This window comes from Clostridium sp. ETTB3, assembly GCF_053571985.1.
The window spans coordinates 175001-232671 of the sequence record NZ_CP199832.1 but is presented as its reverse complement, the minus strand read 5'-3'; the positions used below and the strand labels follow the sequence as shown (position 1 = coordinate 232671).

At 32.1% G+C, this 57671-nt stretch carries 70 protein-coding genes, 3 tRNA genes, 2 rRNA genes and 2 other annotated features (2 of these 77 running past the window's edge); of the genes, 3 read left to right on the top strand and 72 right to left on the bottom strand.

Annotated features, from left to right (window positions below; genetic code table 11):
- From ACUN06_RS01195 to ACUN06_RS00925, 55 genes are all read right to left on the bottom strand, one after another.
- Positions 1-526: the 5' portion of a DNA-directed RNA polymerase subunit alpha gene (locus ACUN06_RS01195; RefSeq protein WP_291732222.1), read on the bottom strand. It extends 422 nt beyond the left edge of the window; only the first 526 of its 948 coding nucleotides appear in the window; it begins with the start codon at positions 524-526; its stop codon lies beyond the left edge, outside the window.
- A gap of 103 nt (positions 527-629) precedes the next feature.
- The gene (rpsD, locus tag ACUN06_RS01190; RefSeq protein WP_291732223.1) at positions 630-1250 is read right to left on the bottom strand and encodes a 30S ribosomal protein S4; all 621 of its coding nucleotides are present in this window, start codon (positions 1248-1250) and stop codon (positions 630-632) included.
- A gap of 31 nt (positions 1251-1281) precedes the next feature.
- The gene (gene rpsK / locus ACUN06_RS01185; protein ID WP_005212098.1) at positions 1282-1677 is read right to left on the bottom strand and encodes a 30S ribosomal protein S11; all 396 of its coding nucleotides are present in this window, start codon (positions 1675-1677) and stop codon (positions 1282-1284) included.
- Positions 1678-1692: 15 nt separating this feature from the next.
- Positions 1693-2061, bottom strand: a complete 369-nt coding sequence (gene rpsM / locus ACUN06_RS01180; protein ID WP_291732224.1) for a 30S ribosomal protein S13 — start codon at positions 2059-2061, stop codon at positions 1693-1695.
- Between the two features lie 215 nt (positions 2062-2276).
- On the bottom strand, positions 2277-2390 hold the full coding sequence (rpmJ, locus tag ACUN06_RS01175) for a 50S ribosomal protein L36 (RefSeq protein WP_016205879.1): 114 nt from the start codon (positions 2388-2390) through the stop codon (positions 2277-2279).
- A 42-nt stretch (positions 2391-2432) separates the two neighbouring features.
- On the bottom strand, positions 2433-2651 hold the full coding sequence (gene infA / locus ACUN06_RS01170) for a translation initiation factor IF-1 (protein WP_005212092.1): 219 nt from the start codon (positions 2649-2651) through the stop codon (positions 2433-2435).
- 7 nt (positions 2652-2658) lie between these two features.
- The gene (locus ACUN06_RS01165) at positions 2659-2940 is read right to left on the bottom strand and encodes a KOW domain-containing RNA-binding protein (RefSeq protein ID WP_291732225.1); all 282 of its coding nucleotides are present in this window, start codon (positions 2938-2940) and stop codon (positions 2659-2661) included.
- Positions 2941-3023: 83 nt separating this feature from the next.
- Entirely contained in the window at positions 3024-3773 is a 750-nt protein-coding gene (gene map / locus ACUN06_RS01160) for a type I methionyl aminopeptidase (RefSeq protein ID WP_291732226.1), read from the bottom strand.
- Positions 3773-4423 (bottom strand): adenylate kinase, encoded by a 651-nt coding sequence (locus tag ACUN06_RS01155; RefSeq protein ID WP_291732227.1) that lies wholly within the window; start codon positions 4421-4423, stop codon positions 3773-3775. Before ACUN06_RS01155 ends, map begins: the two co-directional genes overlap by 1 nt.
- 22 nt (positions 4424-4445) lie before the next feature.
- Positions 4446-5723 (bottom strand): preprotein translocase subunit SecY, encoded by a 1278-nt coding sequence (gene secY, locus ACUN06_RS01150; RefSeq protein ID WP_294126559.1) that lies wholly within the window; start codon positions 5721-5723, stop codon positions 4446-4448.
- 1 nt (position 5724) lies between these two features.
- Positions 5725-6165, bottom strand: coding sequence for a 50S ribosomal protein L15 (rplO, locus tag ACUN06_RS01145; protein ID WP_042401505.1), 441 nt, complete (start codon positions 6163-6165; stop codon positions 5725-5727).
- A 21-nt stretch (positions 6166-6186) separates the two neighbouring features.
- Entirely contained in the window at positions 6187-6366 is a 180-nt protein-coding gene (gene rpmD, locus ACUN06_RS01140; RefSeq protein ID WP_005212077.1) for a 50S ribosomal protein L30, read from the bottom strand.
- Between the two features lie 12 nt (positions 6367-6378).
- Positions 6379-6876, bottom strand: coding sequence for a 30S ribosomal protein S5 (gene rpsE, locus ACUN06_RS01135; RefSeq protein WP_291732229.1), 498 nt, complete (start codon positions 6874-6876; stop codon positions 6379-6381).
- A 20-nt stretch (positions 6877-6896) separates the two neighbouring features.
- A complete protein-coding gene (gene rplR, locus ACUN06_RS01130; protein WP_291732230.1) occupies positions 6897-7259 on the bottom strand; it encodes a 50S ribosomal protein L18 in 363 nt (120 codons plus the stop codon).
- Between the two features lie 20 nt (positions 7260-7279).
- Positions 7280-7822, bottom strand: coding sequence for a 50S ribosomal protein L6 (gene rplF / locus ACUN06_RS01125; RefSeq protein ID WP_291732231.1), 543 nt, complete (start codon positions 7820-7822; stop codon positions 7280-7282).
- Positions 7823-7887: 65 nt separating this feature from the next.
- Positions 7888-8286 (bottom strand): 30S ribosomal protein S8, encoded by a 399-nt coding sequence (gene rpsH / locus ACUN06_RS01120; RefSeq protein ID WP_005212071.1) that lies wholly within the window; start codon positions 8284-8286, stop codon positions 7888-7890.
- A 28-nt stretch (positions 8287-8314) separates the two neighbouring features.
- On the bottom strand, positions 8315-8500 hold the full coding sequence (locus ACUN06_RS01115; protein WP_005212070.1) for a type Z 30S ribosomal protein S14: 186 nt from the start codon (positions 8498-8500) through the stop codon (positions 8315-8317).
- A gap of 15 nt (positions 8501-8515) precedes the next feature.
- A complete protein-coding gene (gene rplE / locus ACUN06_RS01110) occupies positions 8516-9058 on the bottom strand; it encodes a 50S ribosomal protein L5 (protein ID WP_133016285.1) in 543 nt (180 codons plus the stop codon).
- Positions 9059-9080: 22 nt separating this feature from the next.
- Positions 9081-9395 (bottom strand): 50S ribosomal protein L24, encoded by a 315-nt coding sequence (rplX, locus tag ACUN06_RS01105; protein WP_294126572.1) that lies wholly within the window; start codon positions 9393-9395, stop codon positions 9081-9083.
- 17 nt (positions 9396-9412) lie between these two features.
- Positions 9413-9781, bottom strand: coding sequence for a 50S ribosomal protein L14 (gene rplN / locus ACUN06_RS01100; protein ID WP_021876949.1), 369 nt, complete (start codon positions 9779-9781; stop codon positions 9413-9415).
- 32 nt (positions 9782-9813) lie between these two features.
- Positions 9814-10068, bottom strand: a complete 255-nt coding sequence (rpsQ, locus tag ACUN06_RS01095) for a 30S ribosomal protein S17 (RefSeq protein ID WP_005212062.1) — start codon at positions 10066-10068, stop codon at positions 9814-9816.
- Between the two features lie 22 nt (positions 10069-10090).
- Entirely contained in the window at positions 10091-10303 is a 213-nt protein-coding gene (gene rpmC, locus ACUN06_RS01090; protein WP_005212060.1) for a 50S ribosomal protein L29, read from the bottom strand.
- A complete protein-coding gene (gene rplP, locus ACUN06_RS01085) occupies positions 10303-10737 on the bottom strand; it encodes a 50S ribosomal protein L16 (protein ID WP_040419026.1) in 435 nt (144 codons plus the stop codon). The genes rpmC and rplP overlap by 1 nt, the downstream gene beginning before the upstream one ends.
- Before the next feature lie 18 nt (positions 10738-10755).
- A complete protein-coding gene (rpsC, locus tag ACUN06_RS01080; protein ID WP_291732233.1) occupies positions 10756-11424 on the bottom strand; it encodes a 30S ribosomal protein S3 in 669 nt (222 codons plus the stop codon).
- A gap of 20 nt (positions 11425-11444) precedes the next feature.
- Positions 11445-11780, bottom strand: coding sequence for a 50S ribosomal protein L22 (rplV, locus tag ACUN06_RS01075; protein ID WP_005212053.1), 336 nt, complete (start codon positions 11778-11780; stop codon positions 11445-11447).
- 21 nt (positions 11781-11801) lie between these two features.
- Positions 11802-12086, bottom strand: a complete 285-nt coding sequence (gene rpsS, locus ACUN06_RS01070) for a 30S ribosomal protein S19 (protein ID WP_005212052.1) — start codon at positions 12084-12086, stop codon at positions 11802-11804.
- A gap of 64 nt (positions 12087-12150) precedes the next feature.
- Entirely contained in the window at positions 12151-12984 is an 834-nt protein-coding gene (gene rplB / locus ACUN06_RS01065) for a 50S ribosomal protein L2 (RefSeq protein WP_291732235.1), read from the bottom strand.
- Positions 12985-13042: 58 nt separating this feature from the next.
- Entirely contained in the window at positions 13043-13339 is a 297-nt protein-coding gene (gene rplW, locus ACUN06_RS01060) for a 50S ribosomal protein L23 (protein WP_042401534.1), read from the bottom strand.
- Positions 13339-13959 (bottom strand): 50S ribosomal protein L4, encoded by a 621-nt coding sequence (gene rplD, locus ACUN06_RS01055; protein ID WP_291732238.1) that lies wholly within the window; start codon positions 13957-13959, stop codon positions 13339-13341. Before rplD ends, rplW begins: the two co-directional genes overlap by 1 nt.
- Before the next feature lie 24 nt (positions 13960-13983).
- Positions 13984-14613, bottom strand: a complete 630-nt coding sequence (gene rplC / locus ACUN06_RS01050) for a 50S ribosomal protein L3 (protein WP_291732240.1) — start codon at positions 14611-14613, stop codon at positions 13984-13986.
- Between the two features lie 79 nt (positions 14614-14692).
- Complete coding sequence (gene rpsJ, locus ACUN06_RS01045) at positions 14693-15001, bottom strand: 30S ribosomal protein S10 (RefSeq protein WP_021876938.1); 309 nt, start codon at positions 14999-15001, stop codon at positions 14693-14695.
- Positions 15002-15685: 684 nt separating this feature from the next.
- A complete protein-coding gene (tuf, locus tag ACUN06_RS01040; protein WP_291733190.1) occupies positions 15686-16879 on the bottom strand; it encodes an elongation factor Tu in 1194 nt (397 codons plus the stop codon).
- Positions 16880-17045: 166 nt separating this feature from the next.
- On the bottom strand, positions 17046-19112 hold the full coding sequence (fusA, locus tag ACUN06_RS01035; protein ID WP_291734450.1) for an elongation factor G: 2067 nt from the start codon (positions 19110-19112) through the stop codon (positions 17046-17048).
- A gap of 77 nt (positions 19113-19189) precedes the next feature.
- On the bottom strand, positions 19190-19660 hold the full coding sequence (rpsG, locus tag ACUN06_RS01030) for a 30S ribosomal protein S7 (RefSeq protein WP_291734448.1): 471 nt from the start codon (positions 19658-19660) through the stop codon (positions 19190-19192).
- 154 nt (positions 19661-19814) lie between these two features.
- Positions 19815-20192, bottom strand: a complete 378-nt coding sequence (rpsL, locus tag ACUN06_RS01025; RefSeq protein WP_291734445.1) for a 30S ribosomal protein S12 — start codon at positions 20190-20192, stop codon at positions 19815-19817.
- 54 nt (positions 20193-20246) lie between these two features.
- Positions 20247-20486, bottom strand: coding sequence for a ribosomal L7Ae/L30e/S12e/Gadd45 family protein (locus tag ACUN06_RS01020; protein ID WP_291734443.1), 240 nt, complete (start codon positions 20484-20486; stop codon positions 20247-20249).
- Positions 20487-20639: 153 nt separating this feature from the next.
- Positions 20640-24176, bottom strand: a complete 3537-nt coding sequence (rpoC, locus tag ACUN06_RS01015) for a DNA-directed RNA polymerase subunit beta' (RefSeq protein ID WP_291734441.1) — start codon at positions 24174-24176, stop codon at positions 20640-20642.
- Between the two features lie 21 nt (positions 24177-24197).
- A complete protein-coding gene (rpoB, locus tag ACUN06_RS01010) occupies positions 24198-27905 on the bottom strand; it encodes a DNA-directed RNA polymerase subunit beta (RefSeq protein ID WP_294162651.1) in 3708 nt (1235 codons plus the stop codon).
- A 325-nt stretch (positions 27906-28230) separates the two neighbouring features.
- On the bottom strand, positions 28231-28596 hold the full coding sequence (rplL, locus tag ACUN06_RS01005) for a 50S ribosomal protein L7/L12 (protein WP_294162649.1): 366 nt from the start codon (positions 28594-28596) through the stop codon (positions 28231-28233).
- A gap of 31 nt (positions 28597-28627) precedes the next feature.
- Complete coding sequence (gene rplJ / locus ACUN06_RS01000) at positions 28628-29131, bottom strand: 50S ribosomal protein L10 (protein ID WP_291736293.1); 504 nt, start codon at positions 29129-29131, stop codon at positions 28628-28630.
- Positions 29132-29167: 36 nt separating this feature from the next.
- Positions 29168-29302, bottom strand: a sequence feature (ribosomal protein L10 leader region).
- Between the two features lie 45 nt (positions 29303-29347).
- Positions 29348-30037: a 50S ribosomal protein L1 gene (rplA, locus tag ACUN06_RS00995; RefSeq protein WP_291736287.1), complete on the bottom strand. Its 690-nt coding sequence runs from the start codon at positions 30035-30037 to the stop codon at positions 29348-29350.
- 59 nt (positions 30038-30096) lie between these two features.
- Positions 30097-30522, bottom strand: coding sequence for a 50S ribosomal protein L11 (rplK, locus tag ACUN06_RS00990; protein ID WP_291736289.1), 426 nt, complete (start codon positions 30520-30522; stop codon positions 30097-30099).
- A gap of 82 nt (positions 30523-30604) precedes the next feature.
- On the bottom strand, positions 30605-31126 hold the full coding sequence (gene nusG / locus ACUN06_RS00985; RefSeq protein ID WP_302541447.1) for a transcription termination/antitermination protein NusG: 522 nt from the start codon (positions 31124-31126) through the stop codon (positions 30605-30607).
- A 39-nt stretch (positions 31127-31165) separates the two neighbouring features.
- Entirely contained in the window at positions 31166-31396 is a 231-nt protein-coding gene (gene secE / locus ACUN06_RS00980) for a preprotein translocase subunit SecE (RefSeq protein ID WP_042402286.1), read from the bottom strand.
- A gap of 50 nt (positions 31397-31446) precedes the next feature.
- Positions 31447-31596, bottom strand: coding sequence for a 50S ribosomal protein L33 (gene rpmG / locus ACUN06_RS00975; protein WP_042402281.1), 150 nt, complete (start codon positions 31594-31596; stop codon positions 31447-31449).
- Between the two features lie 175 nt (positions 31597-31771).
- Entirely contained in the window at positions 31772-32965 is a 1194-nt protein-coding gene (gene tuf / locus ACUN06_RS00970) for an elongation factor Tu (protein WP_291733190.1), read from the bottom strand.
- A 65-nt stretch (positions 32966-33030) separates the two neighbouring features.
- A tRNA-Thr gene (locus ACUN06_RS00965) sits at positions 33031-33106 on the bottom strand.
- Positions 33107-33187: 81 nt separating this feature from the next.
- Positions 33188-33832, bottom strand: coding sequence for an RNA polymerase sporulation sigma factor SigH (gene sigH / locus ACUN06_RS00960; protein ID WP_291733188.1), 645 nt, complete (start codon positions 33830-33832; stop codon positions 33188-33190).
- Positions 33833-33866: 34 nt separating this feature from the next.
- Positions 33867-34376, bottom strand: a complete 510-nt coding sequence (locus ACUN06_RS00955) for an NYN domain-containing protein (RefSeq protein ID WP_291733185.1) — start codon at positions 34374-34376, stop codon at positions 33867-33869.
- Positions 34377-34400: 24 nt separating this feature from the next.
- The gene (gene rlmB / locus ACUN06_RS00950) at positions 34401-35264 is read right to left on the bottom strand and encodes a 23S rRNA (guanosine(2251)-2'-O)-methyltransferase RlmB (RefSeq protein WP_294369703.1); all 864 of its coding nucleotides are present in this window, start codon (positions 35262-35264) and stop codon (positions 34401-34403) included.
- Between the two features lie 18 nt (positions 35265-35282).
- A complete protein-coding gene (locus ACUN06_RS00945; protein ID WP_291733181.1) occupies positions 35283-35696 on the bottom strand; it encodes a Mini-ribonuclease 3 in 414 nt (137 codons plus the stop codon).
- Between the two features lie 175 nt (positions 35697-35871).
- Complete coding sequence (cysS, locus tag ACUN06_RS00940) at positions 35872-37272, bottom strand: cysteine--tRNA ligase (RefSeq protein WP_291733178.1); 1401 nt, start codon at positions 37270-37272, stop codon at positions 35872-35874.
- 30 nt (positions 37273-37302) lie between these two features.
- Complete coding sequence (locus tag ACUN06_RS00935; RefSeq protein ID WP_449389974.1) at positions 37303-39012, bottom strand: proline--tRNA ligase; 1710 nt, start codon at positions 39010-39012, stop codon at positions 37303-37305.
- A 161-nt stretch (positions 39013-39173) separates the two neighbouring features.
- Positions 39174-39355, bottom strand: a binding site (T-box leader).
- Between the two features lie 74 nt (positions 39356-39429).
- On the bottom strand, positions 39430-40104 hold the full coding sequence (gene ispD / locus ACUN06_RS00930; protein WP_291733174.1) for a 2-C-methyl-D-erythritol 4-phosphate cytidylyltransferase: 675 nt from the start codon (positions 40102-40104) through the stop codon (positions 39430-39432).
- 12 nt (positions 40105-40116) lie between these two features.
- Positions 40117-41232 (bottom strand): PIN domain-containing protein, encoded by a 1116-nt coding sequence (locus ACUN06_RS00925; RefSeq protein ID WP_449389973.1) that lies wholly within the window; start codon positions 41230-41232, stop codon positions 40117-40119.
- A gap of 254 nt (positions 41233-41486) precedes the next feature.
- On the opposite strand from ACUN06_RS00925, the gene ACUN06_RS00920 reads away from it, so the two are divergent.
- Positions 41487-41885, top strand: a complete 399-nt coding sequence (locus ACUN06_RS00920) for a nucleoside triphosphate pyrophosphohydrolase family protein (RefSeq protein WP_291733170.1) — start codon at positions 41487-41489, stop codon at positions 41883-41885.
- Positions 41886-41957: 72 nt separating this feature from the next.
- Here ACUN06_RS00920 and disA read toward each other — a convergent pair whose 3' ends face one another.
- The 4 genes from disA to ACUN06_RS00900 all read right to left on the bottom strand — a co-directional run bounded on the left by disA (position 41958) and on the right by ACUN06_RS00900 (position 46179).
- Positions 41958-43022, bottom strand: a complete 1065-nt coding sequence (gene disA, locus ACUN06_RS00915) for a DNA integrity scanning diadenylate cyclase DisA (protein ID WP_291733168.1) — start codon at positions 43020-43022, stop codon at positions 41958-41960.
- 213 nt (positions 43023-43235) lie between these two features.
- Complete coding sequence (radA, locus tag ACUN06_RS00910; protein ID WP_291733165.1) at positions 43236-44627, bottom strand: DNA repair protein RadA; 1392 nt, start codon at positions 44625-44627, stop codon at positions 43236-43238.
- 98 nt (positions 44628-44725) lie between these two features.
- A complete protein-coding gene (nagB, locus tag ACUN06_RS00905; RefSeq protein ID WP_449389972.1) occupies positions 44726-45460 on the bottom strand; it encodes a glucosamine-6-phosphate deaminase in 735 nt (244 codons plus the stop codon).
- The gene (locus ACUN06_RS00900) at positions 45457-46179 is read right to left on the bottom strand and encodes a GntR family transcriptional regulator (protein ID WP_449389971.1); all 723 of its coding nucleotides are present in this window, start codon (positions 46177-46179) and stop codon (positions 45457-45459) included. The genes nagB and ACUN06_RS00900 overlap by 4 nt, the downstream gene beginning before the upstream one ends.
- A gap of 138 nt (positions 46180-46317) precedes the next feature.
- Between ACUN06_RS00900 and ACUN06_RS00895 the strand changes: the two genes are divergently transcribed.
- Positions 46318-46488, top strand: coding sequence for a hypothetical protein (locus tag ACUN06_RS00895; protein WP_291733159.1), 171 nt, complete (start codon positions 46318-46320; stop codon positions 46486-46488).
- A gap of 93 nt (positions 46489-46581) precedes the next feature.
- Here the strand turns inward: ACUN06_RS00895 and ACUN06_RS00890 are convergent, their stop codons facing one another.
- The 9 genes from ACUN06_RS00890 to ACUN06_RS00850 all read right to left on the bottom strand — a co-directional run bounded on the left by ACUN06_RS00890 (position 46582) and on the right by ACUN06_RS00850 (position 54198).
- Complete coding sequence (locus tag ACUN06_RS00890; protein WP_291733157.1) at positions 46582-49020, bottom strand: ATP-dependent Clp protease ATP-binding subunit; 2439 nt, start codon at positions 49018-49020, stop codon at positions 46582-46584.
- Positions 49021-49114: 94 nt separating this feature from the next.
- On the bottom strand, positions 49115-49570 hold the full coding sequence (locus ACUN06_RS00885) for a CtsR family transcriptional regulator (protein WP_291733155.1): 456 nt from the start codon (positions 49568-49570) through the stop codon (positions 49115-49117).
- 285 nt (positions 49571-49855) lie between these two features.
- The gene (locus ACUN06_RS00880) at positions 49856-50026 is read right to left on the bottom strand and encodes a DUF362 domain-containing protein (protein WP_042401880.1); all 171 of its coding nucleotides are present in this window, start codon (positions 50024-50026) and stop codon (positions 49856-49858) included.
- A 187-nt stretch (positions 50027-50213) separates the two neighbouring features.
- On the bottom strand, positions 50214-51119 hold the full coding sequence (locus ACUN06_RS00875; RefSeq protein ID WP_294127934.1) for a PSP1 domain-containing protein: 906 nt from the start codon (positions 51117-51119) through the stop codon (positions 50214-50216).
- A 2-nt stretch (positions 51120-51121) separates the two neighbouring features.
- Positions 51122-52054 (bottom strand): DNA polymerase III subunit delta', encoded by a 933-nt coding sequence (locus tag ACUN06_RS00870; RefSeq protein ID WP_449389970.1) that lies wholly within the window; start codon positions 52052-52054, stop codon positions 51122-51124.
- 24 nt (positions 52055-52078) lie between these two features.
- A complete protein-coding gene (locus ACUN06_RS00865; protein ID WP_291736525.1) occupies positions 52079-52414 on the bottom strand; it encodes a cyclic-di-AMP receptor in 336 nt (111 codons plus the stop codon).
- Between the two features lie 216 nt (positions 52415-52630).
- On the bottom strand, positions 52631-53308 hold the full coding sequence (locus ACUN06_RS00860) for a dTMP kinase (protein WP_291736528.1): 678 nt from the start codon (positions 53306-53308) through the stop codon (positions 52631-52633).
- A 33-nt stretch (positions 53309-53341) separates the two neighbouring features.
- The gene (locus ACUN06_RS00855) at positions 53342-53560 is read right to left on the bottom strand and encodes a sigma factor G inhibitor Gin (RefSeq protein WP_449389969.1); all 219 of its coding nucleotides are present in this window, start codon (positions 53558-53560) and stop codon (positions 53342-53344) included.
- 158 nt (positions 53561-53718) lie between these two features.
- Complete coding sequence (locus ACUN06_RS00850; RefSeq protein WP_291736470.1) at positions 53719-54198, bottom strand: hypothetical protein; 480 nt, start codon at positions 54196-54198, stop codon at positions 53719-53721.
- Positions 54199-54444: 246 nt separating this feature from the next.
- Between ACUN06_RS00850 and ACUN06_RS00845 the strand changes: the two genes are divergently transcribed.
- On the top strand, positions 54445-55389 hold the full coding sequence (locus ACUN06_RS00845; RefSeq protein ID WP_291736473.1) for a magnesium transporter CorA family protein: 945 nt from the start codon (positions 54445-54447) through the stop codon (positions 55387-55389).
- Positions 55390-55656: 267 nt separating this feature from the next.
- Here ACUN06_RS00845 and ACUN06_RS00840 read toward each other — a convergent pair.
- The 4 genes from ACUN06_RS00840 to ACUN06_RS00825 all read right to left on the bottom strand — a co-directional run.
- Positions 55657-55731: transfer RNA gene (locus ACUN06_RS00840), tRNA-Cys, on the bottom strand.
- A 5-nt stretch (positions 55732-55736) separates the two neighbouring features.
- Positions 55737-55812: transfer RNA gene (locus ACUN06_RS00835), tRNA-Phe, on the bottom strand.
- A gap of 5 nt (positions 55813-55817) precedes the next feature.
- Positions 55818-55934: ribosomal RNA gene (rrf, locus tag ACUN06_RS00830) — 5S ribosomal RNA — on the bottom strand.
- A 64-nt stretch (positions 55935-55998) separates the two neighbouring features.
- Positions 55999-57671 (bottom strand): 23S ribosomal RNA (locus ACUN06_RS00825) (it continues 1235 nt past the right edge of the window).

Below are 57671 nucleotides of genomic sequence, written 5' to 3'. Positions count from 1 at the left end.
CTCTCTTAACAGGAGTATAAATAGAGTCTATAGCTATTGCTGAAAGTGGTAGTGCATCACTCTTATTTTTATTTTGAGTAACATATCCTCTACCTCTGTTAACTGTTAATTCCATATACAGTCTTCCGTTTTCATCAAGAGTAGCAATGTGTAAATCTTTGTTGATTACTTCAACACTTCCATCAGTCTTGATATCTGCACCTGTAACAACTCCTGGTCCTTTAGCATCTATATAAATAGTTTGTGGACCTTCGCCTTCCATTGTTAATGCTAAACTTTTGATATTAAGAATTAATTCTGTAACATCTTCTTTAACACCTTGTACAGTAGAGAATTCATGAAGTACTCCATCAATCTTAATTGATGTAGTAGCTACACCTGGAAGAGAAGATAAAAGAATTCTTCTCATTGCATTTCCAAGTGTAATACCATATCCTCTTTCTAATGGTTCAACTACATATTTACCATATGTACCGTCTTCATTTGATTCTATACATTCAATTATTGGCTTTTCTATTTCTAACATGTATAAACCCTCCTTATATATAAAATGGCAACCTTTTTATGAGGGCAACTGATTCCATTAAATAATTTAAATTAATATCTTAATATAAAATTATATTAATTTATTATTTGCTGTATAATTCGACAATTAGAGTTTCGTTAACTGGTACGTCAATGTCCTCTCTAGCTGGTACAGCAACAACTTTACCTTCATAGTTTTCAACGTTAGCTTCTAACCATTTTGGTAATGTCTTTGGATTTTCAGCAAAAGTCTTGAACTTTTCTGATCCTCTGCTCTTTTCACAAACAGATATTACATCGTTAACTGATACTTTGTATGATGGAATATCAACTTTCTTACCATTTACTAAGAAATGTCCATGAGTAACTAATTGTCTAGCTTCGTTTCTTGAAGCACCGTATCCTAATCTGTAAACAACGTTATCTAATCTCATTTCTAGTAACATTAATAAGTTTTCACCAGTGATTCCCTTCATGTGGTCAGCCTTTTCATAGTAATGTCTGAATTGACCTTCTAAAACACCGTATATTCTTCTAGCTTTTTGCTTTTCTCTTAATTGTACTCCGTAGTTAGATAACTTCTTCTTAGCTGCTCCGTGTTGTCCTGGTGCATAGCTTCTTCTTACGAAAGCACATTTATCTGTATAACATCTATCTCCCTTAAGGAATAGCTTTTGACCTTCTCTTCTACATAATCTACATGTAGCTCCAGTATATCTTGCCATTCGTTACACCTCCTGTTGAATTTAAATATAATTAGACTCTTCTTCTCTTCGGTGGTCTACATCCGTTGTGTGGAATTGGAGTAACATCTTTAATTAAAGTTACTTCTAATCCTGCAGCTTGTAATGATCTTATAGCTGCTTCTCTACCAGCACCTGGCCCTTTAACGTATACTTCTATACTCTTTAAACCGTGTTCCATAGCTGCTTTAGCTGCAGTTTCCGCTGCCATTTGAGATGCAAATGGTGTGCTCTTTCTTGAACCTCTGAAACCTAAAGCTCCAGCACTTGACCATGATAAAGCATTTCCAGCCGCATCAGTTAAAGTAACTATTGAGTTATTGAAAGTTGATTGGATGTGTGCAGCACCATGCTCAACGTTCTTTCTTTCTTTTCTTCTTCTAGTAGTCTTTTTGACTTTTTGAGCCATCGAAATCCCTCCTCACTACTTCTTCTTATTTGCGATAGTCTTCTTAGGACCTTTTCTAGTTCTAGCGTTAGTCTTAGTCTTTTGTCCTCTAACTGGAAGACCTTTTCTATGTCTAATACCTCTGTAACAACCTATCTCAACTAATCTCTTAATATTTAAAGCAACATCTCTTCTTAAGTCACCTTCAACCATTAAGTTCTTGTTTACATAGTTTCTGATTTCATTTACTTCGTCCTCAGTAAGATCCTTAATTCTAGTATCTGGGTTAATTCCAGTAGTAGCTAATATCTTTTGAGAAGTAGATAAACCAATTCCGTATATATATGTTAGACCTATCTCAACTCTTTTTTCCTTTGGTAGGTCAACTCCTGCTATTCTTGCCATTTGAACTTACACCTCCTGTTTATTGAAATGCAATTTTTATTTTTGCTTTTGATAAATTTATATTAAAATCTTAGGTCGATAGGTTGTTTTAACCTATCGTCAGCCGTACCTAAAATCAATAAGCTGATTTAAACGCCTATATAATAATATTGAAATTTCAAATAAAAGTCAATATATTAATAATTGCAAATTATTCTGCCTAATATTAAAGTATATTAGCCTTGTTTTTGCTTGTGCTTAGGATTTTCACAGATTACCATTACTTTTCCTTTTCTTCTTATAATCTTGCACTTTTCGCAAATAGGCTTAACTGATGGTCTTACTTTCATCGCTAACCCTCCTTGTGTAATTTATGGTAAATTATTTTCACCTTATTTTGCTCTCCAAGTAATTCTTCCTCTAGTTAGGTCATATGGAGAAAGTTCTATAGTAACCTTATCTCCAGGTAGAATTCTTATGAAGTTCATTCTTAATTTTCCTGATATGTGAGCTAAAATTTTATGACCACTTTCTAACTCAACTTGAAACATTGCATTTGGTAAAGCCTCTAAGACTACACCTTGCATTTCTATTACATCATCTTTTGACATAAGGTAATCAACCCTCCTTAACAATGCCTTTTAGTTTTAGAAATCTCTTAATTTTTAAATCAGTACCTTTTTTCTTTAATATAATTGATGCTTTAATCTCATCATCTACATTTTTTAAAACATTAAAATGTTTTATGCTCTTCTTCTTAGGCATCTGAATTGTCTTATTACTTCCATTACTTAGAAGGTAATAAGTATCATCAACTTTATCAACAATAACGTAATAATGATTCTTATCTCTTCCGCATTTTGAAAGAACAATTTTCCCAATTAAGTCATTGTTTTGCAAATTACTTTCACCTCGATGATTACCTTAGTCATAAATTTACAAGCCACCTTTTGGTATCATGCGAATTTATAACTAAGCAACACTTATTTAATTAGTGTTAATATCTCTGGTCCATCTGGTAAAATTACAACAGTGTTTTCATAGTGAGCCGATAGACTCTTATCTGCTGAGACTACTGTCCAATCATCACCTAAAGTAGCTACTCTATATGTTCCCATATTAACCATAGGTTCTATAGCTAAAGCCATACCAGCAACTAATTTTGGCCCTCGGCCTGGTCTTCCGAAGTTAGGAACTTCTGGATCCTCATGGACACTTTTTCCTATTCCGTGACCTACAAATTCTCTTACAACAGAGAAACCTGAAACCTCAACGTAGCGTTGTATTTCATGTGAAATATCAGTTAGTTTATTTCCTACCTTAGCAAATTCCAAACCTTTAAAAAAAGATTCTTCTGTAACTTTAATAAGCCTTTTTGCTTCTTCTGAAATATTACCTACAGCAAATGTTCTTGCTGCATCACCATGGAAGCCATTAATATTGGCGCCACAGTCAACACTAATAATATCTCCCTCTTTTAATACATACCCTCCTGGTATTCCATGAACTACTTGCTCATTAACAGATATACATAGTGAAGCAGGAAATCCATAGAGCCCTTTAAATGAAGGTTTCGCCCCATGCTTAGTTATAAATTCTTCTGCTATCCTATCTAATTCAGCAGTAGTTATTCCTGGTCTAACCTCTTTTTCAACTAATAGAAGAGTTTCAGCTACGATTCTACCAGCAATCCTCATTAGGTCGATTTCTTTATCATTCTTGATAATAATCATTAGTTTGCACTCCCTAAAATGTTGCAAATGCTTTCGAATACTTCATTAATAGCTTTTGTTCCATCTACAGTAGAAAGTAAGTTTTTCTCTTTATAAAAATCAATCAGTGGTTGTGTTTGTCTTTCATAGACATCTAATCTCTCTTTTACTGTTTCTTCAACATCATCTTTTCTTTGGATGACATTGTCACCACAAACATCGCAAACACCTTCAACAGATGGTGGATTGAATTTTACATGATAACTAGCTCCACATGATAAACAAACTCTTCTTCCTGTCATTCTTTCAAGAATGAAACTGCTAGGTACTTCGATACATAAAGCTGTATCTAAGTTTTCATTTCTTGATACTAAAAACTCTTGTAGAGCTTCAGCTTGAGCAACAGTTCTTGGGAAACCATCTAATAGATAACCATTTTTACAGTCTTCCCATGTTAATCTGTCTTTAACCATATTGATAGTAACTTCATCTGGTACTAATTGACCATTATCAATATATTGCTTTGCTTGTATTCCTAAAGGGGTTTCTTCTGAAATATTCTTTCTAAAGATATCCCCTGTAGAAATATGTGGTATAGAGTATCTATTACTAATTGATTTTGCCTGTGTTCCTTTTCCAGCCCCAGGAGGACCTAATAATACTATCTTCACGGGCATCATCTCCATTATAAATCTATTTTAAGAATCCTTGATAGTGTCTCATTACTAATTGTGAATCTAGTTGTCTAGAAAAATCTAATCCAACTCCAATTAAAATTAATAATGATGTTCCACCAAATTGAATCCCTGTTAAATCAGTATAATTACTAATTAATATTGGAGTAACAGCTAATAATGCTGCAAATAATCCCCCGATTAAAGATACTCTTGTAAGTACTTTTTCAAAATACTTCTCTGTAGCTTCACCTGGTCTTACACCTGGTACAAAGCCTGCAGACTTATGAAGATTTTCAGCCATTTCATCTGGTTTAAATGTTATTTGAGTATAGAACCAAGTAAAGAATACTGTTAATACTGCATAACAAACAGGATACATCCATGTAGATTTATTAAAAATACTATAAGGACTTGTTAATATCCATTTTGACCATCCCTTAGTTGGGAAAAAATTAGCTATTGTTTCAGGGAACATCATTACAGACATTGCAAATATTATTGCAATAACTGCTGATCCAATTAAACTTAGTGGTATATGAGTAGATTGACCTCTCATAACCTTAGTACCTACAGCCTTACCAGCATATTGGATAGGCACTCTTCTCTCTGCTAATGAGAAGTATATTGTAAATACTAATAGTGCTAAAGTACCAACTAAGAATAATGCTATTTCAATAATAGTAATTTCACCTGCTTCTTTTAATGTAAATAATGACATTAAAGTTGTAGGTAATTGAGATACTATATTGACAAATATTAATATTGAAACTCCGTTTCCAAATCCCTTTTGAGTTATTTGGTCACCAAGCCACATACAGAAAGTAGATCCTACTACTAAAGCAATTAATACTACAACTTTTTGAGCTGAGCTTAATCCTGTAGCTGCACCTTGTGCTGCTATCATAGAGTAAATTCCAATTGCTAATACAAAACCTATTGCTATTGAAGCATATCTTGTAATAGACTGAATTTTATTTCTACCTTCTTCTCCTTCTTTAGATAATTGTTCTAATGAAGGAATTGCAATTGTTAATAACTGTACTATGATTGATGCATTAATATAAGGTGAAACACTTAATGCAAATATACTAAATTTACTTAACGCTCCTCCTGATATTAAATTATAAAAGCCAAGTAACCCACCAGAGTTTGTCATTGAGCTTAAATAACTAGTATCAATTCCAGGAACGGGAATATGTATTCCAATCCTGAAAATTGCTACTAAAAATATCGTCCATAAAAATCTTTTTCTAAGTTCCGGAACCTTCCAGGCATTACGTAGGGTTGATAGCATATTACATCACCTCAACTTTTCCTCCAGCTGCTTCTATCTTTTCAGCTGCTGCCTTAGACATCTTACATCCTTGAACAGTTAAGCTCTTTTCTAATGTTCCGTTTCCTAATATCTTAACTCCATCTTTAACTTTAGATATTACTCTTGTTTCAAGTAATAATTCTGGAGTTACTACTGTGCCGTTTTCAAATATGTTTAATCTATCAACGTTTATAGAAACTATTTGCTTAGCGAAGATATTAGTGAATCCTCTCTTAGGAAGTCTTCTGTATAATGGCATTTGACCACCTTCAAATCCTGGTCTAACTCCACCGCCTGATCTAGCGTTTTGTCCTTTTTCACCTTTACCAGCGTTTCTTCCTAAACCTGAACCAGTACCTCTACCAACTCTCTTAGGAGCTTTTTTACTACCAGCTGCTGGTTTTAACTCATGAAGTTTCATATCTCGTGCACCTCCTCTTTATTATACTTCTTCTACTTTTAATAAGTAGTCAACTTTGTTGATCATACCTCTGATTTGAGGAGTATCCTCATGCTCTACAGTTTTGTTAATCTTTCTTAGACCAAGAGCATTTGCAGTAGCGATATGGTCTTTCTTTCTGCCTATTAAGCTTTTAACTAAAGTAACCTTTATCTTTGCCATTGCGTATACCTCCTAACCTAATATTTCTTCTACTGATTTGCCTCTTAATCTAGCTATTTCTTCAGCTGTTCTTAAGCTTGCTAAACCATTAATTGTAGCATTTACCATGTTTCTTGGATTGTTTGAACCTAAAGACTTAGCTCTAACGTCCTTTAATCCTGCTAATTCTAATACAGCTCTTGCTGGTCCACCAGCGATAACTCCTGTACCTTCTTTAGCTGGCATGATTAAAACTTTACCTGTTCCAAACTTACCATATATTTCATGAGGAACTGTAGTTCCAACTATAGCAACGCTAACCATGTTTTTCTTAGCGTCTTCGATACCTTTTTTAATTGCTTCTGGGATTTCGATTGACTTACCCATTCCTACGCCTACGTGTCCGTTCTCATCACCAACAACAACTAAAGCGCTGAATCTGAAGTTTCTACCACCCTTAACAACCTTAGTAACTCTGTTTATAAAAACAACCTTTTCCTTAAGGTCTAGTGTGCTAGGATCGATTCTCATTGATTTCCCTCCTTGTTTGATTAGAATTTTAAGCCTGCTTCTCTAGCGCTTTCTGCTAATGTTTGAACTCTTCCGTGATATACGTATCCACCTCTATCGAATACAACTTCAGTTATACCTTTATCTAAAGCTCTCTTAGCAACTAGTTCACCAACTAATTTAGCAGCTTCTTTGTTTCCGCCAACTTTTACATCAACTTCTTTATCTAAAGTAGAAGCAGATGCTAAAGTAACAGCATTTATATCATCAATAATTTGAGCATATATGTTTTTTTCACTTCTATAAACTGAAAGTCTTGGTCTTTCAGGAGTACCAGAAACTTTCTTACGTACTCTAAGGTGACGCTTTGCTCTACTTGCTTTTTTGTCTGCCTTCTTGAACATAAGGTTCAACTCCTTCCTAATTATTTCTTACCAGTTTTACCTTCTTTACGTCTGATAACTTCGCCTTCGAATTTAATTCCTTTACCCTTATATGGTTCAGGTTTTCTCCACTTTCTGATATCAGCTGCAGCAGCACCAACTAATTGCTTGTCGATTCCAGATACAACTACTTTTGTAGCTGCTGGAGTTTCGAAAGTAATTCCTTCAGCTGGTTCTATTTCAACTGGATGTGAAAATCCTAAGTTCATTACAAGCTTCTTTCCTTGTAATTGTGCTCTATAACCAACACCGATTAATTCTAGAGTCTTTTGGTATCCCTTTTCAACTCCTATGATCATGTTGTTGATTAATGCTCTAGTTAAACCGTGAAGAGCTCTATGCTCTTTAACGTCACTAGGTCTTGTAACAACAACTTGGTTGTCTTCAACTGCTATATTCATGTCTTTGTCCATAGCCTTAACTAATTGCCCTTTAGGTCCTTTTACAGTAACAACGTTACCTTCAGCAACTGTAACTGTAACACCAGCAGGGATAGCTATTGGTAATCTACCTACTCTTGACATAATCGCACCTCCTGTATTATTTGTTAGATCTATATGTTAAACAACTTAATTTTCAAAATTAGTTACTACCAAACGTAGCAAACAACTTCTCCGCCTAAGCCTAGTTTTCTTGCTTCTCTGTCTACAACTATACCTTTTGAAGTTGAAATTACAGCGATTCCTAATCCATTAAGAACTCTTGGAACTTCATCTTTCTTACAGTATACTCTTAAACCAGGTTTTGATATTCTCTTAATTCCAGTAATAACTCTTTCTTTGTTAGAACCGTATTTAAGAGATAATCTCATCATTGGAACAACACCATCATTGTATTCTTCAATATTCTTGATGTATCCCTCTTGTAATAATATATTTGCAACAGCCTTCTTTACGTTTGAAGAAGGAACTTCTACTACTTCGTGTCTTACAGCATTCGCATTTCTAATACGAGTTAGTAAATCTGCGATAGGATCTGTCATAACCATTTAATTTGCCTCCTTTCAGTCGTTAGGTTTACCAGCTTGCCTTCTTACAACCAGGAATTTCACCCTTGTAAGCAAGTTCTCTAAAGCATATACGGCAAATACCAAACTTTCTTAATACTGCATGTGGTCTTCCACATATTCTGCATCTTGTATAAGCTCTTGTTTTATATTTAGGAGCTTTGCTCCACTTTTCAATAATAGCTTTACGTGCCACAGTTTTCCCTCCTTATTATTGAGCGAATGGCATTCCAAGGAATCTTAATAATTCTCTTGCTTCTTCGTCAGTCTTTGCAGTTGTAACGAAGATAATATCCATTCCTCTAACCTTATCGATCTTATCGTATTCTATTTCTGGGAATATTAATTGTTCTTTAATTCCTAAAGAATAATTTCCTCTTCCATCAAATGCTCTGTCAGAAACCCCTCTAAAGTCTCTAACTCTTGGAAGAGCAATTGACATTAGTTTATCAGCAAACTCAAACATCTTTGCTCCTCTTAATGTAACTTTACATCCTAATGCCATGTTTTCTCTAATCTTAAAGTTAGCAACAGATTTCTTTGCTCTTGTTAAGATTGGTTTTTGTCCTGAGATAAGTTGTAAATCAGCAACCGCAGATTCTAAAACCTTTTGGTTATCTTTAGCTTCTCCAACTCCCATATTTATAACAATTTTTTCAAGCTTTGGAACTTCCATGATGTTTTTGTATCCGAACTTTTCTGTCATAGCTTGAATTACTTCATTTGTATACTTCTCTTGAAGTCTTGGTGTCATAATTAGTACCTCCTTTCAGATTTTAGAATGTTTCTCCACACTTCTTACAAACTCTAACCTTAGTACCATCTTCTAAGATTTTATTGCTAATTCTTGTAGCATTTTTGCATTTTGTGCAGTATAACATAACTTTTGAGCTGTAGATAGCTCCTTCTTTTTCTATTATTCCGCCTTGAGCATTAGCTCTAGATGGTTTTTGGTGTTTCTTAACTATGTTAACTCCTTGAACAAGAACTCTTCCTGTTTTTGGATATACTTTTAAAACTTCACCAGTCTTTCCAGCATCTTTACCAGAAACAACTACTACTGTGTCGTTCTTTTTAACGTGTAACTTCAAATTAGCCACCTCCTCTATTATAGAACTTCTGGTGCTAATGATAATATTTTATTAAATTCTTTATCTCTTAGCTCCCTAGCAACAGGTCCGAAGATACGAGTTCCTCTTGGTTGCTTATCATCTTTTATTATAACAGCAGCGTTCTCATCAAATTTGATGTATGAACCGTCAGCTCTTCTTAATCCTCTTACTGATCTAACAATAACAGCTTTTACAACGTCACCTTTTTTAACAACTCCGCCTGGTGTTGCACTTTTAACGCTAGCTACTATTATATCTCCAATGTTACCGAACTTTCTCTTTGATCCGCCTAAAACTCTAATACACATGATTTCTTTAGCACCTGAGTTATCAGCTACCTTTAATAAGGTTTGTTGTTGTATCATTGAAATTTACCCTCCTTTCAGTCTTAAAAAGCTTATTTAGCTCTTTCAACTATTTCAACAAGTCTCCATCTCTTATCTTTAGATAATGGTCTAGTTTCCATTATTAATACTCTATCATTCATGTTAGCTTCATTGTTTTCATCATGAGCTTTGAATTTAGTAGTTCTATTCATAGTTTTTCCGTATAGTGGATGTCTTACCTTAGTTTCAACAGCAACTACGATAGTCTTATCCATTTTATCAGAAACAACTCTACCGATTTTCTTCTTTCTTAATCCTCTTTCCATTAGGGGCTACCTCCTTCCAGATTTACTGTTCAAATGCCCTGATCTCTTCTTCTCTAATGATGGTTTTGATTTGGGCTATAGATTTCTTTACTTCTCTTATTCTCATAGGATTTTCTAATTGTCCTGTAGCTAATTGGAATCTTAAGTTGAATAACTCAGCTTTTAATTCTCCTAATTTAGCAACTAAATCTTGAGGATTATTTGCTCTTAAATCTTTTAATTCTCTAGCCTTCATTATTCTTCACCACCCATTTCCTCAAAATCTCTTCTTGTAACGAATTTACACTTTACAGGAAGTTTGTGTGATGCAAGTCTCATTGCTTCTCTTGCAACTTCTTCGTTAACTCCTGATAATTCGAATAATACTCTACCAGGTTTAACTACAGCTACCCAATATTCTGGTGAACCTTTACCAGAACCCATTCTTGTTTCAGCTGGTTTCTCAGTAACTGGCTTATCTGGGAATACTTTTATCCAAAGTTTTCCTCCTCTTCTAATGTATCTGTTAATTGCTATTCTGGCAGATTCTATTTGGTTACTTGTTATCCATCCACAAGTTTGCGCTTGGATACCAAAATCTCCGTATGCAAGGAAATTACCTCTAGTAGCTTTTCCTTTCATTCTACCACGTTGTACCTTACGATGCTTAACTCTTTTAGGCATTAACATGATTATATTCCTCCTTTCTTACGCGTTAACTTCTTCCTTCTTTTCAACTTTTTTAGTTGGAAGAACTTCTCCATTATAAACCCAAACTTTAACTCCGATTTTACCGTATGTTGTATCTGCTTCTGCAAATCCATAATCAATATCAGCTCTTAATGTTTGTAGTGGAATTGTTCCTTCATGATATTGTTCAGTTCTAGCGATTTCAGCTCCACCTAATCTTCCTGAACAAGCTGTTTTAACACCCTTAGCTCCTAATTTCATAGCTCTTTGAATGCTTTGTTTCATAGCTCTTCTGAAAGAAACTCTCTTTTCTAATTGAGCAGCAATGTTTTCAGCGATTAATTGTGCATCAGCTTCAGCATTCTTAACTTCAACTATGTTTATTAAAAGATTCTTTCCGTTTGTTAATTTAGTAACCTTAGCTTTTAAAGCTTCGATTCCTGCACCACCTTTACCGATAACAACACCTGGTTTAGCAGTATATATATTTAACTTAACTCTTTTAGCTGATCTTTCGATTTCAATCTTAGATATACCAGCTGAGAAAAGTTCCTTCTTTACGAATTCTCTTATTTTGTTGTCTTCTATTAAGTTGTCAGCAAATGTTCTCTTATCAGCGTACCATTTTGCGTCCCAACCTTTAATAACTCCAACTCTAAGTCCGTGAGGATGTACTTTTTGACCCACTTGTTTTTCCCTCCTTCTTACTAAGCTCTTTCTTTAACTACTACTGTTATATGACTTGTTCTTTTGTTGATTCTGAACGCTTTTCCGTGGTCCATTGGTCTGAATCTCTTTAAAGTTGGACCAGCACCTACGAATGTTTCAGCAACATATAAGTTTTCAACATTTAAGTCATGATTGTTCTCTGCATTTGCAACAGCTGATTTTAAAACTTTGTTTATAACAACTGCAGCATCTTTTGGAGTGTATTGTAATATAGCGAAAGCCTCGTTAACATTTTTTCCTCTTATTAAATCAAGAACAACTCCTACTTTCATTGGAGACATTCTCACATATTTAGCTATAGCTCTAGCTTCCATTGATGTTCCTCCTTTCCCAGATTACTTTCTTTTTCTTGATGCTTTTTCGTCGTAATCGTGTCCTCTGTATGTTCTAGTAAGAGCAAATTCTCCTAATTTGTGTCCTACCATATCTTCGCTCACATATACTGGAACGTGTTTTCTACCATCATGAACAGCGATTGTATGACCAATCATTTGTGGGAAAATTGTTGAAGATCTTGACCAAGTCTTAACAACCTTATTTTCACCATTAGCATTCATTTCTTCTATCTTCTTTAAAAGTCCTTCGTGTACGAAAGGTCCCTTTTTTATTGATCTACTCACTATAATTTGCCTCCCTTCATAATCTCTAGGCCCAGTAAGCCTGAAGAGAATTAATTCTCTTCAATTACTTACTATTTCTTCTCTTTATTATGAATCTATCAGAATATTTCTTATTCTTTCTAGTCTTGTATCCAAGTGCTGGTTTACCCCATGGAGTAACTGGACTTGGTCTACCGATAGGTGATCTACCTTCACCACCACCGTGAGGGTGATCGCAAGGATTCATTACAGAACCTCTAACTGTAGGTCTCCATCCCATGTGTCTCTTTCTACCAGCTTTACCAATGTTGATGATATCGTTAGTAGTGTTAGAAACTGTTCCGATTGTAGCTTTACATTCGATTCTTACATATCTCATTTCACCTGAAGGTAATCTTAATGTAGCGTAGTTACCTTCTTTAGCCATTAATTGAGCAGAAGTACCTGCTGATCTAACCATTTGGCCACCTTTACCAGCTTGTAATTCTATGTTGTGAACAACTGTACCAACCGGCATATCTTTTAATGCTTTAGCATTACCAACTTTGATATCAGCTTCTGGTCCAGATACGATTGTATCTCCAACCTTTAATCCTACTGGTGCAAGAATATATCTCTTTTCACCATCAGCATATACTACTAACGCAATGTATGCTGTTCTGTTTGGATCGTATTCTATAGTAGCAACTTTTGCTGGAATACCATCCTTATTTCTCTTGAAATCAATTATTCTATATTTTCTCTTAGCTCCACCACCGTGGTGTCTAACAGTTATTTTACCTTGAGCATTTCTACCACCAGTTTTCTTTAAAGAAACTAAAAGTGATTTCTCTGGGCTGTTTGTAGTTATTTCTTCAAAGCTAGCCATTGTCATCTCTCTTCTTGATGGTGTAGTAGGTCTAAACTTTTTAACTGCCATGCTAATTCCCTCCTTCTTTAAGCTTCTCTGGCTTTATAGCCAATATTACGCTTTGATATTATTGCATTCCTTCAAAGAATTCAATACCTTTGCTATCTTGAGCTAATGTGATTATAGCTTTCTTTTGGTCAGCTCTCTTACCAACATGTACGCCCATTCTCTTAGTTTTTCCCATAGTTCTTATAGTTTGAACTTTTTCAACTTTAACGCCGAAAACTTCTTCGATCGCTTTCTTTATTTGAACTTTGTTAGCGCTCATATGAACTATGAAAGTGTACTTCTTTTCTGCCATTGCAGCCATTGACTTTTCAGTTATAACTGGTTTTCTGATTATATCGTGGCTTGTTAACTTCATTATGCGTACACCTCCTCAATCTTTGATACAGCATCCTTAGTCATGATTACTTTTGGATATTTTAATAAATCATAAACGTTGATGTTATTTACAGGAAGTACTGCTACTCCTTCTATGTTTCTAGCTGATTTATAAACCGTTTCGTTTGCTTCAGCTGTTATGATTAATGTCTTCTTAGCATTAAAAGCATTTAACATTTTAACAACTTCCTTAGTCTTAGGTGCTTCTAATGTTAAGCTATCTAATACTACCATTTCATCATTTTGAACTTTGCTAGTTAATGCTGATAACATAGCAACTCTTCTCATTGACTTTGGTATAGACATTCTGTAATCTCTTGGCTTTGGTGCGAATACAACTCCACCTTTGATCCATTGTGGTGCTCTGATTGAACCTTGTCTAGCTCTACCAGTTCCCTTTTGTCTCCAAGGCTTAATTCCGCCTCCTCTAACCTCAGCTCTAGTTTTAGCTGATTGAGTTCCTTGTCTTTTATTAGCTAATAATGCAACAACTACTTGGTGCATAGCATCTGCATTTACTTCTGCAGCAAATATAGTCTCATTTAATTGAATATCTTCAATTTTGTTTCCTTCTTTGTTAAATAATCCTACTGTAGGCATTCTGTCTCCTCCTTTCTAAAGAAATTAAGCTTTAACAGCGTTTCTTATTACAACTGTGCTCTTGTTAGCACCTGGGATACCACCCTTAACTAATATTAAGTTCTTTTCAGCTATTACTTTAACAACTTCTAAGTTTAATACAGTTGTGTTTACAGCTCCCATGTGTCCTGGCATGTTCTTGTTCTTGAATGTTCTTGATGGATCTGAAGAAGCTCCCATTGAACCTACTGCTCTGTGGAACTTAGAACCGTGTGACATTGGTCCTCTGTTAGCATTCCATCTCTTAATAACCCCTTGGAATCCCTTACCTTTAGATACTCCAGAAACGTCAATTTTATCTCCAGCTGCAAATAAATCAGCTTTGATTTCTTGACCTACTTCATATCCGCTGCAGTCTTCTAATCTGAATTCTTTTAAAGTTCTTCTTAAAGATACTCCAGCCTTAGCAAAGTGTCCTTTTCTTGGCTTATTAACTAATTTTTCTCTTACTTCACCGAAACCAACTTGTATTGCTTCATAACCATCTTTTTCGATAGTTTTCTTTTGAACAACAACACATGGTCCAGCTTCTACTACAGTTACAGGAACTACCTTTCCATTTTCATCAAAAATTTGAGTCATTCCTATTTTCTTACCGATTATAGCTTTTTTCATGTATTTACACCTCCCAAACGCATTAGCGGATTGCTTTGCAATCATAACCGTTCAAACTGTTTATTTAATAGTTAAGCTATTATAGCTTTATTTCGATATCTACACCAGCAGGTAAGTTTAATCTCATTAATGCATCAACAGTTTTAGGTGATGGATTAACGATATCGATTAATCTCTTGTGTGTTCTGATTTCGAATTGTTCTCTTGAATCTTTGTATTTGTGAACAGCTCTTAATATTGTAACAACATCTTTTTCAGTTGGTAGTGGTACTGGACCTGCAACCTTTGCTCCTGTTGATTTAGCTGTTTCAACGATTTTTTCAGCAGATTGATCTAATATAGTGTGATCAAAAGCCTTTAATCTGATTCTAATTTTTTGTTTTGACATTCTGGTTTCCCTCCTTTTCATGTACGCTTTACTTCTAACGCACAACAGTTGTAGTTCTATAAACTGTTCCTGGTGTTTCATAAATAATAACACAGGCTACTACCCCTGTCGTCGGATTCTAGATCCTGACTTGCTCCTCAAGAATAACCCGGAAGTCCGGCAACCTCTTGATTCATCGCGTTGCGCTACACAACTTCTTTATTATACTATCTTTATAAATCTTTATCAAGACTTTTTTTTTATCTTTTTTTTATCATTTAAAAAAAACTTTTGTCCTTTTAGAAGTAATTCTGTCGTTCAACTGTTATTATTTTATATCGATTTTAGATTTTTTTCAATAGTATAATTAATGAAATTTTTGTTTGTATTACCTCATATTATATATCATTAACCATTTCATTTTAATGTAAACATTTTTATAGAGTTTTACTTTTATTTTTATAATAAATAATTTGATTTATTTTATATTTAATTGCTTGTATTTTATTTAATTATATAAATTTTTCTTATTTTATTATAACAACTATAAAAAATAATATGATAATTCTAATAAATTATTTGTTTATATAAAAAAAAGAGTAAAGGCGTCCCCTTACTCTTTCCTTTTATGCGATCACAATTTTAAGCGCTTTATTTAAAAATTATCTATTTAAAAATTTAAAAGTTTTTAAACTTGGTTTAAAACTATTCGATTATAGAAGTAACAACTCCTGAACCTACAGTTCTTCCACCTTCTCTGATAGCGAATCTTAAACCTTCATCCATAGCTACTTGAGTGATTAACTCAACGTTCATATCGATGTGGTCTCCAGGCATAACCATTTCCATTCCTTCTGGTAATTTGATTGATCCTGTAACGTCTGTTGTTCTGAAGTAGAATTGTGGTCTGTATCCATCGAAGAATGGAGTATGTCTACCACCTTCATCTTTCTTAAGTACGTATACTTGACCTACGAACTTGCTGTGTGGGTGAACTGATCCAACTTTAGCTAATACTTGACCTCTTTCGATGTCTGTTCTTTGAACACCTCTTAATAATGCTCCGATGTTATCTCCAGCTTGCGCTTCGTCTAGTAACTTTCTGAACATTTCGATTCCTGTTACTACTACTTTTCTCTTTTCTTCCATTAATCCTACGATTTCAACTTCGTCTGATACGTGAAGAACTCCTCTTTCAACTCTTCCTGTTGCAACTGTTCCTCTACCAGTGATTGTAAATACGTCTTCTACTGGCATTAAGAATGGCTTATCTGTAGCTCTTTCTGGAGTTGGAATGTAGCTATCTACTGCATCCATTAATTCCATGATGCAAGCTGTTGCTTCTGGATCTGTTGGGTTTTCTAATGCTCTTAAAGCTGATCCTTTTATTACTGGTATATCATCACCTGGGAATTCATACTCAGATAATAATTCTCTAACTTCCATTTCAACTAATTCTAATAATTCTTCGTCGTCTACCATATCTGCTTTGTTTAAGAATACAACGATATATTCAACACCAACTCTTGATGCTAATAAGATGTGTTCTCTTGTTTGTGGCATTGGACCGTCTGCAGCTGAACAAACTAAGATAGCTCCATCCATTTGTGCAGCACCAGTGATCATGTTCTTAACATAGTCAGCGTGTCCTGGACAGTCAACGTGAGCATAGTGTCTGTTTTCTGTTTCGTATTCAACGTGTGCAGTGTTGATTGTGATTCCTCTTTCTTTTTCTTCTGGAGCCTTATCGATTGATGCGTAATCGAATGCTTCAGCGAATCCTTTCTTTGATAATACAGTAGTGATTGCTGCTGTTAATGTAGTTTTACCGTGGTCTACGTGACCAATTGTTCCGATATTTACGTGTGGTTTACTTCTTTCGAACTTTTGCTTTGCCATTTGAAATTCCTCCTTTATGGAAACAATGTTATGTTAACTTTAAAATTTTTAAAGTTTTAATAATTGTTCTTTTATTATAAATTTAAATTGTTTTTATGTCTATATTAACTTTTGCAACATTACCCATAATTATATTATGGATAACATTACAAAAAATTATTACAAATTATTTTGCTCTTTTACCAGCAACTTCTTCTTGAATGCTCTTTGGTACTTCTTCATAGTGATCGAATACCATTGAGTAGTTACCTCTACCTTGAGATCTTGATCTTAAAGCTGTAGCATATCCGAACATTTCAGCTAGTGGTACGAATGCTCTTATAACTTGAGCTCCGTTAACTGCTTCCATACCTTCCATTCTACCTCTTCTTGAGTTGATATCACCAATAACATCTCCCATATACTCTTCTGGTACAGTTACTTCAACCTTCATCATTGGTTCAAGTAATACTGGGCTTGCCTTTTGCATAGCGTTCTTGAATGCCATAGAACCAGCAATCTTGAATGCCATTTCTGATGAATCGACTTCGTGGTAAGAACCGTGTACTAACTTAACTTTGAAGTTGATAACTTCGTATCCAGCTATTATACCGTTCTTAGCAGCTTCTTGAATACCAGCATCGATTGCAGGAATGTATTCTTTTGGAATAGCTCCCCCAACGATAGCATTTTCAAAGCTGTATTCTCCTTCAGTTGGTTCCATTTCAATTACAGCATGACCGTATTGACCCTTACCACCTGATTGCTTAGCATACTTAGCTTCAGCTTTAACTGCTGATCTTATAGTTTCTTTGTAAGCAACTTGAGGAGCTCCAACGTTACATTCAACCTTGAATTCTCTTTGTAATCTATCAACAATGATATCTAAGTGTAATTCACCCATACCAGCGATGATTGTTTGACCTGTTTCTTGATCAGTCCAAGTCTTGAAAGTTGGATCTTCTTCAGCTAACTTAGCTAAAGCTAATCCCATCTTTTCTTGACCAGCTTTTGTCTTTGGCTCGATAGCTACAGATATAACTGGTTCTGGGAATTCCATTGATTCAAGTATGATTGGTGCGCTTTCATCACATAAAGTATCACCTGTTGTAGTGTTCTTTAATCCGATAATTGCTCCTAATTCACCTGCTTCTAATGACTCAACTTCTTCTCTTGTGTTAGAGTGCATTTTAACAAGTCTTCCGATTCTTTCTTTCTTACCTTTTGTTGAGTTAAGAACATATGAACCACTGTTCATTACACCTGAGTATATTCTTGTAAAGGCAAGTTTTCCAACGAATGGGTCAGTAGCAATTTTGAATGCTAAAGCAGCCATTGGAGCTTCATCTGAAGCTTCTCTTGAATCTTCTTCTCCATCTAAAGTTTGACCTTGGATTGCAGGAATGTCTAATGGTGATGGTAAGTAAGCAACAACACCGTTGATCATTTCTTGAACCCCTTTGTTTTTGTATGAAGATCCACAGATACATGGAACTATTTCATTAGCTATAGTAGCTTTTCTTAAAGCAGCATGTAACTCTTCTTCAGTTAATTCTTCACCTTCAAGGTATTTTTCCATTAATGCTTCATCAGTTTCAGCAATTGCTTCAATCATAGCCATTCTGTATTCTTCAGCTTGATCAGCTAACTCTGCAGGAATTTCTTCAATTCTTACATCCTTACCTAAATCATCATAAGTAACGATTGCATGATTAGATATTAAATCTACCATACCTCTGAATTCTGCTTCAGAACCTATTGGAATTTGTATTGGAACTGCATTAGCTTTTAATCTATCTCTAACAGTGTTTATACATCTGAAGAAATCAGCTCCTGTAGCGTCCATCTTATTAACATATATCATTCTTGGAACACCGTACTTATCTGCCTGTCTCCAAACAGTTTCAGTTTGTGGTTCAACCCCACTTTTAGCGTCTAGAACTGTAACAGCTCCATCAAGAACTCTTAATGATCTTTCAACTTCAACTGTGAAGTCTACGTGACCTGGAGTATCGATGATGTTTAATTCATGCCCTTCCCAGAAACAAGTTGTTGCTGCAGAAGTAATTGTTATACCTCTTTCTTGTTCTTGAACCATCCAGTCCATTGTAGCAGCACCTTCATGAACTTCTCCTATTTTGTGGCTCTTTCCTGTATAGAATAATATTCTCTCAGTTGTTGTTGTTTTACCAGCATCAATGTGAGCCATTATTCCAAAATTACGGAATTTGTCTAATGGATATTTTCTAGCCATTTTATGTCCTCCTCTCAATGAGTAATTTTATATTCGACAAAACTGCTTTGGCATAAGCCAAAACAGTTTTTGTAATATTAGTATCTGTAATGAGCGAATGCTTTGTTTGCTTCTGCCATTTTGTGAGTATCTTCTCTCTTCTTAACAGCAGCTCCAGTATTATTAGCTGCATCTAATAATTCTCCAGCTAATCTTTCAGCCATAACTTTTTCGCCTCTTTTTCTAGCAGCAGCTAAAATCCATCTGATACCTAAAGTTTGTCTTCTTTCAGGTCTAACTTCGATTGGAACTTGGTAGTTAGCACCACCTATTCTTCTAGCTTTAACTTCTAATAAAGGCATAACATTGTTCATAGCTTCTTCAAATACTTCTAAAGCATCTTTGCCTGTCTTTTGCGCCATAATTTCAAACGCTTCGTAGCAAATCTTTTGTGCTACTCCTTTTTTACCATCTTCCATTACGTTGTTTATTAACTTAGTAACAACTTTTGAGTTGTATATTGGATCTGGTAATACATCTCTTTTTGCGATAAATCCTTTTCTTGGCACTTTTCTTCCCTCCTTAACAATTTTTAATTTAATTCATAGGTACTCGGCAAGTTAACTTACCGTAAAGTGCTTCGCTTCTTACATCTATATAAACTTATGTAAAATTTCTAGTCTATGTAAATGCCGAAGATAAGCACTGTCTTAGTTTAGAAAACTATTTTTGCTTTGGTCTCTTAGCACCGTATTTAGATCTTCCTTGCATTCTGTTAGCTACTCCAGCACAGTCTAGTGCTCCTCTTACGATATGGTATCTAACACCAGGAAGGTCCTTAACTCTACCACCTCTTATAAGAACAACGCTGTGCTCTTGTAAGTTGTGACCTACACCACCGATGTAAGCAGTAACTTCGAATCCATTTGTAAGTCTTACTCTGGCAATCTTTCTTAACGCTGAGTTAGGCTTCTTTGGAGTAGTAGTTTTAACAACTGTACAAACTCCTCTTCTTTGTGGACACTCGTTTAGTGCTGGCGCTGTTGATTTATTAACAACACTCTTTCTACCTTTTCTTACTAATTGGCTTATAGTTGGCATTTCTTCACCTCCTGAAATTTATTTATCTATATAAAATAAGATAAACACTAATTATTATTCTAGGGTCAATATTGCTGATGACTTAACATCAATCCCACCTATCTTCCCAAGTTCTTTCATTGTAGATACTTCTACAATTTTAATGTTTTTCTCTTTTGCTAGTTGAATTATTGGAAGTATCAACTTAGCATTTGCATCTTTAGCTACATATAAAACTTTTCCTTCGTTATTTTTAATTAACTTAGTACATTGTTTTATTCCAATAACTTTTTTTACTACAATTCTGTCTAACATGAATCCCCCTCCTTAAATTAAAGATCATAGAGGCATGTTATACAGGATGCCTCCATGAATCATGTAGACAATCATACTGTAGTGTAGCTTCAAAAATCACACAATTGGTATTTTATCATTTAAGCATACACATGTCAATAAAATTGCATTGTATTATTCTATTGTTTCAATATTATCTTCTTCTAACTCTTCTGTTGGTACATCAAGCTTTAAAGATCTATATCTCATCATACCTGTACCAGCTGGAATTAACTTACCAATAATAACATTTTCTTTTAATCCAATTAATGGATCTATTTTACCTTTAATAGCTGCTTCAGTAAGAACTCTTGTTGTTTCTTGGAATGAAGCTGCTGATAAGAAACTATCAGTTGCAAGAGCAGCTTTAGTAATACCTAATAATGCTACTTCACCCTTAGCTTCTTCTCCTCCAAATTCTCTTACTCTAGCATTTTCGCTTTCAAAGTCAAACATATCTATCATAGTACCTGGTAATAAATCAGTATCTCCTGAATCAGAAACCTTAACTTTTCTAGTCATTTGTCTAACAACTACTTCTAAGTGCTTATCATTGATATCAACACCTTGTAATCTATAAACTTTTTGAACTTCAGAAAGTAAGTATCTTCTAGCTCCTTCAACACCTTTGATATTCATGATATCATGAGGGTTAACTGAACCTTCTGTAATTTCATCTCCAGCTTCTATAACATCATTGTCAGATACTCTTAATCTTGAACCAAATGGAATATCATAGCTACATTCTTCACCGTCAGCAGCCATTACAAATACAGTCTTCTTCTTCTTAGTTTCTTCTATTCTTACAGTACCTGCAATTTCAGAAACTATAGCAAGCCCCTTAGGTTTTCTAGCTTCAAATAACTCTTCAACTCTAGGAAGACCTTGAGTGATATCCGCACCAGTAGCAACACCACCAGTATGGAATGTTCTCATTGTAAGCTGAGTACCTGGTTCACCGATTGATTGAGCTGCTATTATACCAACAGCTTCACCAATATTAATCTTTTGAGCTGTAGCCATGTTCATACCATAACACTTAGCACAAACACCAACTTTACAGTTACAAGTAAATACAGATCTTATCTTAACCTTTTTAACACCTGCAGCTGTTATTCTATCAGCCATATGCGATTCAATATATTGGTCTTTTCCTAATAATAATTCACCGCTTTCTGGATCATAAACATCTTCAGCAGTATATCTTCCATATAATCTTTCTGCTAATCCTTCGATTACTTCATTACCTTCTTTAATTTCAGCAACTATTAATCCTCTATCAGTACCACAATCTTCTTCTCTTACGATAACATCTTGTGATACGTCAACAAGTCTTCTTGTTAAGTAACCTGAATCGGCAGTCTTAAGTGCTGTATCGGCATTACCTTTTCTAGCACCGTGTGTTGATATGAAGTATTCTAATACGTCAAGACCTTCTCTAAATGAAGCCTTGATTGGTAATTCGATAATCTTACCTGATGGAGCGGCCATAAGTCCTCTCATACCAGCTAATTGCTTAATTTGGGCCTTAGATCCTCTGGCTCCTGAATCAGCCATCATGAAGATTGGATTGAATTTATCCAAGCTATCCATTAAGGCATTGGCAACATCTTCTGTTGTCTTACTCCACTTTTCAATAACTTTTTCATATCTTTCATCTTCAGATATGAAACCTCTCTTATACATCTTTTCTACTTTTTCAACTGTTTCTTCAGCTTCTTTTAGTAATTCATACTTAGCTTCAGGAACTATCATATCTGATGCTGCAACTGTTACAGCTCCAATAGATGAATAGTGATATCCCAATGCTTTAATTTTATCTAGCATTATTGATGTATTAGTAGGTCCATGCTTAATATAGCATTTATCTATTAATTTTCCTAAAGTTTTCTTAGTTATTAAGAAATCAACTTCAAGATTAAATTCTGTTTCTGGATTTTCTCTATCAACATATCCTAGGTCTTGAGGAATAGATTCATTGAATATAATCTTACCTACTGTAGTTTTGATTATACCATGTCTAACTATACCATCAACTTCCTTAAACATTCTAACGTTAATAGCAGCGTGAACAGCTATTTCTCCAACATTGTATGCCATTATAGCTTCATCAACAGAAGAGAAATACATTCCTTCTCCCTTAGCACCCTCTTTATCCATTGTTAAGTAGTATGAACCTAAAACCATATCCTGTGTAGGTACACATACTGGCTTACCATCTGAAGGTTTCATTATGTTACCAGCTGCAAGCATTAAGAATCTAGCTTCTGCTTGTGCTTCTACTGATAAAGGTACGTGAACAGCCATTTGGTCTCCATCGAAGTCCGCATTATATGCTGTACATACTAATGGGTGAAGTTTTATTGCTCTACCTTCAACTAATACTGGTTGGAATGCTTGAATTCCTAGTCTGTGTAGAGTAGGCGCTCTGTTAAGTAAAACTGGATGATCAGTAATAACTTCTTCAAGTATATCCCATACTTGTTCATTTACCCTTTCAACCATTCTCTTTGCGCTCTTAATATTGTGAGCTACGCCATCTTCAACTAATTTTTTCATTACGAAAGGCTTAAATAATTCTAAAGCCATTTCTTTAGGTAAACCACATTGGTACATTTTTAATTCTGGTCCAACAACGATAACTGATCTACCAGAATAATCAACTCTCTTACCAAGTAAGTTTTGTCTAAATCTACCTTGCTTACCTTTTAACATGTCAGATAATGATTTTAAAGGTCTGTTACCTGGTCCTGTAACTGGTCTTCCCCTTCTACCATTATCTATAAGAGCATCAACTGCTTCTTGAAGCATTCTTTTTTCATTTCTAACGATTATATCAGGAGCTCCTAAATCTAAAAGCTTCTTTAATCTGTTATTTCTGTTGATTACTCTTCTATATAAATCATTTAAATCAGATGTAGCAAATCTTCCTCCATCTAATTGAACCATTGGTCTTAAATCTGGTGGAATTACAGGAATTACGTTTATAACCATCCATCTTGGATCATTTCCTGATTTTCTAAAAGACTCAACAACTTCAAGTCTTCTTATAATTCTTACCTTCTTTTGACCACTGCTGTTCTTTAATTCTTCTTTTAACTCTTTAGCTTGTGCTTCTAAGTCAATTTCTCCCAAAATTTCTTGAACAGCTTCTGCACCCATTCCAGCTACGAAACTTTCTTCACCGAATTTGTCTACAGCTTCTCTATATTCTTTTTCACTTAAAAGTTGTTTCTTTAATAAAGATGTTTCTTTAGGGTCTATAACAACATATGAAGCAAAATAAAGAACTTTTTCTAAAGCTCTTGGTGACATATCTAAAAGTAATCCCATTCTTGATGGAATTCCTTTAAAGTACCAAATGTGAGATACTGGGGCAGCTAACTCAATGTGCCCCATTCTTTCTCTTCTTACTTTAGCTTTTGTAACTTCAACTCCACATCTGTCACAAACAATTCCCTTATATCTAACTCTCTTATATTTACCACAATGACATTCCCAGTCTTTCATAGGTCCAAATATTCTTTCACAGAATAGACCATCTCTTTCTGGTTTTAAAGTTCTATAATTAATTGTTTCAGGCTTCTTAACTTCACCTCTAGACCATTCTCTAATTTGGCTTGGAGAAGCTAATCCGATTTGTATAGCATCAAAATTGTTCAATTCAAACAAGGGTATATCCTCCCTTCAATTTTAGTGTTCGTCATTAACGAAATCATCTAATTCTAATTCTTCTTCATGGAAACCTTCTAAAGCAAATGATTCATAATCAATATCTTCATCCATTTCCTCATCATTAGTTGTATAACTATCATCTCCAGCAACAGGTTCAGTAACAAGTTCTTCTGTTCCTTCGATATTTACATCTAAGTCTTCTGAATCATCATCAGAGAACTCTTTTAATTTAACTTCTTCGTTATCTTCATTTAATACTTTAACATCTAAACATAAAGCTTGAAGTTCTTTAATAAGAACCTTAAATGATTCTGGAACTCCTGGTTCAGGGATATTTTCACCCTTAACTATAGCTTCATAAGTCTTAACTCTTCCTACAACGTCATCTGACTTAACTGTTAAGATTTCTTGTAATGTGTGTGCTGCACCATATGCTTCTAGTGCCCAAACTTCCATTTCCCCAAATCTTTGACCACCGAATTGAGCTTTACCTCCAAGTGGTTGTTGAGTAACTAATGAGTAAGGACCTGTAGATCTAGCATGGATCTTATCATCTACTAAGTGAGCAAGCTTTAAGATATACATTATACCAACTGTAACTTCGTTATCAAAAGCTTCCCCAGTTCTTCCATCATATAATACAGTCTTTCCATTTGCATTGTATCCTGCTTTTTCTAAGCATTCTTCAATGTTCTTTTCTGTTGCACCATCAAATACAGGTGTTGCAATGTGCCATCCTAATGCACTTGCTGCCCATCCTAAGTGAACTTCTAATACCTGACCAATGTTCATACGTGATGGAACCCCTAGTGGATTTAAACAAATTTGTAGTGGTCTACCATCTGGTAAGAATGGCATATCTTCTTCTGGTAAAACTCTAGAAATAACCCCTTTGTTACCATGACGTCCTGCCATCTTATCCCCAACAGATATTTTTCTCTTTTGAGCTATATAACATCTTACAAGTTCGTTAACACCTGGATTTAAGTCATCACCGTTTTCTCTTGTAAATACTTTTACGTCAACGATAATACCAGCTTCTCCATGTGGTACTCTTAATGAAGTATCTCTAACTTCTCTTGCTTTTTCACCAAATATAGCTCTTAATAATCTTTCCTCAGCAGTTAATTCAGTTTCTCCCTTAGGTGTAACTTTACCTACAAGTACATCTCCTGATCTAACTTCAGCCCCGATTCTGATTATTCCTCTTTCATCTATATCTTTAAGAGCATCTTCACTAACGTTAGGAATATCTCTTGTTATTTCTTCTGGTCCTAGCTTAGTATCTCTAGCTTCACATTCATATTCTTCAATATGAATAGAAGTAAATACATCTTCTCTTACTAATTCTTCAGAGATAAGCATAGCATCCTCGTAGTTGTAACCTTCCCAAGTTATGAATCCCATTCTGATATTCTTTCCTAATGCGATTTCTCCTAGGTCAGTTGCTGGACCGTCTGCTAACACTTGGTTCTTAAATACAATTTCACCCTTATCAACTAAAGGTCTTTGGTTTATACAAGTACCTGGGTTACTTCTCTTGAATTTAAGTAATTTGTAAGTATCAATTCCACCATCAACATCTCTCTTAACTCTGATTTCTGATGAACTAACATATACAACTGTACCTGAGTTCTTAGCTTTAGGTAATACTCCTGAATCCGCTGCTGCTCTATACTCAATTCCTGTACCAACTATTGGTGCTTGTGGCTTTAATAGTGGAACTGCTTGACGTTGCATGTTTGCTCCCATAAGAGCTCTAGATGCGTCGTCATTTTCAAGGAAAGGTATCATTGCTGTAGCAACAGAAACTATTTGTCTTGGTGAAACATCGATTAAATCTACATCTTTAGCATTTACTTGTAAAATGTCATGCTTATGTCTAACAGTAACTCTACTATCTACGAATCTTCCATCTTCACCAATTGGTTCTTTTGCTTGTGCAATTAAGTATAAATCTTCTTCATCAGCAGTAAAGTATCTAATTTCATTTGTAACTATTCCAGTTTCTTTATCAATTAGTCTATATGGTGTTTCAATAAATCCATATTCATTTACTTTTGCATATGTTGCTAATGAGTTGATTAATCCTATATTTGGTCCTTCTGGAGTTTCTATAGGACACATTCTACCATAATGAGAGTGGTGAACGTCTCTAACTTCGAAACCAGCTCTTTCTCTTGAAAGACCTCCTGGTCCTAAAGCAGATAATCTTCTCTTATGTGTTAACTCAGATAATGGATTAGTTTGATCCATGAATTGTGATAATTGAGAACTACCAAAGAATTCTTTTATTGCAGCAGCTACTGGTCTAATGTTTATTAACATTTGAGGAGTAATTGCTTCTTGATCTTGAATAGTCATTCTTTCTTTAACTACTCTTTCCATTCTTGATAAACCAATTCTAAATTGATTTTGTAGTAACTCACCTACAGATCTTAATCTTCTATTACCTAAGTGGTCTATATCATCAGTATATCCAATACCATAAGCTAATCCTAATTGATAACTTATAGTAGCAAATATATCATCTCTTATAATATGTTTAGGTATTAATCTTGTTATGTTCTTCTTAATTTCTTCTTTTATAGTTTGCTCATCATCATAATTGTCAAGAATCTCCATTAATGTTGGATAATGAACAGCTTCCCTTATGTTTAAATCACTTACATCAAATTGAACAACTTTTTCTAAATCAACAAAGTGATTTCCCATTACTCTTACAACTTTGTCTTCTACTAAAATATCAACAGAATTTATTCCTGCAGATTGAATATCAGAAGCCATTGTTCTGCTTATCTTTTCTCCTTGTTCAACCATTATTTCTCCAGTTGAAGGATTTATTATGTCAGCAGCTGCAATTTGATTAATTAATCTAAGATTAATAGCTAATTTTTTATTAAATTTATATCTACCAACTCTAGATAAATCATATCTCTTAGCATCAAAAAATAAAGAGTCTATTAATGAAACAGCACTATCAACTGTTGGTGGTTCACCTGGCCTTAATCTTTTATAAATTTCAAGTAAAGCTTCTTCCTTAGTCTTAGTGTTGTCTTTTTCAATAGTTGCTTTAAATCTTTCTTCTTCTCCAAAATAATCTAAAAGTTCTTGGTCACTTCCATACCCCATAGCTCTAGCTAATATAGATATTGGTAATTTTCTTGTTTTGTCAATTCTAACATAAATAACATCATTAGAATCTGTTTCATATTCTAACCATGCACCTCTGTTTGGAATAACAGTTGATGAAAACAGCTTTTTACCGCTTTTATCAACAGTATTGCTATAATATACACCTGGAGATCTAACTAACTGACTTACAATAACTCTTTCAGCCCCGTTAATAATAAAAGTACCTTGCTCTGTCATTAATGGGAAGTCTCCCATAAATACTTCTTGTTCTTTTATTTCTCCTGTTTCATTGTTTGTCAGTCTTACTGACACTTTTAGTGGCGCTGCATAAGTGCAATCTCTTTCCTTACACTCTTCCACTGAATACTTAATATTATCCATATCAAGTTTGTAATCTACAAACTCTAGTACAAGATTTCCAGTGAAATTTGAAATTGGGTTTACATCATCAAATACTTCTAATAAACCTTCTCTTAAAAACCACTCGTAAGAATCTAATTGTACCTCGATTAAGTTTGGCATTTCGGTTACATCTTTAACCTTAGCAAAGCTCATTCTAGTTCTTTTTCCGACTTGGACAGGATGTACCATGAATTTTCACCCCTTGTTTAAAGTAAAATAACCAAAAGCATAATTTCCCTAAGGACTTATACTTTCGGAGAGCATCACGTTATAGCATAATCACCTTCGATTATACTCATTTTCGCAAGAATATATAATTATCCATAATGAATAGTACATTTTATGATAGTAACATACACAATTTCCTTTGTCAACACCTTTGCATATTAATTACAATCCATTAATATGATAGTATTTACAAAAAAAATTTTTTTATTCCATTTTTTCAAATCTTATTCATGATTTGGGCATTAAAAAAGGTGCTATATAGCACCTTTTATATATAAAGTTTAAATTACTTTATTTCTGCTTCTGCTCCAACTTCAGCTAATTTAGCTTTCATGTCTTCAGCTTCTTCCTTAGAAACAGCTTCTTTTAATGTCTTAGGAGCTCCGTCAACTATTTCCTTAGCTTCCTTTAATCCTAATCCAGTTAATTCTCTAACAACTTTGATAACCTTGATCTTGTTAGCACCAGCGTTTGCTAATACAACGTCGAACTCAGTCTTTTCTTCTGCTGCAGCACCTGCAACAGCTCCACCAGCAACAGCAACTGGAGCAGCAGCGCTAACACCAAACTCCTCTTCGCAAGCAGTTACTAATTCGTTTAATTCTAAAACAGTCATTTCTTTTATAGCTTGAATGATTTCTTCTCTTGTCATTTTAATTGCACCTCCAAAATTTTATCAGTTATTATTCAGCTGACTCTGATTCTTTTTTTTCTTTAATTGCATTTAATAAATATGCAAGGTTTGATAATGGAGCTTTGAAGCTTCCAAGAAGTTTTGCAATAAGAACTTCCTTTGATGGAATTGTTGCAAGTTTTTCAACTCCAGCCTTGTCATAAACAATACCGTCAACAATACCTGCTTTTAATTCTAACTTCTTATGATCTTTACCGAAGTTATGTAATACTCTAGCAGGAGCAGTAGCATCTTCGTAACCGAAAGCTATAGAAACTGGTCCTTCTAAGTATTGAACTAAATCACCTAAACCTAATTCGTTAGCAGCTAATGTTACTAATGTGTTCTTATAAACTTTATATTCAACACCAGCTTCTCTTAAGCTCTTTCTTAACATTGTATCTTCTTCAACTGTTAATCCTTGGTAACTAGCTAATACTACACCTTGAGCTTTTTCTAACTTTTCTTTAATCTCAGCTACTTTAGCTTCTTTGATTTGTCTGTTCTTCTTTATCACTGTGTGTCCACCTCCTCACAGTTATTAACTGTAATATATATTAAGAAAGGTCTTCCCATAGACATAGGAAGACCAAATAAATAATCACTTATCTAGTTATCCTAGGCAGGCGATTACAACTTTAAACCTTACGGCACCTACTGTCTACGGAAACAGTATTCTCTTTTTTCACAACGAAATTTATTATACTATGTTAATTTCACTATGTCAATATTAATCTAAAACTTTTGTTGGATTAATCTTAGCTCCAGGTCCCATTGTGCTTGAAACTGATACAGACTTAATGTATTGTCCCTTAGCAGCAGCTGGCTTAGCCTTTACTAATGCATCCATTAAAGCGTGGAAGTTTTCTTGTAACTTTTCAACACCAAATGATTTCTTTCCGATTGGGCAGTGAACGATAGCAGTCTTATCAACTCTGTATTCAACTTTACCAGCTTTGATATCAGCTATAGCCTTAGCTACGTCAAATGTAACTGTTCCTGATTTTGGGTTTGGCATTAATCCCTTAGGTCCTAAAACTCTACCTAATCTACCAACTACACCCATCATGTCTGGAGTAGCAACTACTACATCGTAGTCAAACCAGTTTTCACCTTGGATCTTTTGAACTAATTCTTCAGCTCCAACGAAATCAGCTCCAGCTTCTTGAGCTTCTGTAGCTTTTGCACCCTTTGCAAATACTAATACTTTAACACTTTTACCAGTTCCGTTTGGAAGAACAACAGCTCCTCTAACTTGTTGGTCAGCGTGTCTTGGGTCTACCCCTAATCTAACATGTAATTCAACTGTTTCGTCGAATTTAGCTTTTGCAGTCTTAACAGCTAAATCTAACGCTTCAGCTGGTGTATATAAAACGTTCTTATCAACTAATTTTGAACTTTCAATATATTTCTTTCCCATTGTTATGCCTCCTTCGTGGTTTTAGCGGTTTTTACCTCCCACTTATTAAAAAATCAGAATTACTCTGCTATTGTAACACCCATACTTCTAGCTGTTCCTTCGATCATGCTCATTGCAGTTTCGATTGTAGCAGCGTTTAAGTCTGGCATTTTTAATTCAGCGATCTTTCTAACTTGATCCTTTGTTAATGATCCAACCTTTGTTCTGTTAGGAACTCCTGATCCGCTTTCTAATCCTAATTCTTTCTTAATTAGAACTGCTGCTGGAGGAGTCTTTAAGATAAAACTAAAAGATCTATCTTGATATACTGTTATAACAACTGGTATTATTAATCCAGCTTGATTAGCAGTCTTTGCGTTAAACTCCTTACAGAATCCCATAATATTTACACCGTGTTGCCCTAATGCTGGACCTACTGGTGGTGCTGGTGTTGCCTTACCTGCAGGAAGTTGTAATTTAATCATTCCTGTTACTTTCTTAGCCATTTACTATTCCTCCTATACTGTGGTAATACGGACTTTTTGTCCTCCCACTTAATTAAAAACATTAGTTTTATATATAATTATACTAAACTAACTTCTCAACTTGGTTAAAATCTAGTTCAGCTAATGTTTCTCTGCCGAACATATCTATTAAAGCCTTTATCTTGTGTTTTTCAACACTTATCTCTTGGATTACCGCTACGAATTCTCTTAACGGTCCTGAGATAACTCTTACGCTTTCTCCTACTTCTAAATCAATATCTATAGGCATTTCTACTACACCCATTGATTCTACTTCTTCATCAGTAAGAGGTACTGGTTTAGAACCTGGTCCAACAAATCCTGTTACACCTCTTGTATTTCTAACCACATACCATGACTCATCAGTCATAAGCATTTTTATTAACACATATCCTGGGAACTTCTTCTTTAAAGAGACCTTTTGTTTACCATCTTTTTCTTCGATAACTTCTTCCATAGGAACTTGTATATCAAGAAGTAGATTTTCAAGATTTCTATTTTCTACAGTTTTTTCAATATTTGCTTTAACCTTATTTTCGTAACCTGAATATGTGTGTACTACATACCATCTAGCTCTTTCACTCATATTTACTATAGATGAAAAGTTTCATCTAAACCTCCTTTATTATAGTTTAAAAATCAATTTAAAGAGGTTTGTAAAAATATAATCTAACCCGCCTACCAATATAATATATATTAGTACGACTACGCCTACTGCAATTAACGCTTTTTTTGTGTCATCTTTAGAAGGCCAAGTTATTCTTTTAACCTCTGCCTTAAGTTCTCTAAAAAACTTAGAAAGCCCTCTTTTTTCAGAAGTTTTAGTATTAATATTTACATTTTCTTTAATAGCCATTACTTCACATCCTTAACTATTGCGAATATGTGTCATTGCTCTAAAGCTAACTATTTAGTTTCTTTATGTTGTGTGTGTTTTTTACAGAATCTGCAATATTTGTTCATTTCCATTCTGTCTGGGTTGTTTTTCTTATTTTTCATTGTGTTGTAATTTCTTTGCTTACACTCTGTGCATGCTAATGTTACTTTAACTCTCACAGTCTGCACCTCCAGTTTATCCAAATAATTATATAAGTATATATATGATATTGTGTTACCTAATTCGTTAATTACTTAAACACTCTATCATAAAAGCGATATTATGTCAATAATATTAGCTTTGTAAAGGACTAGGTAAACAAACCCAGTCCTTATATATGAAGTAATTGATTTATTATTCGATTATAGAAGTAACAACTCCTGAACCTACAGTTCTTCCACCTTCTCTGATAGCGAATCTTAAACCTTCATCCATAGCTACTTGAGTGATTAACTCAACGTTCATATCGATGTGGTCTCCAGGCATAACCATTTCCATTCCTTCTGGTAATTTGATTGATCCTGTAACGTCTGTTGTTCTGAAGTAGAATTGTGGTCTGTATCCATCGAAGAATGGAGTATGTCTACCACCTTCATCTTTCTTAAGTACGTATACTTGACCTACGAACTTGCTGTGTGGGTGAACTGATCCAACTTTAGCTAATACTTGACCTCTTTCGATGTCTGTTCTTTGAACACCTCTTAATAATGCTCCGATGTTATCTCCAGCTTGCGCTTCGTCTAGTAACTTTCTGAACATTTCGATTCCTGTTACTACTACTTTTCTCTTTTCTTCCATTAATCCTACGATTTCAACTTCGTCTGATACGTGAAGAACTCCTCTTTCAACTCTTCCTGTTGCAACTGTTCCTCTACCAGTGATTGTAAATACGTCTTCTACTGGCATTAAGAATGGCTTATCTGTAGCTCTTTCTGGAGTTGGAATGTAGCTATCTACTGCATCCATTAATTCCATGATGCAAGCTGTTGCTTCTGGATCTGTTGGGTTTTCTAATGCTCTTAAAGCTGATCCTTTTATTACTGGTATATCATCACCTGGGAATTCATACTCAGATAATAATTCTCTAACTTCCATTTCAACTAATTCTAATAATTCTTCGTCGTCTACCATATCTGCTTTGTTTAAGAATACAACGATATATTCAACACCAACTCTTGATGCTAATAAGATGTGTTCTCTTGTTTGTGGCATTGGACCGTCTGCAGCTGAACAAACTAAGATAGCTCCATCCATTTGTGCAGCACCAGTGATCATGTTCTTAACATAGTCAGCGTGTCCTGGACAGTCAACGTGAGCATAGTGTCTGTTTTCTGTTTCGTATTCAACGTGTGCAGTGTTGATTGTGATTCCTCTTTCTTTTTCTTCTGGAGCCTTATCGATTGATGCGTAATCGAATGCTTCAGCGAATCCTTTCTTTGATAATACAGTAGTGATTGCTGCTGTTAATGTAGTTTTACCGTGGTCTACGTGACCAATTGTTCCGATATTTACGTGTGGCTTACTTCTTTCGAACTTTTGCTTTGCCATTTGAAATTCCTCCTTATTTTTAAGTAAACTTTGCCTAGCGTTTGCATACTAATTTATATTTATCTTGGAGCTCATGATCGGGATTGAACCGACGACCTCCACCTTACCAAGGTGACACTCTTCCTACTGAGCTACATGAGCATTAAAGTGATACTCACTTTAATATACCAATTATAAAGTTTACTATCATTTGTTTTTTTTGTCAATATTATTTTAGTATTATTATTTAGTCTCAGAAAGGCACTTTTCAAGCTTTTTTTTCACTCTTTGAAGCGCATTATCAATAGATTTTGCATGCCTATCTAAATCACAAGCAATCTCTTGATACGATTTTCCATCAAGATATGATTGCAAAACCTCCATTTCCAAATGAGAAAGGACCTTTGAAATTGCTTTTTCTATATATTCCTTTTCTTCTTTTCCTATTATAAGCTCTTCAGGATCTGTTATCTTCATACTTGATAGTATATCCATAAGTGTTCTTTCTGAATCATCTTCTGACACAGGTTTGTTAAGAGATACATATGTATTTAACGGAATATGCTTTTGTCTTGTTGCCGTTTTTATTGCAGTTATTATTTGCCTTGTTATACACAACTCAGCAAAAGACCTAAATGTAGTTGATTTTTCATAATTAAAATCTCTAATTGCCTTATATAACCCTATCATACCTTCTTGATAAATATCCTCTTTATCTGCCCCAATTAGGAAATATGATTTAGATTTTGCTTTAACAAAGCCTTCATATTTAGAAATAACATATTCTTGTGCTCTAACATTTCCTTTTTTTGCTTCAACTACAATTTCTTCTTCTGCTCTACCCTCAAATTCACCTGCTATTTCTTTTGAATAATCATTGTTATCCACAAATCCCCCTCCATTCCCAAAATTATCCCTATATTTATCCACGCCTAATAGCCTCTAATTTTTTTAAAATATCTTCATCAATATTGTCTTGAATAGTACTTTTATGTGAAGTACTAACTTTTTTACTTGACCTTTTTATATCTTCAGAAGTATCAAACACCATATTATAAAATTCTATACTTGAAATTCTAGTTGCACCCCTTTGAAAAATGGTTTGTTGTTCTAATGAATCTGATGTAACTACAGAAACCTCAAATCTTCTTCCTATATTATGTATTTCTTTTTCAATATAAGCATCTGCTGTTTCTCCACTTTTAGTAAATATAACTGTAAGATTTTTATTATGCTCATATTTATTTTCCAAATTACCAGCTACTCTATAACCATCAAATATTAACATAATTTTAATTTGGTGAATAGCACCATAATTATGTAAAATATCAATAAGCTTTTGTCTAGCACTATCTAAACTTATTTCTTTTTCACTCTTTAGATTACTCCAACTATTTATTACATTATATCCATCTACAAATATAAATTTCACTTCTTACCCCTATGCGTGTATTTATTATTTAGTTAATCTACCTTTTAAAACTTCATACATCATTATACCACCTGCAACCGAAGCATTTAAAGAGTTAATTTTTCCTATCATAGGTATTTTTACTAATAAATCACACTTTTTAAGCGTTAAATTTGAAATTCCTTTTCCTTCACTTCCTATTATTAACGCACATGGACCTGAAAAATCAGTATTATAACTATAATCTTTACCATCTATATCAGCTCCATAAATCCAAATTCCTTGTTCTTTTAACATATCTATAGTTGCATTTATATTTGTAACCTTTGCAATTTTCATATGTTCTATTGCTCCAGCTGAACATTTATAAACTGTAGATGTTACACCAACATTTCTTCTTTTTGGTATTATTATTCCATGCACTCCACAAAGCTCTGCTGTTCTTATTATTGAACCTAAGTTATGAGGATCTTCAATTTCATCTAATATAACTATAAATGGTTGTTGTTCTTTTCTTTTTGCATCCTCTAATATATCATTTACTTCACAATATTTAAAAGGAGTAACTCTTGCAACTATTCCTTGATGGTTTAATCTATCACACATTGTATCTAATTTTCTTCTATCTGCTTCTTTAATTACAACTCCTCTATCTTTAGCTAATCCTAAAGCAACCTTTATAGATCCTTCTAAATCCCCCTTGCTTACATATACACATTCAATAGTTCTATCACTTTTTAAAGCTTCGATTACTGCATTTCTTCCTATGATTAAATCTTCTCTCATAGATTCATTACTTGTATTATTTTTTTCTTTTCTATCATCTCTTCTATCTTGAAACTTATTATTTCTTTCTTGAAATTTATTAAATTCTCTTTCTCTTCTTCTTTGATTTTCTCTTTTTGTCATTGTTTATTCTCCTTTTTCTTATAGCTCTATTGAAATAGCCTTATTAAATATAAATTCTAATTTTTCAAAATTCCCTGTTAAATATAAATATCCTACTAATGCTTCAAATCCAGTAGCCATTCTATAATCCCTTACATCTGCATTTTTAGGAATTGTTGCAGATTTAGCATTTCTACCTCTTTTATATATATAACTTTCCTCTTCTGTTAAATCATTTTCTATTACATGCATAATAGTAGCTTGACTTTTTGCCTTAACATAACCTATAGCTTTAATATGTATTTTATGCGCTGTTAATTCTAAGTTTTGTGATAATATATGATTTCTTATAAAAAGTTCATAAACTCCATCTCCTACTAATGCAAGTTGAAGTGGATTTAATAATCTAGCTTCCTTTGCTGTAAATTCTCTTACTTTTAAATCTTTTAACATTTTAATTTTCTCCTAGTTATTATATTTATTAAAAACTAAGAGCTAAAAGGAAGTACAAACTTTCTTAAGTTTGTTGAAATTTTTTCAAATAAAATAAGCTTTACTTAATTTAATGAAAATTTTTTAAATCTTCTCTCTTAACTCTAATTTAAATTTTTTATTTTTAATAAATTATTTAATCAACCTTTTTCCATCTAACGCCTTGCGGAGTATCTAAAAGTTCTATTCCTCTACCTTTTAAGTCATCTCTTATTTTATCTGCTAAAGCAAAATTTCTATCTTTTCTAGCTTGTTGTCTTTCAGCTATTAAAGCTTCTATTTCTTCTTCTAAATTTCCTTTAGTTGTTTTTTGTAATATTCCTAAAGGTGAACCTAATTCTCTAATTAATTCTAATGCTTTTTCACATAATTTCTTTGATGAATTTATTCCAACATTACTATTTATATCTCTTATTAAATCAAATAAAACAGATATAGCATCAGCAGTATTAAAATCATCATCCATTTTTTCAATGTATCTTTGTCTATAAGTATCTAATGAATTTAAGTATTCTTGTTCATCCTTTGTCATTTCATCAACTTTTACTTCTGAAATTAAGTTTTCTAAGTTTCCAACTGCATTATATAATCTTTCTACAGAAGATTTAGCTGATTCTAATAAATCTTCACTAAAGTTTAATTGAATTCTATAATGACCTGAAAGCATTAAAAATCTAATTACATCTGCATCATATTTCTTTAATGCATCTCTAGCAGTTAAGAAATTATTTAAAGACTTAGACATTTTTTGATTATTAACATTTAAGAACGCAGAGTGCATCCAGTAATTAGCAAACTTTTTACCTGTTAATGCCTCACTTTGAGCTATTTCATTTTCATGATGTGGGAATGCTAAGTCCATTCCACCAGCATGTATATCAATAGTTTCTCCAAGTAATTTCTTAGCCATGCATGAACACTCAATATGCCATCCTGGTCTTCCAAGTCCCCATGGAGATTCCCAAGCTGGTTCACCCGGTTTTTGAGCTTTCCATATAGCAAAATCTACAGGATCTTCTTTTCTTTCATCTACATTGATTCTTGCTCCTGATCTTAAATCATCTAAGTTTTGTCCTATAAGCTGTCCATAACTTTCAAACTTCTTAGTTCTAAAGTATACATCACCATTAACTTCATAAGCATAACCTTTTTCTATTAAACCAGATACAAATTCTATTATTTCTGAAATATATTCAGTTGCTCTTGGATTTGTTGTTGCTCTTTTTATATTTAATCCATCAGCATCCTTATAATATTCATCTATATATTTGTCTCCAATTTCTTTTACAGTTGTATGCTCTTCATTAGCTTTATTAATCATTTTATCATCTATATCAGTAAAATTTTGAACAAAGTTAACTTCATATCCTCTGTATTCCATATATCTTCTTATAGTATCAAAAACAATAAATGTTCTTCCATTTCCTATATGAAAGTAGTTATATACTGTTGGTCCACAAACATACATATTTACTTTTCCTGGCTCTAAAGGAACAAACTCTTCTTTTTTTCTAGTCAAAGAATTATATATTTTCATCCTAAAACTCCTCTATTTTCATTTTTTATATTATAAGCTTATATTATTAATTTCAAATTGAGATTTTACCTTTTCTAAAACATCTTCAATTTTTATTACTTCCATCTCACCATCTCTTAGCTTAAATTCAACTTCTCCATCAGTAATCTTTTTACCAACAGTAACTCTCATTGGTATACCAATTAATTCTGAATCCTTAAATTTAACACCTGGTCTTTCATTTCTATCATCTAATATAGCATCAACACCAATTTTTCTTAATTCATCATATAACTTATTAGCTATTTTCATTTGAGCTTCATCTTTAATATTTACTGGTATAACTGATACATGATATGGAGCAACCGAAAGTGGCCATATTATTCCATTTTCATCATGATGTTGTTCTATTATTGAAGCCATTGTTCTTGTAACACCAATTCCATAGCATCCCATAACAAATGGAACATTTTTGCCATTTTCATCTATAAATGTAGCATTCATTGCAGCTGAATATTTAGTTCCTAATTTAAATATGTGACCAACTTCTGTTCCTCTTGCAATAGTAACTTCAGAACCACATTTTGGACATTTTTCTCCACTTTCAATTTTTCTAAAATCTCCTACAACACCTTCAAAATCTCTTCCGTAATTAACATTTTTTAAGTGATATCCTGTCTCATTAGCCCCTAAAATCATGTTATACATATTAGCAACTTCTTCATCTACTAATAATAAATCAACTTTTATTCCTACTGGTCCTCCAAATCCTGGTTCACAATTTGTAGCCTTTGTATATTCTTCATTTGAAGCCATAATTATATCTCCTGAAGCTTGTGCCGCATTGGCAACCTTTACTTCATTTACTTCTCTATCTCCTCTAACAACTACACCTACAATTTTTCCATCAACATTAAACATTAATAATTTAACAGTTTTCTTTGGTGATACTTTTAAGAATTCTGAAACTTCATATATTCCTCTACTATCTGGTGTAGCTAACTTTTCCATTTCTAATAATTCTTCTACTTCTGCCTTTTCTGGAGTAGCTTCTGCTTTTTCAATATTTGCTGCATAATCACATGCACTACAGAATACTACATCATCTTCACCAACTTCAGATTTAACCATAAACTCTGCTGAATTTGCTCCTCCAATTGCACCTGAATCAGCTTCAACACATTTAGCATCAATTCCACATCTATTAAAAATTTTAACATATGCATCATGCATTTTATCATAAGATACATCTAAACCTGCTTGATCTTTATCAAAGCTATAAGCGTCCTTCATTATGAATTCTCTTGATCTCATTATACCAAATCTTGGTCTTCTCTCATCTCTATATTTTGTTTGGATTTGATAAAGATTTACTGGTAATTGCTTATATGATTTTATTTCATTTCTAGCAATATCAGTAAATACCTCTTCATGTGTTGGTCCAAGACAGAAATCTCTATTATTTCTATCTTTTAATCTAAACATTTCATCTCCGTAGACATCCCATCTACCTGATTCTTGCCATAATTCTGCTGGTAATACTGCAGATGCTAAAAACTCTTGTGCTCCTGCTGTATTCATTTCTTCTCTAACTATCTCTTCAATATTTTTTAAAACCTTTAACCCTATTGGCATGTAGTTATAAATTCCAGCTGCCATCTTTCTAATCATTCCTGCTCTAAGCATAAGCTTATGGCTATCTATTTCAGCTTCTGCTGGCACTTCTCTTAATGTTGATACTAACATATTTGACATCTTCATAATAAATTTCCTCCTAATTGTTTTTTATTACTATAATAATTTTTATTTTTCTGATTATTTTTATTGAAATCTAATTTATATTAATAAAGCTTATTAAAACTTTTATTATCTTAATTTAATTTCAACTTTTAATTATAAACAAAAAGTTCACCCTAATATATAATTAGGGCGAACTTATATCCGCGGTACCACCTAAATTTGTACTTTAATAATGATAACGGTGTTAAACCGATAGTTTTTACCTATAACTCAAAAGCTGGTTCAAAATCTGTTGAAAATCTTACAGCCAATGGATTTTCTCTCTGAATTAGCGATTTCTACTATTCTTCATCACTGCTTTAGTAATATTTTTTTATTAATTTATTATATAATCTTGAAAATACTCTGTCAATATAATGAAATACGAACTACTTATTGTTAAATAAGCCTTTCTGCTAATATTAAATCTTCTGGTGTTGTAACTTTAATATTAGTATATTCACCATCATAAAGATATACACTATATCCATACTTTTCAACAACCATAGTGTCATCTGTTACCATTTCTCCATTATATCTTATCTTTTCATGACATTCTAATATTTCATCAAATTTAAATACTTGTGGTGTTTGTATTGATACTAAATTAGCTCTATTTGGTGTATCAACAGAAAAATTCTTTTCATTTTTAACTTTTATAGTATCTTTAGGCATCACACCTGGTGCAGCCGCACCATATATTTCAGCAAATTTAATGCCTTCGTTTATTATCCTCTCTGAAATAAAAGGCCTTGCTCCATCATGAATCAATACAATATCAGTGCTACTATTTTTTAAGCTTTTAAGTGCATTATATACTGAATCTTGTCTTTCTTTACCACCTATAACTATTTTATTAATTCTTAATTCATATTTCTTTAAAATATTTTCTTTAAAATATTTTACTTCATCTTCTGGTAAAACTACTATTATATTATCTATTTTTTTATTTTCACTAAATTTCTTTAATGTATAATAAATTATAGGCTTACCCTTTATATCAATAAATTGCTTGCTAATAGCTGATCCCATTCGCTTACCTTTTCCACCGGCTAAAATAATAGCACTTATCATCCTAACTCTCCTTTAATCATCCTTTGGTTTTGCAAAAATCATTCTTCCAGCTGATGTTTGAAGTACAGATGTTACAACAACAAAAATTTCTTCTCCAATATGTTTTTTACCACCTTCAACTACAATCATAGTACCATCATCTAAATATCCAATACCTTGAGTTGATTCTTTTCCATCTTTTATAACTATGATTTTCATTTCTTCACCTGGAAGTACTACTGGTTTAATTGCATTAGCCAATTCATTTATATTTAAAACAGGCACTCCTTGAAATTCTGCAACCTTATTTAAATTAAAATCATTAGTAATTACTTTTCCATTTAATTTTTGAGCCAACTTTAATAATTTACTATCAACTTCTGGAATATCCTTAAAATCGCCTTCCCAAATTTTAGTTTCAATTTCTAATTCCTTTTGAATCTTATTTAATATATCTAATCCTCTTCTTCCTCTATTTCTCTTTAAAGAATCAGCTGAATCAGATATATGTCTAAGTTCATCTAAAACAAAACTTGGTATAATTAAAGTTCCTTCTATAAATCCTGTTTGACATAAATCAAATATTCTTCCATCTATAATTACTGAAGTATCTAAAACTTTAGCATTCCCCTTACTATAGTTTTTATTTTTTTTATCTTTATCTCTTTCTCTTTGATTAGTTCTTTTAAATATAAGCAATGTAGATGAAATATCATCCTTCTTTCTTATAAATATTTCTGCTCCTAATATTGCAGCAATAAGTTCTAATAAAACAAATATTATTGGGCCAATTGCAGGATGTATTCCTACAAAAATTCCTGACAAAGGTGCTCCAATAAATGTAGCTATAATTAATCCTATTAAAATTCCAGCACATCCATATATTAATTCCTGAGCGCTAAATTTTTGAATACTTTTTTCAATATTATCTATAATATTAGCTAATAACTTATATAGCTTTGGAGAAATAAAATAAAAAATAATTCCAAATAATAATACACAAAAAATATAAAATATCGTAGTTGATACTAATCCCTTTATAATATTAATTTTAAACCTACTACCAATTCGTATTATAGCTTCTGCTACAATATATCCAACAACTAATCCTAAAATAGTAAAAATAATTTTTAACCCTCTCTTAAACAAAACCTCACCTCCTACTTATATTGAAAAATAATAGGTAATAGTTATAAATAACCATTTTTATTATACCATATTATTGATATTACTATTACTAACATTTAACTTTAAAAATAAATTATATTTTATACCCCCTATCAAAAAAACAATAGGTTGTTTATTATAATATTAAGCTAATACAAATAAGGCTTGCATTGACAAAATTGTCTGAAAATACTTATAATTAAATTATGGAATATATTTCTAAGGAGTTGAGGCAAATGAAAGACATTATATTTGATAGTTTTCAAAATGACGTTAGTGAATCACTACTAAGGCACAAAAGTATTCTTGATATAATAACTAAATATGCTGAATCAAGTTGTAGAATTAATAGGGCTGTGGCTAAATCTGTAACTAACTGTGGTTGTATTGAGATAAATGCAAAAAAACAATGTTTGCCAAATGATGACAACTCATTGGAAGATTTATCAACTTGCTTACAAACTCATCTTGATGGGTGTTTATGTGATAATTGTCGTGAAGTTATAGAAAGAGAAATTGGAAATAATCTTTTTTATCTTACATCTCTTTGTAATGCTCTTAATATAAATCTTTATGACGTTTTATTAAAAGAAAGTGATAAGATGAATACATTGGGTAAATTTACTTTTAGATAAATATATAAGCAGGTTCTTCCACCTGCTTATATATTCTTACCATTAAATCCTATTAATATTCTAAATTTATTATTAAATTTCTTTTTTTAGGTTAATTTGTTCCTTTATTCTTTTCAATCCAGTTCTTATAGCTGTAGCTCTTGCTTCACCTATTCCCTCAACCTTATCTAATTCCTCACTGCTAGCTGTTATTACATATCTTAATTCTTTAAAATGTTTAATTAAATTTTCTATTACATTAGTTGGAATCCTTGGAATCTTAAATAAAATTCTATATCCTTTAGGAGATATTAATGTATCTACTAATGATACACCTCCAAATCCAAGAACTTTTGCAATAATCTCAAGATCTACTAACTCTTCTGAATTTAATCTTTGAATATCCTTGTAAATACTATTATAGTCGGCATTTTCACCACAATAATCTCTTATTAAAAGAATACCATCTCTTTCTATATATCTTATTAATTCATTTAATTGCATGGAAATTAATCTTCCTTCATTTCCAAGTTCTAATATATATCTCTTTATTTCTTCTACTATTCTCATTACCATCTCAGTTCTTTGTATAGCTGTTACAACATCAAAAACTGTAGTTAAATCTTGAAATTCTAATATGTTTAAATTATTAATCACTCTCTCTAATACATTCACATACTTTTCTAATGTTTGGATTGCTTGATTTGCTCTTGCTAAAATTACGCTACTATCTTGTAATACATATTTTATATCGCCTTTATATACAGTTATAATATTTCTTCTTTGAGATATAGCTACAACAATTGTATCTGTTTGTTTTGCTATTCTTTGTGCTGTTCTGTGTCTTGTACCTGTTTCATAAGTAGGAACTGTTGGATCTGGCAATAATTGTGCATTAGCACAAACTATTTTTCTTAAATCTTGACTTAAGACTATTGCCCCATCCATTTTTGCTAATTCATAAATATAAGCTGGAGTATATTCTGCATTAATAGTAAATCCTCCATCTACAATGCTCATTACTTCTTCTGAATCACCAAAAACTATTAATCCACCAGTCTTAGCTCTTAAAATATTTTCTAATCCCTCTCTTAAATTTGTTCCTGGACTAATTATTTTTAATATATTTTTTATTTCATTATCATCCTTAATTCTCATTTAATCACCTGATCCATTATTTTTACCTAGTATCTATATTTATGTATTAAAGCTAACTATTCTCAGCCTATTTAAAATTTCATATTACTAACATATATAATATTACTATTATATAAATATTAACTCAACGTTTTTGTAAATATTTATAAATATTATTATTTATAGTTTTTTTTACAAAAAAACAAGTATAAATTAATATACTTGTTTAAATTTTTATCTATATACATCAGCTATAACATCATTTAATGTCTTCATAGCCATTATTTTTATATTAGGTATATTTACATCTTTGATAAAGGAATCTTTTGCAACATATACTTTCTTAAAGCCCATTCTTGCAAGCTCTTTTACTCTTATTTCTAATGAAGGTACCTTTTTTAATTCTCCCGTTAAGCCTACATCTGCTATAAAAGCAATATTAGCTTCTATTCCTCTTTGCTTTACAGATGAAACTATGCTCATTATTACAGCTAAGTTTATTCCTTGCTCTTTAATTCTCATTCCACCAGTAGTTTTTATAATAACATTTTTATCATAAAGTCCTATTCCACCTCTTTGTTCTAATATTGATATTAACGTATTAAGTTTATCCTTTCCCAAGGTTTCCCCTATTCTAGTTGGATAAGGAGTAAATGTCTTAGATACTAAACTTTCTATTTCTGTTATTATAGGTCTTGAACCTTCCTTTATAACAGTTAATGTACTTCCTGAAACTACTTCTCCCTCTTCCCTTTTTGTCATAAAAAACTCTGAAGGATTATCTATAGATACCATTCCTCTTTCGGACATTTGAAAAAATCCTGTTTCTCCAGTACTTCCAAATCTATTTTTTGAACTAACTAATCCTCTTAATTCTTCATCTGTATCACATTCTATAATCAATACAGTATCAACTAAATGTTCTAAAGCTCTTAATCCTGCTAATTCATCAGCTTTAGTCATTTGCCCAACTATTATAACTGCACGCTGTCTTTTGTCGTCTTTAGCAATTCTTAATAATTCATTTGCACATTCCATAGTTTGTGTTGGTGAGCCTGCTCTTGCTGGTAAAAATGCTTCCATAGTAAAGGTTTGAATACTATCTATTATCAATAAATCTGGATCAATTTCATTAACAGCATCAACAACATTATCCATACTAGTTTCTTGAACTACCCAAATATTATCATCAATTTTATCTAAAATTCTATCTGCTCTATTCTTAATTTGACTATCACTTTCTTCACCTGAAGCATAAATAACTTTATATCCACTTTGGGCTATATTATCTGCTACTTGTAATAACAAAGTTGATTTACCTGCTCCTGGTCGTGCTGTTATTATAGTAATTGAATCTTTAACTATTCCGCCACCCATTACTCTATCAAATTCATTTATTCCAGTTACAATTCTATCACTTTTACTTGATTTAACTTCTGATAACTTTTTAATTGGCTTCTTACTTAATTGTCTTACTTTTGTAGCTTCTTTTGCTGCCTTATTTTGCTGAACTACCTGCTCTTCATTAAATGTATTCCAATTGCTACAATCAGGACACTTTCCCATCCATTTTGGTGATTCATATCCACATTCCTCACATACAAATACAGATTTTATTTTTGCCATTTTATTCACCACTCTATCTATATTAATTTTCTTATTTTAATATATCACACATAAAATATAAAAAAAATAAACCATAATATAATCTTATGGCTTATTCTTTATAAATTATTTATTAATTTTGCAGCTGCTTTATCTACTATTACAGTTACATCTCCATGCATTTGTAACATAGAAGCTGGATTTTCTGTTGTAATTTTTCCTGAAAATAATCCCTTTATAGCTTCTGCCTTACTTTCTCCTGACGCAATTAATACTATCTTTTTTGCTTTCATTATTTCTCCTAAACCCATAGTGATTGCTCTCTTAGGTACTTCATCAATAGTATCAAAAAATCTTGAGTTAGCTTTTATAGTATCTTCTGTTAATGTTATTACATGAGTTCCTGAAGATAACTCTTTATCTGGTTCATTAAATGCTATATGCCCATTGTTTCCAACACCTAATAATTGAACATCTATTCCACCAAGCTCTTCCATCTTCTTATCATATTCCTTACATTCAGCATTTAAATCTTGAGCTAGCCCATTAGGAACAATAGTATTATTAATATTTATATTAACATGATTAAATAAGTTTTCATTCATAAAATGTCTATAACTTTGCTCATGTTCTGGATTTAATCCAACATATTCATCAAGATTTACTGTTTTAATTTTTGAAAAATCTAATTCTCCATCTTGATACATTTTAATTAATTCTTTATACATTCCAACTGGTGAACCTCCAGTAGCTAATCCTAAAATAGCATTTGGCTTTTCTTTTATAGTGCTTGCAAGCTCTCTTGCTGCCACCTTACTTAATTCTTCATAATTATCAACAGTTATTAATTTCATATTATCTCTCCTTCCTTTCTTGAAATATTAACTTGTAATGTAAACTTATCTGATTTATAATACGCTTCCTCTAAAAATAACAATTTATTTGAATTAGTAAATATTTTACTTGTTGTTTTTAATATTGGTGTATTTTCTTCACATTCTAATAAAATTCTCATTTCACTATTTAAATTAACTGCTACTATAGATGAATTAGAATGACTAATAACATATCCAAAGCCTTCTAATACTTTATATAACGAGCCCTCTAACATTTCTTCATTAATATTTCCACAATAATCAACTGGAATATATACAGTTTCTAGTGCAACACATTCTCCATCTACAATTCTTTGCCTTGTTATTTTATACAACTTGTCTAACACAAAAATATCTTGCATATCATCTGGAGTATCTATGATTTTAAAATAAACAACATTAGTTTTTAGTTTTCTACCACTTTGTTTAATCATTTCAGTAAAACTCATCATATCTTTTTGATTTACTTTTTGTTCACATACAAAAGTACCTTTTCCTTTTTTTCTAACTAAGATACCTTCTTGAACTAATTCTCCAATTGCTTGTCTTATTGTCATCCTACTGACTTCATATATTTCACAAAGTTCTCTTTCACTAGCTATACATTCTCCAGCCTTCCAAACTCCCCTAGCAATTTTTTTAATTAAATCATTTTTTAATTGATAATACACTGGTATTGGACTATTCTTATCTATCATAATTATCACTCCCAAATTCATTATATTATATATACATATAGTTGTCTATACCAGTTGAAAATATTTTTATTCGCAAATAATACATAATTATTTATTATTTGGAAATAATATTCATATAAATCCTAAGGAGATGGTATTTTGATAGATAAATCTTATTTAAAAAAAGTTCAGTCAAAAAATATTTTAAATGACTATAAACCTAAAAACTTATCTAGTAATTATGCTAATAATTCAACTTTAGATTGTATAGAAAATATGATTGTTAATTCCAATTTAGATGAAAATATACATGATGACAACATTAAATAAATTATAAAGAAAAAAAGTAAGAACAATATGAACTGCACCCTGTCAAATTGACAAGTGGCAGTTAAATAAAGTCTTACTTTTTTCTTTATAATTTTATCTATGAGAAAAAACTAATATTTCATCTTTACATTCAACTTTTAGTTTATCTCCAACTTTTATTTCCCCCTTAAGCAATTCATCACTTAATTTATCTACTATTTCTCTATTAATTATTCCTCTTAAAGGTCTTGCTCCAAACTCAAGATTCTTATTTTTATTAATAAGAAACTTATTTAAATCCTCTTCATAAATTAAATCAATATTTTTTTCTTTTAACCTACTTATAGTATCATTTAACATTAAATTTACTATTTTTAGTGTATCTTCTTCTTTTAATTGATTAAATACTATTATATCATCTACCCTATTTAAAAATTCTGGCTTAAATGCTACCTTTAATTCTTCTAATACTATATCCTTTATTTTCTCATATTCTGCTTCATTTGCGTTAAAGCTAGTATCAAATCCAACTTTTCTTTGATTTTTTATTTTTTGAGCACCAACATTAGATGTCATAATAACAATAGTATTTTTAAAATCTATAACTTTACCTTTACCATCTGTTAATCTTCCATCCTCCATAATTTGCAATAAGATATTAAATACATCTGGATGTGCCTTTTCAATTTCATCTAATAAAACAACCGAATATGGTTTTCTCCTTACAGCTTCTGATAATTGACCACCTTCTTCATATCCAACATATCCTGGAGGAGCACCAATTAATCTTGAAACAGAATGTTTTTCCATATATTCAGACATATCAATCCTAATTAAATTGCTCATTTTTCCAAACATAACTTCTGCTAACACATTGCAAAGTTCTGTTTTTCCAACACCAGTTGGTCCACAAAAAATAAATGTTCCAATTGGCCTATTTGGATTTTTAAGACCAACTCTAGCTCGTTTAACTGCCCTTGTTAATGATTTTATAGCTTCTTCTTGACCAACTATTCTCTTTTTCAATATATCTTCTAAATGTAATAACTTATCTGACTCTTTTTCAGTTAATCTTTCTACTGGTACTTTAGTCCATATTGAAACAACCTTTGCAATATCATCTTCATCAACTGTTTGAACTTCTGTACAACTATGAGCTCTCCATTCATTTTTAATTTTTTCAAAATCTTCTTTTAAAATTCTTTCATTATCTCTCAAGCTAGCAGCTTTTTCAAAATCTTGATTTTTAATTGCATCTTCTTTTTCATTAATTACTTTTTCAATATTTAATTCTTTTTGTTTAATTTCTGGTGGCAAAGTTAGTCTTGAAATTCTTACCTTGGCTGCAGCTTCATCTATTAAGTCAATTGCCTTATCTGGCATATATCTATCAGTTATATATCTATCTGCTAAATCCACAGCCATATATAATGCACTATCTGTAATTTTAACTTTATGATGTGATTCATATTTATCCCTTAATCCAAATAAAATATTTATTGTTTCCTTTTTAGTTGGTGGTTCAACATTTACAGTTTGAAATCTTCTTTCTAAAGCTGCATCTTTTTCTATATGCTTTCTATATTCATCAATTGTTGTTGCACCTATACATTTTATTTCTCCCCTTGCTAAAGCAGGCTTCAAAATATTAGATGCATCAATAGCTCCTTCAGCACCACCAGCACCAACTATAGTATGAATTTCATCAATGAAAATTATAATATCATCTTCATTCTTAAGTTCATTCATTACTTTCTTTAATCTTTCTTCAAATTCCCCTCTATATTTTGCTCCTGCAATCATAGATGTAATATCTAAAACTAACAATCTTTTACTTCTTAAACTTTCAGGGACATCTCCAGCTACAATTTTTTGTGCTAATCCTTCTATTATAGCTGTTTTTCCTACACCTGGTTCACCAATTAAACAAGGATTATTCTTTATTCTCCTACATAATATTTCTAAAACTCTTTGAGTTTCCTCTTCTCTTCCTATTACAGGATCAAGTTTTCCTTCTTGTGCATTTTGAGTTAAATCAGTACTATATTGATCTAATACAGGAGTTTTATTTTGCTTTTTCTCTTTTTGTATTGATTTCTTATTTTCTCTAAGTTCATTTCCTGAAATATATTTATCTAACTCTTGTTTAATTAAAGTAAAATCTGCCTTACTGCTTGTTAAAATAGTAAAAGCTACTCCTTCGCCTTCATTTATTAGCGCCATTAATATATGTTCAGGATTTATAAAACTATGCCCATATTTTCTTGCTATATCTAAACTATCATCAAATAATCTCTTTGCTCTTGGTGTTAATAACATTTCTCCTGTTAAAATTTCATCATCACCAAATCCTAAATAATCTTCAGTCATTTTTTTTACTTTATCTATAGTAATTCCGTTATTAGTTAAAAGCTGACCTGCATACCCATTTTCCTTTAATATTCCTAATAAAACATGCTCAGTTCCAATATACCCATGTTTAAAACTTTGAGATTCTTGTTGTGCTTCTATTAATACAACCTGTGCTCTTTCTGTAAACCTCCCAAAAATCACAGTGTCACCTCCAAATAAAATCTAATATAGATTAATATAAAATTTTATAAATATGACCCAACCCTTTACTACTTTTATCACTCTACTATAATTATTATGATAAAATTACCATTATAATACCCTTAAGTATCTCAGCTCTTAGTTTATTTTTATCTTCTGTTAATATTAAAGTTCTATCGTTAATTGATATTTTTACAATTTCAAGTTCCCTTTTCGTAATTAATTCTTTTTCACATAAATACTCTAAAAGCAATACTGCAGAATTATAAGTTAAGCTAACCCCTATTGCATTATTGATTGCTTCTAATTGTTGTTCCTTGTTTGTATAATTTACTCTTCTAATTATAATATAGCCACCACCACCTCTTCTACTTTCAATCATATATCCCTTTTCAGATGTAAATCTTGTAGTTAATACATAATTTATTTGAGATGGTGCACAGTTAAATTTATCTGCTAACTCATTTCTTTGAATAATTACCTCCTTATCTTCTTCCTCTTCTATCATGTCATTTATAAACTGTGCTATTATATCTGAAATTCTTGCCACAATTTCACCTTCCTAAACGTTATTTGACCTTCTTTGACTTTAATTATATATAAAATTTTTTTCACTGTCTATTACATAAATTTAGTATTTTTATTTAAATTATTTAATTATTACTTATTTTTTATAAATTTCATTTAATTTATAACTTTCTCTATCATTTTAATAATAATTAAATTTTTAATACTTATATTTTATACATATTTATAAATTAAAATTTTTATATCCTTATATAAATGATTTATACGTAAAAAAGGGTCATCCTATTTGATGACCCTTTTGGTTAAATTAAGCTTCAGCTGGAGCTCCTACTGGACAAACATTTGCACAGTTTCCACAATCGATACAAGTATCTGCATCAATAACGAATTGAGTATCTCCTTGGCTTATAGCGTTAACTGGACATTCAGCTGCGCAAGCTCCACAGTTAACACATGAATCATTAATTGCATATGCCATTAAAAACACCTCCCCAATATTTTAATAACATAATTATTTTATCATACCTACTTTTTTTTTTAAAGCTAAAGTTAATTTTTAACATATAAATACATTTTTGTATTAATTTTATAATTTTCAATAAATTTTAATAAATTTTTTAAATCATTTATAAAAATACAGTGAATTAATTTATTAATTTTTATTTCTAATTTCCTTTAATTAAATCCTTAATTAATTTTCTATCTTCTTCTGATTCAACTTCTAACTTTATATCATCATCATCAATAGAATCTTCATAATGTCCTTTTATAAGTTCAATATTATCAATTTTAAATTCTTCTAATACTTCTTCTTCTCCCTTTTTAAGTTTAACTTTAATGCTTTCCTTAACAATATTGTTTGAGAATACTTCCCCTGTACCCTCACTAGTTTTTACTATTGAACCAACCTTAGGCATTCTCTTTCTTATATCTTCATAAGTACTTTGTTCATAATTTAAACAACACATAAGCCTTCCACAAATACCTGATATTTTAGTTGGATTTAGTGATAAATTTTGTTCCTTTGCCATCTTAATTGAAACAGATGCAAAATCTCCTAAAAAACTTGAACAACACATTGGTCTTCCACAAGGGCCAAGACCACCTAACATTTTTGCTTCATCTCTCACTCCAATTTGTCTAAGCTCTATACGAGTCTTAAATATTGTTGCTAAATCCTTAACTAAATCTCTAAAATCAACTCTTCCATCTGCTGTGAAATAAAAAATAACCTTATTATTATCAAAGGTATATTCTACATCTATAAGTTTCATTGTTAATCCATGTTCTTGAATTTTCTTTAAACATATATCAAAGGCATCTTTTTCCTTATCTTTGTTTTTAAAATGTTTTTCTATATCCTCATTAGTTGCTATTCTTAATACACTTTTAAGTGGTGAAACTATATCATTCTCATTTATTTCCTTTATTCCAATTACACATTCACCAAATTCAATTCCTCTAGCAGTTTCTACTACTACATATGTATCCTTTTGTATATTCATATCAGCTGGATCAAAATAATATATCTTACCAGCTTTTTTAAATCTTACACCTACAACCTTTATCATATTTAACCCTCCATGAAGCCCATTAACATTACACGTAGTGTCATTCCCCAACTAACATTACTTTTAATGTTTCTTCGAGCTTCTTCTATTGTCTTTATCATATTATTTAATTTTTTAAATGACATTTCCTTAGTAAGTTCTTTTATATCTTCAAGTTTATCACTATTTATGATAAATTCCTCATTTTCAATTTCCTTGTTTATTAAAATATCTCTTATAAATAATCCAAATATATTTAATACTTCTTCTTTATCATTTTTTAAATTGCTAAAACTTTCTTCTTGCTGCAATATATCTTCTAAATCATTTTTATTTAAATTTTTAATTAATATAACAATATTGTTTCTTAACTCTCTTAATTTATCATCATTAAAATACCTATCTATTCTACCTGGTACCCCTTCACTAAAAGCTATTGCTGATTTGATTTCATTTTCATCATAATTAAACTTCTTAATTTTTATATATTCATATAATTCACTTTTAGTTAATGGCTTTAATTTATAAATTTCACATCTAGATTTTATTGTATCTAAAATCAATTCCAAACTTTCACATAATATTATTATGTAAACTCCTTTTGGAGGTTCTTCTATAGTTTTTAGTAATGTATTTTGTGCTTGAATTGTAAGCTTATTCCCCTCATGAATAATAATTACCTTTTTATCTTTTTCAAATGGTTTTTTATATACTTCTTCTATTATATCTCTAACATCATCTACTCCAAATGATGATTTTTCACTTGAATAATTAATAATATCTACATATTCCCTATCTAAATCTCCATTTAAAATGAACTTAGCTAAAATATTAGCTAACTTACCCTTTCCAACTCCGTCTTCTCCTGCAATGAGGTGTGCATGAGAAAGAGTATTTTTTAAACATCTCTGTTTAAAATTATTAATTAAAGCTTCATGTCCTATAAAGTCCCTCATACAGCCACCTCCTAATCAACTTAATTAAACTTTATAAAATTGATCTACATCTAAAACAAATATTGTAGCTCCACCAACTTCAACTTCAATTGGATAAGGCACATACATTCCTGAATTTGTGCCAATTGTATTTGGTGTTGATGTAGGAACCATTTCTTTTCTTCTTTTACAAACATCTTCAATAACATTAATAAGGTTTTTAACTTCCTTTTCTTCAACACCAATCATTAATGTAGTATTTCCTGATTTTAAAAACCCACCTGTAGTAGCTAATTTAGTTACTCTATAATCTTTATCTGTTAATTCTTCAATTAAATCTATAGCATCATCATCTTGTACTATAGCTAAAACTAATTTCATACCATATACCTCCATTCATTAATAAATTCTTCTTATATATTTTATCATAAATATATAAAAAGTTACTAAAACTTTATATTTAAATAATATATTATATTAATATTTACTGTTATCTTCTATTTATTTTAAATATTAATATATTGTAATAAAAAAGGATTGTAAAAAAATAAAATTATAACTTAAAATAATTTGTTTTTTAAACAACCCAATCAAAATCTATATATAATTTTTTACTTTTTCATAAATATCATTACTTATTTCTTCAATACTTCTAAGTTTAGAATCCTTACAACATTTAATAACATCCCAATTATATTTTTCTGCAATATATAATGAATTATTATAAGAATTTATTAGATACTCTTTATTACTTTCATGAATATCCTTTGTTTCTCCACCAGTAAACTTATTAGCTCTATTTTTCATAAGTTCTTGACTTACTTCTGGTTCTACATCTAAAAATATTATATGATCTGGTTTAGGTATTTGATAGATATTAAACTCTAAATCATATAACCATTCAATATACTTATCCTTTTCATCATCTTTTAATTTAGCTGCTTGATGTACCATATTAGAAGTAGTATATCTATCACTTATAATTATTCCACCATTGTTATAAAATTCACCCCATTTAGTTTTATAAGATGCATATCTATCGGCAGCATAAAAAGTTGATGAAATATAGGGATTGACAGCACTAGGATTTTTTCCAAAATCACCATTCAAATACATTTTAACTAATGCTGATGAATCACTATCATAATCAGGAAATGTAATTTTTAAACATTTCTTACCTTCTTGAATTAATCTTTCATATAATCTTTGTGATTGAGTTGCTTTTCCACTAGCATCTGAACCTGATTCAATAATTATTAATTTTCCTTTACCCATCCTTACAATCCTTTCAAGTATCTTAAAGTTAATTTATTTATTTTTTATAATCTTATGTGCTATAGAATTCTTAATTTTATTTTTTATAATCTCATATTCATCACTACCAACGTCTATTAAATTCATTCTTTCAATACATTTATTACAAATAAAATTATTGATTATTTGAATTCCATCTCCAATACATTCATTCTCACATATTATACAATATTTCTTTGAATCTCTCCATATATCTTTATTACTAATCTCCATAAATATATCCCTCCTTTTTTATTAAGTCTTGCCCTTATATTTAATCTCTATACCTAATTTCTTATTATTACTATAAATATTTTATTTAAATTTAATAAAAAAATAAGCTAGCTATAAAAAATTAATATAACTACCTTATTTTATCTATATTTATAATTTTAATTTACTGATTTAATTCGGGAAATTAAAGTATCACTTGGTTCAAAAACAAACCTATATACTTTTCCATTTTTTCTATATATACATAATAACTTTTTTTCATTATTAAATTTTCTAATATAATGTTTTACACATTTACATTTATTATACTCTTTTGGAGCATTATTTTTTTCTCCAATATAAAGTATATCTTTTATCTTAACGCTTTCAACATTTTCTTCATTTTTACTTTTTATTTTATTTATTATTAGTTTATCGTAAATTATACAATATTTATAAGAAAGCTTACACTTGCTAGTTTGCTTACATACTACTATTAATGTTATTATAATAAGAAAAACTTCTGCACAATATTTAATTTCAATATTTTTCTCAAAATTAATTTTAAAAAATTGATATATATATAATGTAACAGTAATAGTTAATAACGAAACTATTATTGCAATTGTTTTTTTCCCTCGTTTAATTTCTTTATGCATAATTATATCCCCCAAATATTTCTATATTATTTTCTCTAACAATATTTTGATTATACTAATTTTATAAAAGAAAGTACAAGCTTATATTTTCTTTTATATCTCTAGTTTATTGATTATTTAATTAATATATTAAAATATCTTATTTAATCTAACTGTTAATCACAAATAATCATATTTTTAAAATCTAATACTTTTTATGATATAATCCTATTATAGAATTTATTATTTAATAGAGAGGTAACATTTATGATTCAAATATACAAAAGCATAAGTGAAACAAATTCATCATTAAAGCAATTAGATTCAATTGAAAATGGTTGTTGGATTAATATTGTTGCACCATCAGAAGAAGAATTAATATTAATTTCTAAAAAAACTGGTGTTCCACTAAATTTCTTACGAGCTCCACTTGATGATGAAGAAACTTCTAGAATAGATGTTGAAGATGGGTTTACATTAGTAGTTGTAGATATTCCATTCACTGAAATGGAGGATAATTCACTAACTTATGATACTTATCCCTTAGCTATAATTCATTCTGAAAAAGAAATTATCACTGTTTGTCTAAAAAATAGTAGAATACTGACAGATTTCATAAATGGAAGAATTAAATCGTTTTTTTCATTTAAAAAATCTAGATTTATATTACAAATTTTAAATAGAATTTCTACTTATTATTTAATTTATCTTAGACAAATAGATAAAAAAAGTGTAATGATTGAAAAAAGATTACATAAATCAATGAAAAATAGAGAATTAATTCAATTACATTCATTAGAAAAATCACTTGTTTATTTCTCTACTTCATTAAAAGCTAATGAAGTAACTTTAGAAAAAATGCTTAAAATGGATATAATGCAAAAATACAAGGATGATCAAGACGTATTAGAGGATGTAATTATCGAAAATAAACAAGCCATAGAAATGACTGATATATATAGTAACATTTTATCTAGTACAATGGATTTCTTTGCTTCTGTTATATCAAATAACCTTAATATAGTTATGAAGGTTCTTGCATCAGTTACCATATTAATGGCTATTCCAACTATTATTGGTGGAATTTTTGGAATGAATGTAGCTTTACCCCTTCAAGATAATCCACAAGGATTTATTATAATTATATTTCTTACAATTATTTTAACACTTATAACTGCATTTATTTTATATAAAAAAGATATGTTTAGTTAATTATAAAGATTTAATTATAAAGATATCCACAATTAAATTAAATTTAATTGTGGATATCTTTATTTATTATGTTAATAATTTTGTTAGTAATTTATTTCTTATAAAAATTAAAACCCAAGTAGATATATCTACATATACTTTGTAATATCAAATTTATAGTTCTAAATCTTAAAATTCATTTATATTACTAATTTTATTACTTCAAAAATTTTATATTTTCTTATATATAAAATAAAAAAAACCTACAAGAAAACTTGTAGGTTTTTTTGGAGGCGCCACCCAGATTTGAACTGGGGAATAAAGGTTTTGCAGACCTCTGCCTTACCACTTGGCTATGGCGCCATACCTGGTGGCTCGACCAGGAATCGAACCAGGGACACGAGGATTTTCAGTCCTCTGCTCTACCGACTGAGCTATCGAGCCACATTACCTAGCAACGTTCTACTCTCCCACACGGTCACCCATGCAGTACCATCGACGCTATAGAGCTTAACTGTCCTGTTCGGAATGGGAAGGAGTGTTTCCTCTATGCCATCATCACTAGATATTACTTATTAATTTTTGAAATAATTTATTCTTTCAAAATTGCATATGAATTATTTTATATTATTGGTCAAGCCCTCGACCTATTAGTATCAGTCAGCTACATACGTTACCGCACTTCCACCTCTGACCTATCAACCTTGTGTTCTTCAAGGGGTCTTACTAGCTTATGCTATGGGAAATCTCATCTTGAGGGGGGCTTCACGCTTAGATGCTTTCAGCGTTTATCCCTTCCCGACTTAGCTACCCAGCCATGCTCTTGGCAGAACAACTGGTGCACCAGAGGTCAGTCCATCCCGGTCCTCTCGTACTAAGGACAGCTCCTCTCAAATTTCCTACGCCCGCGACGGATAGGGACCGAACTGTCTCACGACGTTCTGAACCCAGCTCGCGTGCCGCTTTAATGGGCGAACAGCCCAACCCTTGGGACCTACTACAGCCCCAGGATGCGACGAGCCGACATCGAGGTGCCAAACCTCCCCGTCGATGTGGACTCTTGGGGGAGATCAGCCTGTTATCCCCGAGGTAGCTTTTATCCGTTGAGCGATGGCCCTCCCACGAGGTACCACCGGATCACTAAGCCCGACTTTCGTCCCTGCTCGACTTGTAGGTCTCGCAGTCAGGCTCCCTTCTGCCTTTGCACTCTACGAACGATTTCCGACCGTTCTGAGGGAACCTTTGGGCGCCTCCGTTACTTTTTAGGAGGCGACCGCCCCAGTCAAACTGCCCACCTAACAATGTCCAGTCACCAGATTCATGGCGTCCTGTTAGAACCCCAGTACTGTCAGGGTGGTATCCCAAGGTTGACTCCACTAAGGCTGACGCCCTAGTTTCCCAGTCTCCCACCTATCCTGTACAGACAATACCGGAATTCAATGCTAAGCTACAGTAAAGCTCTACGGGGTCTTTCCGTCCAATCGCGGGTAGCGAGCATCTTCACTCGCACTACAACTTCGCCGGATTTGCAGTTGAGACAGTGCCCAAGTCATTACGCCATTCGTGCGGGTCAGAACTTACCTGACAAGGAATTTCGCTACCTTAGGACCGTTATAGTTACGGCCGCCGTTTACTGGGGCTTAAGTTCACACCTTCGCTTGCGCTAAGTGTTCCCCTTAACCTTCCAGCACCGGGCAGGCGTCAGCCCCTATACATCAGCTTACGCTTTAGCAGAGACCTGTGTTTTTGCTAAACAGTTGCTTGGGCCTATTCTCTGCGGCCTGCTCTCGCAGGCACCCCTTCTCGCGAACTTACGGGGTCAATTTGCCTAGTTCCTTAACTGCAATTCTTCCGCCGGCCTTAGGATTCTCTCCTCATCTACCTGTGTCGGTTTGCGGTACGGGCACTACTTCTCTCTCTAGATGCTTTTCTTGGAAGCATGGAATCATGTACTTCGGTCTTAATGACCTTCCCCATCACGCCTCAGAATTGTTACAGCGGATTTGCCTACCGTAACTTCCTAAACGCTTAGACTAGCATTTCCAATCGCTAGCACACACTATCCTTCTCCGTCACACCCTCGATAATAACGATGGTAGTGGTATCGGAATATCAACCGATTGTCCATCGCCTACGCCTTTCGGCCTCGGCTTAGGTCCCGACTAACCCTCAGCGGACGAGCCTTCCTGAGGAAACCTTAGATATTCGGCCTGTAGGATTCTCACCTACATCTCGCTACTAATGCCAACATTCTCACTCGTAATCAGTCCACCGCTCCTTCCGGTACGACTTCAGCCCGATTA

What these genes read in the sequence shown, in the direction of transcription:
- rpsK (WP_005212098.1), bottom strand. Translation starts at nt 1,677, where the DNA reads ATGGCTCAAAAAGTCAAAAAGACTACTAGAAGAAGAAAAGAAAGAAAG.
- radA (WP_291733165.1), bottom strand. Translation starts at nt 44,627, where the DNA reads ATGGCAAAAATAAAATCTGTATTTGTATGTGAGGAATGTGGATATGAA.
- cysS (WP_291733178.1), bottom strand. Translation starts at nt 37,272, where the DNA reads ATGAAAATATATAATTCTTTGACTAGAAAAAAAGAAGAGTTTGTTCCT.
- rlmB (WP_294369703.1), bottom strand. Translation starts at nt 35,264, where the DNA reads ATGACAAAAAGAGAAAATCAAAGAAGAAGAGAAAGAGAATTTAATAAA.
- rplC (WP_291732240.1), bottom strand. Translation starts at nt 14,613, where the DNA reads ATGAAAAAAGCTATAATCGGTAAGAAAATAGGAATGACTCAAATTTTT.
- ACUN06_RS00870 (WP_449389970.1), bottom strand. Translation starts at nt 52,054, where the DNA reads ATGAGGGACTTTATAGGACATGAAGCTTTAATTAATAATTTTAAACAG.
- ACUN06_RS00880 (WP_042401880.1), bottom strand. Translation starts at nt 50,026, where the DNA reads ATGGCATATGCAATTAATGATTCATGTGTTAACTGTGGAGCTTGCGCA.
- secY (WP_294126559.1), bottom strand. Translation starts at nt 5,723, where the DNA reads ATGCTATCAACCCTACGTAATGCCTGGAAGGTTCCGGAACTTAGAAAA.
- ACUN06_RS00935 (WP_449389974.1), bottom strand. Translation starts at nt 39,012, where the DNA reads ATGAAGATGTCAAATATGTTAGTATCAACATTAAGAGAAGTGCCAGCA.
- rpsM (WP_291732224.1), bottom strand. Translation starts at nt 2,061, where the DNA reads ATGGCAAGAATAGCAGGAGTTGACCTACCAAAGGAAAAAAGAGTTGAG.
- ACUN06_RS00850 (WP_291736470.1), bottom strand. Translation starts at nt 54,198, where the DNA reads ATGCATAAAGAAATTAAACGAGGGAAAAAAACAATTGCAATAATAGTT.
- rplR (WP_291732230.1), bottom strand. Translation starts at nt 7,259, where the DNA reads ATGTTCAAGAAGGCAGACAAAAAAGCAAGTAGAGCAAAGCGTCACCTT.
- rpsQ (WP_005212062.1), bottom strand. Translation starts at nt 10,068, where the DNA reads ATGGAAAGAGGATTAAGAAAGAAGAAAATCGGTAGAGTTGTTTCTGAT.
- secE (WP_042402286.1), bottom strand. Translation starts at nt 31,396, where the DNA reads ATGGCTATTAAAGAAAATGTAAATATTAATACTAAAACTTCTGAAAAA.
- ACUN06_RS00920 (WP_291733170.1), top strand. Translation starts at nt 41,487, where the DNA reads ATGAAAGACATTATATTTGATAGTTTTCAAAATGACGTTAGTGAATCA.
- disA (WP_291733168.1), bottom strand. Translation starts at nt 43,022, where the DNA reads ATGAGAATTAAGGATGATAATGAAATAAAAAATATATTAAAAATAATT.
- fusA (WP_291734450.1), bottom strand. Translation starts at nt 19,112, where the DNA reads ATGGCTAGAAAATATCCATTAGACAAATTCCGTAATTTTGGAATAATG.
- rplL (WP_294162649.1), bottom strand. Translation starts at nt 28,596, where the DNA reads ATGACAAGAGAAGAAATCATTCAAGCTATAAAAGAAATGACTGTTTTA.
- ACUN06_RS00860 (WP_291736528.1), bottom strand. Translation starts at nt 53,308, where the DNA reads ATGGGTAAAGGAAAATTAATAATTATTGAATCAGGTTCAGATGCTAGT.
- rpmJ (WP_016205879.1), bottom strand. Translation starts at nt 2,390, where the DNA reads ATGAAAGTAAGACCATCAGTTAAGCCTATTTGCGAAAAGTGCAAGATT.
- rplP (WP_040419026.1), bottom strand. Translation starts at nt 10,737, where the DNA reads ATGTTAATGCCTAAAAGAGTTAAGCATCGTAAGGTACAACGTGGTAGA.
- rplB (WP_291732235.1), bottom strand. Translation starts at nt 12,984, where the DNA reads ATGGCAGTTAAAAAGTTTAGACCTACTACACCATCAAGAAGAGAGATG.
- rplF (WP_291732231.1), bottom strand. Translation starts at nt 7,822, where the DNA reads ATGTCAAGAGTAGGTAGATTACCAATAGCTATCCCTGCTGGTGTTACA.
- rplV (WP_005212053.1), bottom strand. Translation starts at nt 11,780, where the DNA reads ATGGAAGCTAGAGCTATAGCTAAATATGTGAGAATGTCTCCAATGAAA.
- rpoB (WP_294162651.1), bottom strand. Translation starts at nt 27,905, where the DNA reads ATGGTACATCCTGTCCAAGTCGGAAAAAGAACTAGAATGAGCTTTGCT.
- ACUN06_RS01020 (WP_291734443.1), bottom strand. Translation starts at nt 20,486, where the DNA reads ATGTTAGACAGAATTGTAGTAAAAAAAGTTATTGGAATAAAACAATGT.
- map (WP_291732226.1), bottom strand. Translation starts at nt 3,773, where the DNA reads ATGATTATTATCAAGAATGATAAAGAAATCGACCTAATGAGGATTGCT.
- ACUN06_RS00875 (WP_294127934.1), bottom strand. Translation starts at nt 51,119, where the DNA reads ATGATAAAGGTTGTAGGTGTAAGATTTAAAAAAGCTGGTAAGATATAT.
- infA (WP_005212092.1), bottom strand. Translation starts at nt 2,651, where the DNA reads ATGTCAAAAGATGATGTAATAGAAATGCAAGGTGTAGTCTTAGAGGCT.
- nusG (WP_302541447.1), bottom strand. Translation starts at nt 31,126, where the DNA reads ATGAGTGAAAGAGCTAGATGGTATGTAGTACACACATATTCAGGTTAC.
- rplD (WP_291732238.1), bottom strand. Translation starts at nt 13,959, where the DNA reads ATGCCTACAGTAGGATTATTTAACAAAGAAGGAAACAAAATTGAAGAT.
- rpmC (WP_005212060.1), bottom strand. Translation starts at nt 10,303, where the DNA reads ATGAAGGCTAGAGAATTAAAAGATTTAAGAGCAAATAATCCTCAAGAT.
- nagB (WP_449389972.1), bottom strand. Translation starts at nt 45,460, where the DNA reads ATGAAATTAATAACTGTTGATAATTATGAAGAATTAAGTAAGGTGGCA.
- rplA (WP_291736287.1), bottom strand. Translation starts at nt 30,037, where the DNA reads ATGGGAAAGAAATATATTGAAAGTTCAAAATTAGTTGATAAGAACGTT.
- rpmD (WP_005212077.1), bottom strand. Translation starts at nt 6,366, where the DNA reads ATGGCAAAGATAAAGGTTACTTTAGTTAAAAGCTTAATAGGCAGAAAG.
- rpsL (WP_291734445.1), bottom strand. Translation starts at nt 20,192, where the DNA reads ATGCCAACTATAAGCCAATTAGTAAGAAAAGGTAGAAAGAGTGTTGTT.
- rplO (WP_042401505.1), bottom strand. Translation starts at nt 6,165, where the DNA reads ATGAAACTTCATGAGTTAAAACCAGCAGCTGGTAGTAAAAAAGCTCCT.
- rpsE (WP_291732229.1), bottom strand. Translation starts at nt 6,876, where the DNA reads ATGAGAATCGATCCTAGCACACTAGACCTTAAGGAAAAGGTTGTTTTT.
- ispD (WP_291733174.1), bottom strand. Translation starts at nt 40,104, where the DNA reads ATGATAAGTGCTATTATTTTAGCCGGTGGAAAAGGTAAGCGAATGGGA.
- rpsD (WP_291732223.1), bottom strand. Translation starts at nt 1,250, where the DNA reads ATGGCAAGATATACTGGAGCTACATGTAGATTATGTAGAAGAGAAGGT.
- ACUN06_RS00865 (WP_291736525.1), bottom strand. Translation starts at nt 52,414, where the DNA reads ATGAAATTAGTTTTAGCTATAGTACAAGATGATGATGCTATAGATTTA.
- rplN (WP_021876949.1), bottom strand. Translation starts at nt 9,781, where the DNA reads ATGATACAACAACAAACCTTATTAAAGGTAGCTGATAACTCAGGTGCT.
- rplK (WP_291736289.1), bottom strand. Translation starts at nt 30,522, where the DNA reads ATGGCTAAGAAAGTAACAGGAATGATTAAATTACAACTTCCTGCAGGT.
- ACUN06_RS00855 (WP_449389969.1), bottom strand. Translation starts at nt 53,560, where the DNA reads ATGGAGATTAGTAATAAAGATATATGGAGAGATTCAAAGAAATATTGT.
- ACUN06_RS00845 (WP_291736473.1), top strand. Translation starts at nt 54,445, where the DNA reads ATGATTCAAATATACAAAAGCATAAGTGAAACAAATTCATCATTAAAG.
- rpsJ (WP_021876938.1), bottom strand. Translation starts at nt 15,001, where the DNA reads ATGTCAAAACAAAAAATTAGAATCAGATTAAAGGCTTTTGATCACACT.
- tuf (WP_291733190.1), bottom strand. Translation starts at nt 16,879, where the DNA reads ATGGCAAAGCAAAAGTTCGAAAGAAGTAAACCACACGTAAATATCGGA.
- rplE (WP_133016285.1), bottom strand. Translation starts at nt 9,058, where the DNA reads ATGACACCAAGACTTCAAGAGAAGTATACAAATGAAGTAATTCAAGCT.
- rpsH (WP_005212071.1), bottom strand. Translation starts at nt 8,286, where the DNA reads ATGGTTATGACAGATCCTATCGCAGATTTACTAACTCGTATTAGAAAT.
- rplW (WP_042401534.1), bottom strand. Translation starts at nt 13,339, where the DNA reads ATGAAGTTAACAAGCCACGATATAATCAGAAAACCAGTTATAACTGAA.
- ACUN06_RS00945 (WP_291733181.1), bottom strand. Translation starts at nt 35,696, where the DNA reads ATGTTAAAAGATTTAAAAGTAAGAGAATTTACAGCAAAGGAAGCTAGA.
- ACUN06_RS00900 (WP_449389971.1), bottom strand. Translation starts at nt 46,179, where the DNA reads ATGATAGATAAGAATAGTCCAATACCAGTGTATTATCAATTAAAAAAT.
- tuf (WP_291733190.1), bottom strand. Translation starts at nt 32,965, where the DNA reads ATGGCAAAGCAAAAGTTCGAAAGAAGTAAGCCACACGTAAATATCGGA.